The following is a 56,863-nucleotide window of genomic DNA, read 5'->3' on the forward strand; positions in this document are numbered from 1 at the left end:
CCTCCGCCGCCCCAAACCTGCGTCGACCAGCGCACCTCATGGACGCCCAGCGCGGCGCCGATGGCCAGGCCCTCGCTGGAATCGCCGGCGTAGGAGACGAACCCGTCCACGGCGCGCGGGTCGGCGCCGGCGTCGTCGCAGGCCCGCAGGATCGCCTGCAGCACCAGTTGCGCTGACGACAGCGGGCTGGTGCCGCGCTTGTAATAGTCGGTCGAACCGACCCCCACCACCGCGGTCGACGCGCGAAACCCGCTCACCGAGCCTCCAAGCCCGGATCCAGGTGCCAACGGACGAGCGGCCAGTACTTTTCGTCCGGGGGCCGTTCGATCACCCCGCGCACCGCCGCACCGATGCGTGGGGTCAGCCCGTCCGCGTGCTGGAGGACTCCCAGGACCCGGCGGGCGCCGGCCGCGGGTAGTTCCACCAGCACCACGACGTAGGGCAGGTGGCCGGTGGCCTCCGGGGTGAACGGCTGCCAGGTTCGCGTCCACGAGTAAATGATGCCCACCGGGTCGACGGCCTCGAAATTCAGGTCGAAGCTATGACAGGCCGGGCAGATCGGGCGCGGCGACCAGACCCACGTCGCGCATTGCCGGCAGCGTTGCAGCAGCAGCCTTCCGGCGCGCAGCCCTTCCCAGTGGGCCGCCTCGAGGCCGTCGGGGGAGGGGCCGGTGACGCCCACCCACGGCGGCGAGTCGGGGATGTTGCGGACGCTGGCGACGCGCCAGCTGCCGTCGGCGAAAAGCACCCAGCGGCTGCGCAGTTCAAACCATTGGTCGTCGAGTTTGGTGTAACGGATGATGGCGTCGTAGTGCCCTGGCTCGGCTTCGGTGATGGTGCGTACCTCCGCCCCCTTGAGGCGGGCGGGTACGTCGGCCGAGGCGACCAGCTGACCGATGCGGTCGGGCAGGAAATCGGCCAGCACCGCGGCGTTGTCGCCCGCGGCAACGGCCTTGCCATGGGCATCGACGGTGCTCGCCAGGCCAGCCGGGATCGTGTCGGTCATGGGTGGCCGCCGATTTGATAGCGCACGTCGGTGCGGTCGTGTTGAAAGCCCGCCAGGCGACAAGCATGGACCAATTCGGGGTTTCCGGAGTCGACGTGAATGGCGATGCCGGTCATGCCGGCCTCATGGGCCAGGGCGGCCGCACCCTCGAGCAACCGGCGGCGCTGCGCCGCTTGGGCGACCGGTGCGGCGAAGGCCGACACGATGGTGGCGCAGCGGCCGAACTCCTCGGATGCCACGGCGCGCAGATCCAGCGCCGCCACCGCGACAATGCGCCCGGCCTCCCGTAGCGCATACGTGTGATCGCTTTCGAGGGGTGCCGACACCCAGCCGACATCGGCGAGTGCCGAATTGTCGACAGGTTCCAGAACCGGTGCGGCCGTGGCGTTCTCGAGGGCATCGGTCGCTCGGATCAGTTTCCAGACCCGCCGGGTGCGCGGGATCAAAAACCGGTCGGAGAGCCGGCTGGCCGCGGGGTGGTTACCTTGTGCCCACGTGGTGACCGTGTGGGCCCCGGTGTCCAGCCAGCCACCCGGACGCGCCGTGTCCAGGCCGACGCGTTCCAGCAGCAGTGTCATGATCCCGATCGAACGCAAGCCGGGATCGACCACGGCGCTGGCGGTTGCCGACCCGTCCGACGAGCACTTCAGGCGGATCAGCCCGGCGATGCGTTCGGGTTGGTCGGCCTCGCCCATCGCGGTGGCGTGGGGGAGCATCCAAATCAGGAGATGGCGCGCCGACGAATCGGACCGCAACATCGCACGATCGACGTCGGCGAAGTCGATCGTGTTGTATTCGGGCTCGGCATCGTACTCGGCGGCACGCCCGAGCAGGCCGGACAGTTCGGCCGATTCGTCGGGACTCAGACTGGTTCGCCACTCGTACTTGATCATCGAACGGTCACTAGGTGGCGTGGCCCTCGGCGAGCAGCTTCTTGGTCTCCCGGCGGAACACTTGGTTGGCGGTCTCATTGCGGCCCAGCAGCATATCGCCGGCGTCCGCACTCGCCATCCCGCGCTGCGAATTGCGCAGCAGCGGGAAATCCTCGTTGTGCAACACGGCGAGGAGAATGTCCCAGTTCTTGTCCCACAGGCGATTCCAGTGAGCCTCGTCGATGCCCGCGTCTTCCTGCGTTGGGACCATCAGCCGTTGCTCCATCCGCGACTTGGTCGGATCACTCTGATGCGGCCGGAACGTCAGCAGCTGGAAGTGATCCGGTTGGCGCAGCAACGTGCTGTTCGGCAGCAGGAAGTGGGTTTCGGTGACATAACGATCCAGTTGGCGGTCGCCGGGATCCTCCTCCAGCCAGCGGTCGATCGACTTGCGTGGCGCGATGAACCGGCAGTGTCGCCCGAAATCTTCGAATGCCATGACGTTGGTGTGAATGATCTTTCCCGCGGTGTTGGGGTGGGCGTACTGAATGTGGTAGCCGTCGAGGAATGCGTCCTGCATGATCTTCCAGTTGGTCGGCTCGTCGAATCCCGCCGACCGGACGCACTGGAGCTTGTCGATGCGATAACCGGCCAGGATCGAATCCATATCCGGCCCAAGCCAGGTCGCGACATCGATCGACGCGTGAGCGTTGTCGACCACCCAGACGAAGCCGTGCCGCTCTTCGCACGGCAGTTCCACAAGACCATGCTTTTTTCGATCGACCTCGCCGAAGGTGGCATCGCGGGTGACCATCCGCAGCGACCCGTCGGGATCGTAGGACCACCGATGATATGGGCAGGAGAAAACCCGGCAGCGGCCCTTCTCGCTGTCCTCGAGTAGGGCGCCGCGGTGTCGGCACAAATTCACGAACGCCTTGACGCTGTTGTCTTTCTGGCGCACGACGATGATGTTGTTGCGCGGCATTTGCGCGGTCATGAAGTCATATGGGCGGGCGATCTCGGAGCCGTGGGCGACGATCGAGGGAACCCGGCCGAAGATGAGGTCGCGCTCCTGCTGCGCGAGAACCGGATCCGTGAATTCACTCGCGGAGAAACCGACAACGTCGTCGAACTTGTCGGTCGTTTCGTTACGTAACAGCTCAAGTGCCCGACGGATTCGGTCCTGACGGGGAAGCGATGTGGTCATTCAACTCACTTCTCTGGTGTAAAGGTGATCGGCATTCGAAGGCAGCCACGCACCTGCGTCGAGTGGTATACGGGGGGATCCGATTCCACCAGCCGGTAGTCCGGGATCCGGCGGTGCAGTTCCTCGAGCGCGATCGTCAATTCGACGCGGCCAAGGTGCGAGCCCAGGCACCGGTGCACCCCAGCGCCGAACGACAAGTGCCGGTTGGGAAAGCGGTTGATGTCGAAGTTGGCGGGCTCAGGAAAAGTTTTCGAGTCGCGGTTAGCCGCGGAGAGCACCAACAGCAGCTGGTCGCCCTCGGCGATGCTGACCCCGCCGAGCTCGACGGCGCGCGTCGCACGCCGGCCGGCGGAGACTGCCGCTTCGATGCGGAGGATCTCCTCCACGGCCTTCGGGATCAGCGCCGGGTCGGCGATGATGAGATCCCGTTGGTCTGGGCTCTCGACGAAATGCATGATCGCCCAGGCCAGTGATCCCTGCACGGTGTGCAGGCCACCCATCAACAGCAGGTAGAACATCAAGATGAGTTCTTGGTCTTGAAGCAGCCGGGCGCCGTCGGCAAGTTCGACTTTGGTGTTGATCAGCACGGACGTCGCATCTCCGCGAGGATGGCTGCGCCGATCCTCGATCACCTGCTGGAAATAACCGGCCACGTTCAAACCGGCGGCAATACGGGCTTGGTCGGACTCCTCGGCGGTACCGCCCGGCTTGCCGAACAGCACGATGTCCGTGGCCTCGGTGAACAGCGGGGCGTCTTCTAACGGCCAGTCCATCAAGGCCAAGAAGATCCGGGCCGGTAGCTCGTGGGCGAACTCAGAGATGAACTCGGCGCGGCCCTTTGGTGCGAACCCGTCGATCAATTCGTTGACCACGGCACGGATATCGTCCGAGAGCTTCTTCATGCGTTGGGGACTGAACAGGGGCTGCAACACGTGCCGGTACGCCGTGTGCTCCGGAGGGTCGAGTTCGAGCGGAATGAACTTGCCGAAGTCGACGGGGGTGACGAGGTTGTTCGGGTAGCTGGAAAAGGTCTCATGGTCGGTAAGGACTTGGTGAACTTCGTCGTACCCGGTCACCACCCAATGCCCGCCATAGGCCGGCGAATAAAGGACCGGGCCCTTCGCGGCGAGCTCGGCGACCCGCTCCTGAAACACGTCCACCGGGGTGGCCAGGCTCGGATCGTAAACGTCGAAGTCCGTGAGGAGGTTCGGCGGCACCCGATCCATTGCTGTCGTCATCTTTCTACGCTCCAATCATTCGCGAAGTCAGTTTGCTGCCAGTTCAATTCGCGTTGGATACAGCTTCCGGGTTGAGGTCTTCGGGGAACCACATTCCGACGCGGGCCAGGGTGCCCCCGTCGGTGGCGCCGATGGTGGCCCCGGAGATGTAGGCCGAGTCGTCGGAAACCAGGAACAGCGCGAGCTTGGCGTTGTCGAGCAGCGACGGGGGGCGCGGCACCTTGAGAGGTATCGGCGAGACGGTGGGATTCCACGGGCCCGCAACCTCTTCGTAGGACTGGCCAACAACCGGCGCACCCGGGGGTAGCAAGAAGTTTGGCGACATGCCATGGGTCGGCGCGATCGCATTGACTCGGATGGCGAAGCGGCCCAGATCCAAACTCAAGGCGCGTACCAAGCCGTTGACGCCGGCCTTGGTTGCGCAGTAGAGCGCGATCTTTGGATAGGCGACCAACGACGCCGCCGACGACGTGGCCAGAATGGTGCCGCCGCCGTTGGCCTTCAGGTGGGGAACCGCGGCCTGAGCCGTATAGATAACACCACTCAAGTTGACACCCAACACGTGCAGCCAATCGGACTCGGTCATGTCCTCGAACTCGATGGCCGGCTCGGTGCCGAGAGCCGCCGCGCCACCGCGCGACACAATCCCCGCGTTGGCCCACGCTATGTCGAGCTTCCCGAAATGGTCGACGGTGCTGGCCACCGCGGCGGTAATTTGGTCCTTCTGGGCAACGTCGGCCGTGATCGCGATGGCGTCACCGCCCTGCTGCTCAACGAGCTTTGCCGACTGCTCTGCCCGGTCGGCGTCGATGTCCACGATTGCGACTCTGGCGCCCTCCGCGCTGAACAGTTGGGCCGCTTGTCTGCCGAGCCCCGAACCCGCTCCGGTGATCACGGCGACCTTGCCTTCGAGTTTCATCGTCCTCCTTCGGGGGCTGTGTCACGGCAGCTAGAGGTTCGGCTCTGCAATCATAAACTTACGACACTAGGTATGAGACGTCAATCAAGAAATGTCAGCTGGTTCGTAAGCCGGCGGGCCGGCCAAGTCTGATATACGGATAAACCCTGGATCGAGGCAGTGCGGTAAGACGGAGACGCGCACCGCCGGCACCTGGTGCGCCGGTCAAGGCGTCGAAACAGTAATCTACGCCAAAAAGGTTTATGCGGTAGCGGAGGTGTGATGGACAGCGACCTCTTCGGGGAGGACCACGAACGGTTTCGCGCGTCGGTGCGCGAATTCGTCGATGAACAAGTGGTCCCGAGGCTGCAGCAGTGGGACGCCGACCGTCTGATCGACCGCGAGACCTGGCGGGCCGCGGGCAAACGGGGCCTCTTGGGATTGGCCGCGCCGCGGGAGTTCGGCGGTGCGGGGGAGCGGGACTACCGCTACCGGGTGGTGATCCAGCAGGAGATCGCCCGGGTCGGCGCGTCGGCCTTGCAGTCGGGCTTCTCCACCAACGACGACATCGTGATGAATTATCTACTGCGCCATGCCGATGAAGACCAGCGTGAGCGGTGGCTTCCCGGGTTTGTGTCCGGCGAGACCATTGGTGCCATCGCGATGACGGAGCCCGGGGCGGGCAGCGACCTGCGCGGCGTCCAGACCAGCGCCAGAAAGGACGGGCGCGCCTGGGTTCTGAACGGCTCCAAGACTTTTATCACCAGCGGCATCCTGTGTGATCTCGTGATCGTGTTCGCCAGGACCGATCCGGGTGTGGGATCCCGAGGCTTCAGTTTGTTCGTGGTCGAAGACGGCACCCCGGGATTCCACCGCGGTCGCAAGCTGGACAAGGTGGGGCTGCACGCGCAAGACACCGCGGAGCAGATGTTCGACGACGTGCGTGTCGGGGAGCGCAACTTGCTCGGCGAGGAGGGGGCAGGACTTGCCTACCTGATGCAGAGTCTGCCGCTAGAGCGCCTGGGGATCGCGATTGCCGCCCAGGCCTCCGCGGAGGCGGTGTTCGACTGGACAATGGGCTATGCCACCCAGCGGCGGACGTCGGGCGAGCGGATCGGCGATTTCCAGGCGCCGGGATTTGTTCTGGCCGAGCTGCGGACGGCTATCGAGGTATCCCGCGCGTACCTGGATCGCTGTGTGCGCGAATACAACCAAGGCACACTGACCGCCGTCGATGCGGCGAAGGCCAAATACTGGGCGACCGAACTGCAGGCCCGGGTGATCGACGCCGGCGTCCGGCTGCACGAAGACTACGGCTACGTGCCCGAATACCCGGTCGCCAAGGCCCTTATCGACGCGCGCGTTCAGCGAATCTACGGCGGCACCAACGAAATCATGCGAGAGATCATTCGCCGGGATCTGATGGCCGGCGGCTGAGCGCCGGTGGCTCGCACGTGCAGCGGCCGCTAGTCCTCGTCGAGCACCAACGCGACCTCCGGGCATGCCGCGACACCCTGGCGGGTGGCCTCCTCGTCGCCGGGGGCGACCGTGTGCTCCTGCAGCGTGGAGTAACCGTCGTCGTCGATCGGGAACAAGTCGGGTTCGAGCGCGTAGCACTGCGCGTGTCCGGCGCACTTACTGCGTTCAAGGCGCACCTTCATCACCCATTCCCTCCGCTTCGTCGATGTGCCACAGCGCTTGCTTGGCGGCACCCAGTTGGCGGGGCCGGCAGAAACCTCATGGCGATAGGTTAACGCGCGTTGACCTTAGAGGCCAGGGTTCAGGATCAGTCGGCGACGGGGTGACGTCGGCGAACGACCTGGATTCCTACCATCGTCATCACCAGGTCGCCGTCCTGATCCGCCATCTCGTAAAGGCAGTGTACGTCGGCCTTTCGTGCGCCCATCCTGACTTCCACGACCTGGAGGGATCCGTTGAGGACCGAACCCGGCCGGACAGGATTCGGCAGTCGCAAACGGTCGAACCCCTTGCCCGCGACCAGGGCGAGCCGGGCCATGAACTTGGGCGACGAGATGCTCGCGAACAACGACAACGTGTGCATCCCGCTGGCGATCACGTCACCAAACGGTGATTCGGTTCCATCGACGTGGATGGGGAGCGGGTCGAATTTCCGTGCGAAGCGGACGATTTCATCCCGAGTTACGCCGACGGGCCCCAGCTCCATCCAGTCTCCTACGGCGAGGTCTTCCGCGTAGAGAATTTGACCGGGTCTCATGGACGCAAGATCCCGGCCCTCATCGCGCGGCAGGCCCATTCGATCAGGCTAATTGGTGCACGGGCGGCGCCGAACGGATTTGAGACATTAAAACTCAAAATGCTAACGTGGCATCCGTGCGCCACTCGGAGACGGGCCTGCGGGCATGACGGAGACTGTCTCCGTGACTGAACACGACTCACCCGCCGATACCGCGCGGCGGCTCGGCGCGCTGGGCGAGCAAGTGCGTGAGCTGACCGGCTCGTGGCTGGCCGCCGGCCGTTACACGCCGCGCAGCGACTGCTGGTTGCGCTCCTTTGATCTCGAGTTCTCCCGCGAGCTTGCGGCGCGGGGGCTCATCGGTATCACGTGGCCGGTGGAATTCGGGGGTGGCGGCCTGGACGCCCGGTCGCGGCTGGTTGTCACCGAGGAACTGCTGCGCGCCGGGGCGCCGGTCGCCGCCCACTGGATCGCCGATCGGCAGATCGGCCCGGCGATTTTGCGTCACGGCAGCCACGAGCTGCAAAAGGAATTACTGCCCGGAATCGTCAAAGCCGAGTACATCTTCTGCCTGGGTATGAGCGAGCCGGAAGCGGGATCGGACCTGGCCGCCGTCCGTACGACGGCGAAGAAGGTCGAGGGAGGCTGGTCGGTCACCGGCCGCAAGATATGGACCAGTGTTGCGCATCGCGCGACGCACGCCTATCTGTTGGCCCGCACCGATTCAACCGGGAAAAAGCACGAAGGCCTGTCGGAATTCGTGGTGGACATGTCCACACCCGGGATCGAGGTTTCCCCGATAGTCGACATGTCGGGGGAGCACCACTTCAACGAGGTCACTTTCACCGACGTCTTCGTTCCGCAGCATCGCCTGCTCGGCGCGGAGGGAAACGGCTGGCGTCAGGTGGTCGAGCAACTGTCGTTCGAACGCGGCGGTCCCGAGCGAGTGTTGAGCACGTACCCGCTGTTGGTCGAAGTTCTCGGTCACCTGCGTCGCACGTCTGATGACCGTCACGATGTGGAACTCGGCGCGCTCGTCGCCCGCCTGGCCACGCTGCGGCGACAATGCTGGGAGATCGCCAGCGCCATGGACGCCGGCCGCGCGCCCGTCGTGGAGGCGGCGAGTCTCAAGTATCTCGGCACGGAGTTCGAGAACGACGTCATCGAATTCGCCCGGCGAGTGGGGCTGCCAACCTCGCGCAACGACCCACTGGCGGAAGCACTCTTGGCCTCACCCGGGTTCACCCTCCGGGGAGGCGCCTCGGACGTATTGCTTTCGATCGTCACGAAAAGCGAGACCAGGCCATGAGTGAATTCGCCCGAGAGTTGACGGATCTCATCAGGAACCTCGCAGCCGACGCCGGCGATCCGGGTTCGGTATGGGGTCAGGTCTGCGAACTGGGCCTCGCCGGAATCGGCATGCCCGAGGACAAAGGTGGTTCGGGCGGGAGCCTGGCCGACCTGGTGGTCGTCGTTCGGGAGTTGGCACGCGCCGGGCTGAGTACCCCGATCGTCGAGGCGTCGACGACTGCGTACGCCGTTGACGCCGCGGCGGCCGGTGAAAGTTTCGACACCATCGTCATCGCTCCTGAGCTGGACGTCTCGTCAAATCCCGTCACCGCCAACTTGACTCAAGTGCCGTTCGCCGAACGCGCCGGCAGGCTGGTGATCGCGACTGCATGCTCGGTCGTGACCGTACCGCTGTCGGGGGAGTCGGTCAGCGTCGAACCCGGCCATGACATCGCCGGATTGCCCCATGCACGGGTAAGCCTTACCGGCACCTCCATCACGTCCGTACCGGGCGGTCCCGGCGCTGCGCAGGTGATCGACCGGCTGTCCCTTACCCGGGCGGCCGCATTGCTCGGTACCGCCTGGGGGGCGTACGAGCTCACTCGCAAGTACGTCATGGAGCGCGAGCAGTTCGGCGCCCCGTTGGTGAAGATTCCCGCGGTGTCGAGCGCGTTGGCGCAAATGGCGGTGCGGACCCGGTTCGCCCAGTCGGCGCTCGATAGGGCGACGGCGGCGTGCGCGGATGCCCACGCGTCCGAGCTACAACGGTTCGGGGCGGCGTCGGCTGCCCGCATCAGCGCGGCTACCGCGGCGACTCTGGTGGCACGGACCTCGCACCAGCTGCACGGGGCGGTCGGCATCACCGCCGAGTACGACTTGCACCGCTACACCAGCAAGTTGTGGGCGCTGCGAGACGCCGACCAGTCGGAATTCGCCTACTGCCGACGGCTCGGGGCCCGGGTGCGAGACGAAGGCGAAATTGGGCTGTGGGAAAGCATCTCGGCTTAGCCGACGGCGGCACCGGCGAAACTTCAGGAGGTAGACAAATGACCGACACCGTCCTGGTCGACACCGCGGATCGAGTCATGGTGATCACGATCAACCGTCCGCAAGCCAAGAACGCGATTGACAGCTCGGTTGCCACCGGCATCGCCGCGGCCATCGACGACTTGGAATCCCGCGACGACCTCACGGCGGCGATCCTGACCGGTGCCGACGGAACATTCTGTGCCGGAATGGATCTCAAGGCGTATCTGCGTGGCGAGTCACCGTCGATCCCGGGCCGCGGCTTTGCCGGCCTCACGGAAAGTCCGCCGACCAAGCCTTTGATTGCGGCGGTGGAGGGCTGGGCGCTGGCCGGTGGTTGCGAACTGGCCCTGAGTGCGGACATCGTGGTGGCGAGCACCTCCGCCAGATTCGGGTTGCCGGAAGTCAAACGAGGGCTGGTGGCCGCCGCCGGCGGGCTGCTCAGGCTGCCGAAGGCGCTGCCGTACTCGCTGGCGATGTTGACCGCGTTGACGGGCGAACCGATCAGCGCCGAAGACGCGGAGCGCCACGGACTCGTCGCCGTGCTCGCCGAACCCGGCCAAGCGTTGGCAGCGGCCCGCAACATTGCGGCGAAAATCGCCGCGAACGGGCCGCTGGCGGTCAAGGCGACAAAGAAGATTCTTGCGCACCAAAGCAATTGGGCCGATCTTCCGGCGTTTGAATGGCAACGCGAGATCACCGGTCGAGTGCGGGAATCGGCCGACGCCAAGGAAGGCGCGCTGGCCTTCGCGGAGAAACGCGCACCCCGATGGCAGGGCAGGTAGCGATCCGCTATCCGCCGTTGAGGTCGGCACCCGGCTGATTGCTACCCGGTGGTGTGGCTCCCGGTTGACCGATCCCCGGCTGGCTGGCTGGTCCATGTCCGCTGGTCCAGGCGTCGGGATCTTGGCTGAGATCGATGTCGTGGTCGAGGTCGGGCATCATCGGGAACATGCGGCAGAGGAACGGAACACTCGAGTGGCAGGGATCGAAGCCCGGGTCGGCACCGGCCGGTGCGGCAACACACAGGCCGGTCGTCACGGCGCCCAGCGCGATGATCGCGGCCCTCGTCAAGGCGGACATGAAGGCTCCCTCCCCAGTCGGCAGCGCTGCGAGGCCAAGCCAGTATATTGAGACGCCAAATCTCACACAAGGGTCGGGTAGGCCCTAAGCCCTAGGTGCGGCTGGTTTCGCGGCTCAGCTTTTCGTGGTCGCCGGTGGTACCGGCACCGAGTTCTTCGTCGGCCTCGGAGTTGATGGCCTTGATGAGGCAGACTGCGTTGACGACGAATAGCGCGGTGAACACCGTGGCCGGGATCCAGAAGACGAACAGGCCATTCCACGCGAACGGGCCGGATTTGAAGAACGGGAGGATGATCGCGGGCGTGAACATCGCTTCGGCCCAGATGTTGAAATAGGCCAGCCAGCGGGGGAACAGCGGCTGTGGTCTCGGGTCCGACAGGATCGCGAAGGCAAACGCGAAGTACTGGGCCATGAACGGTATCCAGGGCATTACCAGCATGATCCAGCTCATGTCGTTGAGCAGGAGGGTCGCGTCGGGTGAGCGGTCGGGACGAAACGCGGTGATGGCGAACATCAGGGCCGGCACCAAGAACGTCAGGCAGGCGAACGCCCCTCCGGCCAGCTGCGCGTTCATGACGGTGGGATGCACGCCGGGGATGCGCCGCATCTGCCCGGAGATGACCGCGGTCCACCACACGTAGAACCCCGAGCTGAGGAAGATCAGCCCGGCTCCCAACCGGATTCCCGCGGTGTGGGCCTGGTAATGCGCCGCGACTTGCGCCGCCGACATGCCCGGGGACAGCGGTGGCAGAAAACCAGCGGCGACAAATCCGCCGAAGAACAGCAGCACGCAAATGATGCCGCTGTACGCGCAAATCCGCTGGAACGTCGCCTGGGCGTTCATGTCACTGGCCTCGATTCCCGATGAAGCTGGTGGTGATCCCGGTGGGAGCCGGCAGGTCAAGGAGCTTCGCGACGAGCTGGCTGGCCGGATTGCTTTGCGCCATAGGGGAGTCCAGGGGCAGCAGTCCCGCCCCGATCATCATGTGCGCGGCGCGGACCATCAGGATCGCGAGCTTGGTGCCCGCCAAGACCTCGTAGTAGTCGAGGTCGCGCAGCGTGTTACCGGTGGCCTGCTGGTAGTAGTCGATCGTTTCGCCGCGGTCCGGGATGCCGGCCGGCAACGGAAGCCCGACGCCCTCGGTGTGGTGGCGCGCCAAGAACAGCCACCAGCCGAGGTCTTGTTCGGGGGTGGCCAGTTCCACCATCTCCCAGTCGAGCACACCCACCGGCGAAAGCTCGTCGGAGAAGATCATGTTGCCCACCCGCGCATCTCCCCAATTGAGAACCTTGGGTTGATCGCGGCCCGGCCGGTGCTCGTTCAACCAGCGCAACGCCGCCTCGATCGTCGGGTTCGGCTCGCCTTCGGCCGCCCATTCGAAAATGCCTCGCCATTGAGCCAGCCCCGCGTCGAGGCCGCTGTGGTTCGCGGGTGTATCGAGGAAGTCCAGCCCGAGGGCGCGCCAGTCGACGCTATGGATCTGTGCCAGGACGTCGATGCTGTTGTGCCACATCTGACGTCGCTGATCAGGCGTCAGGTCCAACACCCACCCGGCCGCGGTGAACGGGGGGTCGTCGGCGGGGATGCGACCGTCGATCCGCTGCATCACCAGAAACGGCGCACCGAAGACGGACGGGTCGTCTTCGAAGTAGTACACGCGGGGCACCGGGACCGGTGAGTGATCGGCGAGCGCCCGGATGACGGCGGCCTCCTTGGCCAGGTCGTACTCCTGAAAGACGCCGGGCCCGTCGGGTTGTACGCGTGCGACCATGCCCTGGGTCTGCTCCCCGTCGGCGTCGCGCCAGTTCGCCGTGAACAGAACCGTCTCGTTGGAGAGTCCCCCCGCACCGGGCACGGACACGTCGGTTACGGTGATGTCCTGCGTGTCAGGCTTTTTCGTCGCAAGCCAGTCGGCGAGCCGCTTGGCGGCCAGCTCGGTGTCGATGATGTTCTTCAGGGCCATCGTTTGCTCCTATTTGCGTCTTTTTCCGTTAGTGTGAGGCCGCCAGCGCGCGGCGTTTCATCATCCGTTGGTATTGGTCGAACCACAGTTCCTGATACGTCGCGTGAGTCGTGCGGCCCTGTTCGTCGGTCCAGCGGTACACGCTGTCGTGAAACGAGGTGTTGGGCCAGGCCGGCAGCGACGCGCATGCGATCGCCTCGCCCTGGAACCGGTACACCTCGCCGGTTTCGTCTTCGGCGGTGATCTCCTGGCGGATCGGCAGGTGAATGCGCGGGTGATATTCAAAGACGTTGCGGCGCACCCACTTGATCGAGCGGGTCTCGTCGCCGCGCTGGATCCAGGCGAAGTGATGCGATGGGCGGTCGCCGACGTTGTACAGCCCGGCCCAGGCCGGGTCGGTGTCCAGCGGTTCGAAACTGATCTGGTTGAAGATGAGGTCGGGTCCGAAGTACATCGGTGACCAGCCGACGGGCGGAACCGGGACCGCGCCGCGGCGTTCCACCCGGATCTGGCGCCAGGAGCGGTCCCGCGGGGCATAGCAGTCGACGGGGTGGGTCGTGCCGTCGAGCACCAATTCGCCGGTCATGCGCATGAATTGCTCGCTGCCGCCCGGTTCGCGGGCCACGTCGTGGTGGTTTTCCTCGCCCGGCATGACATGCCCCCGGGCCAGTAGGGGGGTCACGGCCTCGGCGATGACGTCCACGGCGCAGGCCCCGTCGCTGCTGCGGTAGGTGATGTGCGCGGTGTGGCCCGGCTCGACGAAGTCGATCTTCAAGCCGTTGTCGGTGGTGATCGTGCTGCCCTCGACGCGCGGCCAGGGCATCGTGACCTCGTAGTCGAGAAAGGCCATGTCCGTGTATTCGACGTTGTCGGTGCCCTGGAAGATGCAGACACCGCCCTGCGACAGTGGGAATGCCGGTTGGTAGCGCACGTAGAGGAAGGCGCCGATCGCCGCCTCGGGAACGGAGAAACCGAAGTAGTGGGTGTGGATCAGGTGCGGATCCCACTGTTCCCCGGCCGCCGGCAGCGGCAACAGCAGGTCGGTGTCACCGGAATGCGTGGCGAGTGACATGTCCGCTCCTAAGCCGTGACGGGGTCGGGGGCCGCCAACCGCGAGGGTGATGCCGTGATCGCTTTGAGCTTCTGCCACAACGTCTCCGACTCCGGGTGCGCCAACTCGCCGCGTCCGACGACGGACAACCCGATGATCCACACCGAGAACAGCGCCAGCCCGAGGGTGACGAAGGACGCCAGGTAGGTCCAGACGTAGGAGACATCCGCCTGGTTGAGCGCCGCCCACATCGGCCAGGCGGTGGCGCCGTTGGCGATGCCGTCGGCCATCGGGATGCACGCGATCACCGCGGGCAGCTTCCACGCCGTGTCGAGGTGCGGGCGAATGTGGAAGATCAAGGCGCCGGCCACCATTGGCATCACCGGGTTGACGAATCCCCACCACAACGGAAATCCCCAGATGTTGAACGGCTGATGACCGTAGTACAGGTAGGTGCCCGCCAGGATGCCCGGGCTTTCAAGGAAGATATCGACGAGAAAGTCCGTCGCCCACAGTAGGAACAGATCCCGCATCGTGACGCCGCGCTTGAACAACTTGTAGGCCAGGTAACCCAGCCCGCCGACGTACCACGGGTAGACGAAACAGATGTAGAGCGGCATCGTGCGATCGAGGATCGTGAATGTGCCCAACGCATTTCGCTCCTTCAGAAACACCAGGCCGAGTACGTCGACGACCGGTTCGAAGCTGCACGCCAACGCCCCGCCGAGGATGCAGTACAGCAGCAGCGGCCCCTGCCCCTTGAGCAGCTTGCGCAGCGCCAACGCCAGCGCGATGCCCAGTGGAATGAAGATGAAGACGTTGAAGATCGTCTCCGCGGTCTTGGGCATCTCCGCGTCGACCGGCGGCTGCGGGATCGTCGCCGCCAAAATCGTCGTAATCATCGTCGCCCCCTATTTGTGAGCCAGTTCACCTCGGCAGGGCTAAGCTAGCATCCGATGAATATACTTTCAAGAGTGAAAATTGATTCATCCGGTAAGAATCCGGATGTGACGTCCGAAACCGAGGGCAGGGCGACGACGCGCACCGAACGTCAGCGGTTGCGCACTAGAAGGCTGCTGCTGGACGCGGGCCGGACGCTCATCGCCGCCAAAGGGGTGGCCGGTCTGCGCATCCAGGACATCACCGAAGAAGCCGATGTGGCGCTGGGATCCTTTTACAACTACTTCCAGTCCAAAGAGGAGCTCCTTGAGGCGGTCATCACCGAAAGCCTCTCGGACCTAACGTCGGCGATCATCACCAACGTCGATGACGACACCGACCCGGCCGAGGTCGTGGCGGTGGCCAACCTCCAGGTCATCCAGCTCGCCTACGACGAACCCGACTTCGCCCGCCTGATCGTCAACATCGGCCACTCCGAGGCGCTGTTCGGCGACGCGGTGCACCCGTACGCGCGCATCGCCGTCGAACGTGGAATCGAAAGCGGGCGCTTCGTCGTCGGCGATATCGAGGTCCTGCTCACCGCCGTGATCGGCGGCGCGTTCGCGCTGATCCGAGAAATCCTCGACGGTCGCCACGGGGCGCACGCCCACGAGGCTTTCGCCCGGCACGTGCTGGCGTCACTCGGGCTGCCGCCGAACGAGGCCGAAGCCATCGTTCGCGCGGCGGTCGATCGAGGCCAGGCGCAGAAAACCAACTAGTCATCGCGCTTTCTGATCGCGAATCGCCGTCTGGGCGGCCAACTTTCCCGGAAGTGCGCACACGCCGCCGACGGGGTGCGTGCCGGCGCCGCTGAGATACAGCCCCTTGACCGGTGTCCGGTACCCCGCCAGCCCGGCCGCCGGCTTGAGGGGCCCGAACCGTGAGATCAGCGGGTCGACGTGGTACACGTTGCCCGCCGGAGCGTTGAACCGCGCCTCGAGGTCGGGCCCACCTAGGACTGCACGACCGATCTCGAGTCGGTCGAGTCCCTCGTAATACTGTGCGGAATCACGCAATACGGCGTCCCCGATCTTGTCCCGCACGTCTTCCCACGGCTCCTCCGGTGTCACGGGAATGACCCCTGACCACAGCCACAGATTGTCGTGCCCCTCGGGGGCCTGGGTGGGATCGACCGCGGTGGGGATGATGGCGCAACTCACCGGCACCGGGTCGGGCCACTGGCCGCGAACCAGGGCGTTCCAGCCGGCGTCCTGTTCTTCCAGGGTGTGCCAGGCGATGAGGTACTTGCGCAGGTCCAGACCGTCTCCGCGCCAGTTCTCGTGCTTCTTCATCGTCACGCGGCCCTCGAGGGCGACGTTGATCTTGAGCGACGTGGCGTGTGTCTTGCGAATCGGAATGTCCTTGGCGCGCACCGACAGTTTGGTGCTCAAGGTGCCCGGCGGCAGCAGTTCGTTGAGCGTCACGACGGGGTTGCAGGTGGTCAGGACGCCGTTGCGGGACCTGACGAGTTGGCCGGACTCGAGTAGCACTCCCGTCACACGGTCGTTGGACACGACGATCTGCTGCACCCGGCTGTCGGTATGCACGGTGCCGCCGAGAGCCGTGAGACAGCGATGCAGGGCGGCCGGCAGCGCGCCGGTACCGCCGACCGGCATTGCGTTCGAAACCTTCTGTACGACACCGAGATAGATCATGGCCCAGGCGGTCACGTCCAGACGCATCTGCGAGAACGCGGCCATGGCCGCCAGAGCGCCCTTGGGCAACTCGGTCTCGAAGGTCTCCTCGAGAAACTCGGTGTGCGACGCGGTCACCATGTGCCGCAGGGCCCATACGTCCTTGAGGTGACGGGTGGCCCCCAGCAGCGAGCCCGCCATCTCGCGATTGAACGGCCGCAACGGATGCGATTTCATGTAGGCAACGACCACGTCCATGATCGGAGCCAGCGAATTGGCGAGGTCCAGCCAAGCCCGAGCGTCCTTCGGCGAGAACCGTCGCAGTTCGTCGGCGGTGCGACTGGCGTCCTTCCAAATCGCCAGGGAGCTTCCGTCCGGAGACAACTGGATGTGCGCGGGGTCCACCGAGATCTGCTGCAGCCCATACTTGTGCAGCTCGAGGTCCTCGGCGACCCCGGAAAGCCGAAAGATTCCGGTCAGTTGGATCGCGCCCTCGTTGAAGTAGTGGCCTGCCGCGCTCGACAGGGTGGCGTTGGTGGAGGTCATCCCGCCCACGGTCGGCGATGCCTCCAGGACGGCGACGCGAAATCCGGCGCGGGCCAAGTAACACGCGGCGGTCAGGCCGTTGTGCCCGGCCCCGATGATCACGAAGTCGACTTCGGCGGGTAGAGCGGAGTTCGTCATATTTGCGATCCTGATCGAACTCGATATCAAAATCAAGATTGAGAAAGAGATCGAGTGCGATACTGCTGTCGTGACGATGTCAACCGCCCCGATGGGACGTCGCGATCGCCGTAAGGCCGAAGCCCGCCAACGTCTGTTGAACGCCGCCCAGCGGCTGATCGCCGAGAACGGGGTGTCCGACCTTCGAATCGGCGATGTCACCGATCTCGCCGACCTCGGCTTCGGCACCTTTTACACCTATTTCCCGTCGAAGGACGCGCTCATCGAGGCGGTCGTGGCCCAGGTACTCGCCGGCCTCGCGGGCCGGATAGGAGCGGATGCGCTCGAGTTCACCGACCCCGCCGAGGCCGCGTCGGTGTCCTACCGGCGTTTCCTACGGTTCAGCCGGGACGAACCCGAGCTGGCGCGGGTCCTCGTCGAACTCGATCGTGCCAATTCGACTTTCGAGGATGCGGTGACACCCTGGGCCATGGAAACCCTGTCGCGCGGCAGGAAATCGGGGCGATTTACTCTCGACGATCTGGACCTGGCCCTTACCTCGATCGTTGGGGCCGCGCTGGCCGCTATCCGGGCGATCCTGGCCGGCCGGCTTCCACCGGGCCCGAAGACCGAGTCGCGAGGCGCGGAGATGATGTTGCGCGGCTTCGGCCTCGATGCGGCCTCCGCGCGGGAGATCGCCCGCCGCCCATTGCCGTAGCTGCGCCGGTATCGAGCTCCGGGGTGCATCGTCGCTGCGAACGATCGGTCTTGACCAGGTGCAGTTGAGCGCTATCGTCGTTGGAGTAAAAAGCAACCCACTCGAGTGGGTGTCAGACATCAAGTAAGTGCGCGTTAACACTGCAGAAGGAAACGTTGCCGCCATGGTCGAGATCCGAGACTTTCGTGTAGAAATTTCCGACGCCGATATCGCCGACCTGCGCGCGCGCATATCGCGGACCCGGTGGCCGGACGCCGAAACGGTGTCCGACTGGTCCCAAGGCATCCCGTCGGCGTATGTGCGCGAGTTGGCGCGGTATTGGGCAGAAGACTACGACATGTACCGTATCGCCAACCGGCTCAACGCGTATCCGCAATTTCACGCGACCGTCGGTGATCTGGGCATCCACTTCCTGCATGTGTCCTCTCCACATCGCGAAGCCCGGCCATTGATCTTGACCCATGGTTGGCCGGGCTCGGTGGTCGAGTTTCTCGACGTGATAGGTCCGCTGACCGACCCGGAGCGCTTTGGGGGGCACGCCGGCGACGCGTTTCACGTGGTCATTCCGTCCCTGCCGGGATATGGATTCAGTGACAAGCCATCGGCCCCCGGGGTGGGCATCGAGCGGATCGCGGAGTCGTGGAACGAACTCATGGTCGGCCTGGGGTATGGCAATTACTATGCGCAGGGCGGTGATTGGGGCGCGTTCGTGACCACGGCGCTGGCTACCAAGCCGCCCGCCGGGCTGCTCGGGATCCACGTCAACATGGCGTTGGCCTCACCGGAGGCCCTGGCCGGACTCGGGGACCTGACGCCCGATGAGCAAGCCGTAGGCGGGCTGCCGGCCTACATGGAGCAGGAGGGCGCCTACGCGATGCAACAGGCGACCAGGCCACAGACGCTGGGCTACGGGCTGGCCGACTCGCCGGTGGGTCAACTCGCCTGGATCACCGAGAAGTTCTACGCCTGGACCGACTGTGACGGGCACCCGGAAAACGCGGTGTCGCGCGACGTGATCCTGGACAACGTGATGGTGTACTGGTTGACCAACACCGCCGCCTCCTCGGCGCGCTTGTACTGGGAGAGCTTCTCGATGATCAGCTCATTCGACGAGGTTGCGACGCCGTCGGCCTATACCGCGTTCCCCAAGGAAATCATCAGCGTCAGCGAACGGTGGCTTCGCACCAGGTTTACCGACCTGCGCTACTACCACTCCGTCGACAAAGGCGGCCACTTCGCGGCTTTGGAGCAGCCCGAGGTCTTCGTCGACGAGGTCCGCGCCGGCATCCGGGCGCTCCCCTAGCTGGCCGCCATGCGGTTGGTGGTGTCGGCCGAGGACAAATACCGATGAGGGTCGGGATCACCGTCAGCGATCCGGGCACCGTGGTGTCCGAGGCGCGTCGCGCGGAAGCGCTCGGTTTCGACTTTCTCGGTTGCGGTGAGCACCTGTTCTTCCATGGCCCGACACCGAATTCGTTCGCGATGCTGGCCGCTGCGGCGGCGGTGACGTCGCGGATTCGTCTAGTCACGTCGATCGCTTTGTTGCCCCTGTATCCCGCCGCACTCGTGGCGAAGCTGGCGAGCGTCGTCGACTGCATCTCGGACGGCCGGTTCGAGTTGGGTGTCGGCGCCGGCGGCGAATTCGCGCCCGAATTCGCCGCCGCGGGTGTGGATCCGCGTACGCGGTTCCACCGCCTCGACGAGGGCCTGGAGGTCATCCGTCGGCTGTTCGCCGGCGGACCGGTTACGTACGAGGGCACCTACGCGACGCTTTCCGCCCTCGCTTTGGACCCCGCGCCGCGCCAGCCCGGCGGACCGCCGATCTGGTTGGGCGGACGCAAGAGCGGTGCGCTGCGCCGCGCGGGACGGTACGCCGACGTGTGGATGCCCTACATGGTCGAACCCGCGCAGGTGCGCGACGGACTGGCCAAGGTGCGCGGCGTGGCCGCCCAACACGGGCGGAGCGCCGATGCAGTGTCGGCGGCGCTGTTTGCCTGGACGGCCGTCGACGCCGATTCGTCCTGGGCGCGCAACACCGGCGTCGGCGCCGTCAGCGCGGCCTACAACCAGGACTTTTCGATGCTGGCCGACCGGTACCTGCTGATCGGTGCGCCCGACGCGGTCGCCGAGCGGCTGGCCCAATTCGCGGCAGCGGGAGTGCACACCGCGCTGATCCAGATCGCCGCTGATTCGGCGGAGGATCGGTCGAGGATCATCGAGACATTCGCGACTCGGGTGCTGCCTGCGATCGGAAATTTCTAGCTCCCAGGCAGCGTCGTTGACCCCGCTGCGGGACCTCTCTATATTGATATTGCTAGGCTCAATAATCGCGACAATAGCGAAGGCAGAACATGCCGACCATAGGCGGAACGGCGTTACTGAACGCAACTCGGGTCGGCGAGCGCGAGGCGATCGTCACCGCTGAGCGGCGCTGGACGTGGCGACAACTCGAGACCGACATCGCCAGTGCCGCATCGGCGCTCGAGGCTTTCGGGTTACGCAAAGGCGACCGGATCGCTGTCCTGTCGTCGAACTCGCCGGAATTCATCATCGCCTCGCACGCCGCGTCGCGCCTCGGCGCGATCGTCGTGCCGGTGAACACCAGATTGGCCGCGCCCGAGCTCGTGCACATCCTTCAGGATTCCGGCAGCACCGTGTTGGCGTTCAGCGCCGGTGAGGCCCAGCTGGCCGAGGCAGCGGGTCATGGGGCGGCCACCACGTTGCTTTCGCTGGGCCCGTCGAGTCGCCATCCCGATCTGCTGTCCGGCGGCTACGCCGATCCGCTACACGAGGATCGCGCCGTCGAGCAGGACGACGCGTTCATTCTCTATACGTCGGGCACCACCGGGAAGCCCAAGGGGGTACTGCTGGATCACCACCGTGCCGTGTGGGCGGCGATGGCGCAGATCGTTTCGCTGGGCCTGCGTGACGGGGATCGCTACCTGCACTTGGCGCCGATGTATCACTCGGGCGGGATGACCTTCATGAACGCGACGACGCTGCTGGGCGGAACGCACATCGTCGTCCCGAAGTTCGATCCGCGAACGGTGCTCGATGCGATCGAACGGCACCGAACCACTTGGCTTTTCGGCGTTCCAACCATGTACCAGCAAATCCTTCGCTGCTACGAGGCCAGCGGCCGCGACCTGACATCATGGCGTGTTGGAATCTTCGGCGCCGCGCCGATGCCGCCCGCGGCCGTCGAACGGCTACTGGCCGCGTTTCCGCGCGTCTCGTTCTTTCAGCAGTGCGGCCAGACCGAGGCCGGACCCACGGGCATTTACTCCACGATGGAGCAGGTGCGCTCCCGTCCGCAGTCGAGCGGCCACCTTGCCCAGCCGTTCGTCGAGGCGCGCGTCGTCGATGAGCACGGTAACGACACGCCCCCGGGCCAGGTTGGCGAGCTCGTGTTTCGTGGCGAGGCGATCACCAAGGGCTACTGGAACCAACCTCAAGCCACTCAGGAAGTGATTCGCGACGGCTGGCTGCATACCGGTGACCTGATGCAGGTCTACGAGGACGGCGCCATGCGTCTTGTCGACAGGCTGAAGGACGTCATCATCACCGGCGGACGCAACGTGTACTCCGCGGAAGTCGAGCAGGCCATCGCCGACCACCCCGATGTGATCGACGTGGCCGTGGTGGGTCGGCCCGACGAGGAATGGGGGGAAACGGTCGTGGCGTTCCTCACCGCGGCTCCCGGGTCTGACCTCACGCCCGCGTCGCTGCGACAGCACTGCAGCCGGCGCATCGCCGACTACAAGATTCCCCGCGAGTTCATTTTCGCGGCAGTCCCCCGCAACGGGGCCGGAAAGGTCCAAAAACACTTGCTGCGAGGCGAATTGAATGTGAGCCGTGTCTGACCCTCGCAAAGTCGGCGTCGGGAACTAGTTGTCTGACCTCTTTTTGTTGCGATGGGTTCGTCCGCTCTTGGCCGGGGGTCCGCTGAGGTAGACCACCCGCCAAACGATCTCGGTCAGCGCATCGAGTTGACGCTCGACCTCCTCGTCGTCGACCGCCCCGACCAGTTGATAGAGCCCGCGCTCGATCATCCAGATCAGCCACGGCGCAGTGCGTGCGGCGTCCAGGCGGGCGTCCGCGACCCCGGCGCCCTGCGCTTCGCCGATGTAGGTGGTCAGCGCCGCGACGACTTGGTCGATCAGTTTTCGCTGCTGTTCCCGCACCCGCGGGTCGTAGGCCGCGGTCTCGGCGACGGTGCCCAGGATCGTCCGGTGTTTGCGATAGGTGTCGATCGGCACCCGCAGGGCCTTGTGCAGATCCTCACGCGTGGCGTCGACGGGCAGCTCCCACCAGGACGCGCCATCTGCCAGCAGGTCACCGATGACGTCCTGCGCCATGGCGACGAGGAGATCGCCCTTGTCCTCGAAGTACACGTAGAACGTGGAGCGCGAGATTCCGCCCGCGGTGATGATCGCCTCGACGCTCAGGTCGGCGTACCCCGGCCCGTTCTCCACCAGGTCCTCGACCACGCCGACGAAATGCCGGCTGAGCATGCTGCGGCGCTGAGGCCTTGACAGCTGCAACGGCCGAGGAGTCGAAGCGTCCACGCGACGAAGTATACGCACTGTACAGAGGATCATACAGGATGTCTGTTTACCAGACGAACTGTTTGATAGGGTGCACGGCATGTCCGATTTGTCCAAGGTGTACGTCGTCGGGGCGGGCCCGTCGGGGCTGGCGGCGGCCTGGCGGCTGCAAGAGGCCGGACGCGACGTGGTCGTAATGGAATCGCGGGATCGTGTTGGGGGGCAACTGCTGTCGATCAAGCGCGACGGCTATCTGATGGAAGCCGGAACCACGATCCTGCCGGCCGCCTACGACAGCGTGATGCGGCTGATCGACGACATCGGGATGACCGACGAGCTGATACCGGCGAACTCGTTGATGGGATTCATGCGCGGCAGCCAGATGCATTACCTGCGCGCGAACCGGCTCGTCATTGACGCGGCACGCACCAAGCTGCTGTCGCTGGGCTCCAAGTTGAAGGTCGCCCGGCTCGCCGCGGACTCGTTCAGGCTGCGCAAACTGCTGAGCTACGAGGACTTGTCGATCGCCGGCGCCTTCGACACCGAGACGCCCGAGCAGTACTGCCGCAGGCGGGGCCTCGACGGTGAGCTTTACGACTATCTCATCGAGCCCACCGTGCGCGGGGGAGCCGGCGTGCCGGCCAGCGTGATCTCGGTGGTCGAGTTCTTCTTCCTGTGGCAGAAGGTGCTTGGCTCGAAGCTGTATGCCTTCCGCGACGGATACTCCTCGTTTCCCGAGCGGCTGGCGGCGGCCATAGCCGACGTGCGTCTCAACACCGAAGTGGTGGAAGTCGTCGAAGACTCCGGTGGCGTGACGATCACCTGCGTCGGGCCTGACGGCGAGCAATACACCGAACGCGGCGCCGGCGCCGTCGTCAGCTCCATGGGCAACAGAGTTCCCGACATCGTCCCGCAGCTGGATCCCGAACGCGCCAAGTTCCTGCGGGAGTTGAATTACACGTCGACGATGTCGATCAACCTGGGCCTGAAGCGAATTCCGGACTGCCCGGCATCGTTCGTCGTCGTTCCCCGGCCGGTGTCCGAGGGGCTGTTCGCGATCATTCTGGAACACAACAAGGCGCCGGGGCGCGCGCCGGCAGGAAAAGGCCTGGTGTCGCTGTTCATGATGAACCAGTGGGCCGTCGACCACATGGATGCCACCGACGACGACATCCTGGCCGACGTGCTGTCCGACGCGGAGAAGGCGATCCCCGATTTGGGTGATGCCATCGAGTTCGCCCGGGTGAACCGGTGGTACCCCGTGCTCGTCTACAGCCACCCCGGGTTGTACCGCGCCCTGGGCCGCTTCCACGCCGCCCGTGATCTGAAAAGCCGTATCCACCTCGCCGGCTCGTACAACTCGTCGGGCAATGTCAATACGGCCACCACGGCCGGGGAACGGGCCGCACATGAACTGTTGCAAGCGCTTTCACCGGCCGTTGCGCTGACTGCGTGAGCGTTATGGCCCAATTCAACGTCCCGACGCCGCCGCAGATGGTCTTCCCGCGGACACCCCAGACCATCGCCGAAATCGTCCTTTGGGTTGTGGTGGTCGCGTTCGTGGGGTTCGCGGTGCGCCAGTGGCGACGGACCGGGTCGCCGTTGGGGCTGGTGCTCCTGGCGGGCGGCGGGATCGCGCTGCTGAACGAGCCGCTCGACGACATCTTGGGTCTGGTACACCACCCCCGCCCCGGACAGGATGTCGTCTTCGAGACGATGGGCCCGATACCGCACTGGGGGCTGCCCACGTACATCATCTTTTTCGGCGGCATTGCCTATGTGCTGCTTTTGGAACTGCGCAGGCTGACGTTCACCCCACGCGCATTCTGGATCGGGATCGCGATCACCTTCGCTGCCGACCTGCTGATCGAGTTGCCGCTGCTGCACTTTCGGCTCTACACGTACTTCGGCTACGGCACCGTGCCGATGAGCATCGGTGGATTCCCGTTGTATTGGCTGTTCATCAACACCACCGGCCCAATCCTGTGCGCCGCCATCCTGTTTGCGGCGCCGGGCTATTTCACCGGCTGGCGCGCATGGCTGGTGCCGTTCTTGCCGCTGGTCACCGACGCCGGCTGCAGCGCCGCGGTAGGCCTGCCTGTGTACAACGCCCTGCACGTGCCTGGCGCTCCGGCGTGGGTGACGTGGGTCGGCGCATTGGCCTCCTGCGCAATTGGTTTGGCGATACTCGATGCGTCGGCGCGCTGGATCTATTCACACACCCTGAAGATGAGAGGGGCCGCCGAGTCTGCGCGTCAACTGCAGGAGCAGGCGTGAATGGGGTGAGTGCTCCGGTTATCGCCCGAACGGGTACTGCGCCGGCAGCTTCGTGTTGGGCGGTATGACGGCCTTGCCGTCGGGAGTAATGTAGACGGAACCCTTGCCGGAATCGCTGTTGTCGTTGCGGCTCAACGGAACACCCGGACCGGGGCACGCCCGATCGGTGCCCTGGCCGCACAACCCGTCGGTGAAATACGACCGGTCAATAAGGTCGCGCTGCCATTCCTTGGAGTGTGTGCCGATCCAGTAGTTCGGCACGTTGTAGGTCAGGAACAAGGCCACGTGCACGCCGGCCACCACCGCCAGCGCCCGCACCACCAGCTGCGCGCGGTCGGACATCCGAAGATTCTCGGCACCGCGTTCGACCAGCGTCTGGCCTCTGTCGTTGCGGAAATAGCGCAGGCACGCGACTGCGGTGAACGTCGCCGAGACGGTGACGACTTCATTGAGCGGAAAGGCGTGGTAGGTCCCGCTGAAGATGGCGAAGCCGCGCCCGCCGGGATATTCCCAGATGCCGAGCGGCATGAAGATGACGCCCTCCAGGATGATGTCGAAGCCGACCATCGCGACGAAGCAGGCAGAGATCAGTCCGAGTGTGCCGATACGGGGCCATTTGGCCTTGGCCCGTCGCATGACCGCGCAGCCGAGGAACATCGTGATGACGAAGACGTAGACATACAGGCCCGGCATGATCAGGATCGGTTCGACAATCATCGCGCCCGGCTTCCCGTTGGAGAGCCAACCCGGGACGCTGTGCACCCATGAGCCGTAGTTGATGGGCCACGAGTTGTAGGTGAACCAGTGCCCGCCGTATGCCGACAGCGGATCCTGGAACCACAGCGTCGAGAACGCCAGCACCAGCATGCCGTCGAGAGTCAATCGGCGTTGCCGGACGATGGGGCGCACCACGAACCAACCGATGAGGCCGACGCCGACGGGAATCGACACGGCCTGGAACACGACCATGGCCACCTTCATGAATGTCGGTGGGTCCATGGGACCGGTCGGCACCCGCTTGAAAAACGGACCGGTTGCCCAGTCGATCAACACGTAGGCGATGAAGGTCAGGATCACCGCACCGAGCCCCGCCCACCACTTCACGGGAACCAGGCGGCGCGGCTCCTGCGCCACCGGGGCCGAGGTGGCGGCAATATCGGTTGAGCTGGGGTTTCTTATCGCGGTGGCGGACGCCTTTACCATGCAATTAATAATGAAACCTCATGTATCAAATTGTCAACGCCGGTGCAAGGTGGGCCCAAGCGGAAGTCAATTCGGCGCGTGGGCCTCGATCAATGCCGTGAGCCCATCGCGTAGCTGGCGGTCATCGGTCAGTGGGCCGGCGATGGCCGACATCGCGGCGTCGATGAAGGGCGTCCCTTCGTCGATCAACACGGCGGTTGCGATCAGTGTGCGGGTTGAGGCAACCTCGCGAAGCCCCGCATCCCGCACGCGGCGGACCGCGGTTCCCAGCCGGATCAGTGCTTCGGCGGTCACCGGGTCGACTCCCGATTCCTGCCGGAGGATCTCGAGCTCCACATCCGGCGGAGGAAAGTCGAGTTCGATGCAGACCATGCGTTGCCGCGTGGAGGCTTTCAGATCCTTCAAGACGCTCTGATATCCGGGGTTGTAGCTGACGACGAGCTGAAATCCGGTTGCGGCGCTGAGCCTCTCACCGCCTAAGCGTTCGATATTGAGTTCGCGGCGATGGTCCGTGAGGGAATGGATGATGACCGTGGCATCTTGTCGGGCCTCGACGATCTCGTCCAGGTAGCAGATCCCGCCCTCGCGAACCGCCCGGGTCAGGGGGCCGTCGACCCATTCTGTCGAGCCGCCGGACAGTACGTAGCGGCCGAGCAGGTCGGAACCCGTCATGTCCTCGTGGCAAGAGACCGTGTAGAGCGGCACACCGGCAGTAGCCGCCATATATTCGACGAGACGGGTCTTGCCGCAACCGGTCGGGCCCTTCAGCATGACCGGTAAACCTCGGCGCATGGCGGCGCTGAACAGCGCGACTTCGTGACCGACCGGGTGATAGAACGGCCGCTGCCCGTTACCGGCAACCGCTTTGGTCATCGCATCCTGCGTCATCGCAATTCTCCTCGACTTCGTTGGCCATCAGTAGATCCCAGTGAACGTGACGTCGCCTTGGCCCTCTGCAGCGATGTGCGCAGGATCGGGACCACTGATCCTGCGAGTTCCGATGGGCCATCCAGCCGGCAGTGCGGGACCTCGCCCCATACCCGCTGGATCACGTCCGCCCGGGTGGCGGAACCGATGCTGAGACAAGCGCATCCGATGCCGCCGGCGACTGACTCACGCAGCGCTTGCCGGCTGTCTTGTTCCGCGTAGGTGCCCTCATAACCCTCTTCGTACGGAAAGCCGTCGCCGACGAGTATCAAGAGTTTCTGGGTGGTGCTGGCACGCGTCTTCAGCAGGTGCGACGCGTGCCGAACGGCAGCGCCGAGCCGGGTGAAACCGTTGGGTTCCAAAGCGGACAGGCGTCGGTGCACGGCGCTGTCATGTCGATCGTCGAATTCCTTGATCCGCATGAATCGCACGGCATTGCGGCCTTCTGAGAAGAAGCCGAATAACGCAACCCGGCAACCCAACTCGTCGAGTGCTGCGCTCAGCCGTCGGGCAACCTCTCGCTGTTGGTCGAACACACGCCATCCCGACCCTTCGTCCTGGGTGGAACTGGTCGCATCCAGCAACACAAGCACACTCAAATCGTGGGCGGTGCGTCGCATGCACTCATAGATGTCCGCGCGGGCGTCCACGCCGGCGGCGCGGTGCACCACCATGTCGACCAGCGCCCTCAGATCCAAAGTGTCGCCGTATGGTTGGCGTCGATGTCGCTCATGGGTCAGGCCGAGGCGGGCGAGTTCACGACGCAACAGGCGATCGCCGTCGGGCATCGGGAGCAACTCTGTGGCTGTCTGAGGGGGGTCGTACTCGGCGACGGTGCACCAATCCGGACGGTACCGGTTGGCTGTGGAGTCCCATTCTGGATAACGAAAGCCGACGGGAAGCGCTGGTGCGGAAGCGAAAACCGGGCGGACGGACTCGACCGGCTTTGCGCGCTGTCCGACCGGACCGACACCTTGCCCGCCCACCGGAGTCGCCGCGCCGCCATTGCGATCACCTCCTGGCGCCCGGCCCATCCCGAAGAATCGGGTGATCATGGACGACAGCGGGGTTTGGATGGGTGCCGAGAACAGCTCGAGAATTCGGCTACGGTCGGATTCCTCGTCATCGTCGAGCTCGCGCAGCGAGTCTTCGGGGGAAGCAGTCGCTTCCTGGTGGTCCGCAGGCGAGGCATCAATTCGGTTGGTGGCCCGAAGGATACCCAAGGGCTTGATAGTGCCCATCCAGTCGGGGGGCGTCGGGAGGCGGCGCCTGGCGTGGCGGGCCCAGGCCAGCGATTCCTGGGGGCATGACGGCGCGGGGCCGTCATAGATTTCCGCCGTCAACTCAAACAACTGAAGCGGCAGTGCCTGTCTCAGCACCGAGACCGCCCGTACACACTCCAGCAGCAGATAGCGTCGTTGCAGCGAGTGCCGTCCGGCGATCCGTGCCATCACAATTCGGTCGAAGCTTCCGACCCCGATGAGGCCGGCTTGCGCGATCACCGAGCAGCACTGCAGATGCGCGGACCGCGCCGGCAGGAATATCGATTCGCCGTCGGTATAGGCTAGCGGGTAATCGCCCTCGACGACGAACAACGGGCGGTCCGCGACGGCGCGTGCGAGCAGCGTAAACCGCGACCCTTGAGCAATTCTTGACACTTGGCCGAGCACTCCCTACTGCTCGGTTACGGTCAGGCGGCCACCGCGGTGCGCTCTTCCGTATTGATGGCCCGGCGCAGCAGCACGACCATGACCGCGATCCACATCGCGAACACGGTAAGTGGCAGATAGAACGCGAATGCCCCGTTCCAGGCGAGCGGGCCATGCTTGAAGAACGGGACTACCCCGGCCGGTGCTACGAGCATCGCCACCCAGATATTGAAGTACCCGGCCCACCGGGGAAATACCCGAGTGTTTCGCTCGTCGCTGAGGATCACCACGCCAATAGACCCGAATTCCACCACCGCCGACGAGATGACCCCCACGAACATCAGCCATCCCATGTCATTGAGCATGCGGATCGTCACGCCGCCGATATCGGGCCGGTACGCCGCCGTCTGCCAAACCATCAGGGGAATAATAAATTCCAGCGACAACAGGCCGCCGGAGACCAATTGCGTCGATGCCAATACCGAACGTGGTCCCTCGATCCGCTTCATCTGGGCGGAGATGACCGCGGCGAATGGGACCAAGAGCGCGGACGCGAACATGGTGAGCATCAAGCCCAGCCGAATCAGGTCGGGATGGTGCTGATACATGTCGACGACCTGCTCGGGGGACTTGCCGGGAGCCGGCGGCGGGATGAAGCGTGCCAGCAGAACGAAGCTGGCCACCCATCCCACCACCATGACCGGTCCTGCCCAGACGCATGCCATCTGCATGCGTTTGTTGATCGCCGGCTTGCCGGGCTGATCGACGCCTAGATCACCTTGCCGCAAAACAGCTTTGACGGGGCCGCCCGTGACAAAGCCTTCGGCAGTCACTTTCCGCCGCCGGTGGAGAACTGCGTGGCGGTGTCCGACGCGGGGGCGGGAATGCCCGGTGGCACCACGACGTTCCCGTGCGGGTCGAAATGCACCGCGTCACGACGCGAGAGCGGCAAGTCCTTCGACGGGCAGGCCTGGTCGGTGTCTGGTCCGCATATCCCGTTGGTGAAATACGAGCGCTCCTGCACCTCGCGAGGCCACGAGTGCGCCTGCAAGTTGAACACCTGATAGGGAATGTTGTAGGTGACCATGTAGATGGTGCTGCCGGCGCCCAAGATCGCCAAGAACCGCAGCAGGGTCTTGATTCCCGCGCTTGCCCGGATCTCGTCGGCGCCTCGTTCAACGACGGTGTTGCCTTTGTCATCTTTGAAGTACCGGAGGCAGGCGAAACCGGTCCACCAGGCCGCCGTGAGCAACGATTCATACAGGGGGAACTGATACCAGTGGCCGGCGAACACCGTCAGTTGAGGCACCGTCGCCCAGTAGTTGTAAAAACCTAAATGGACCCAGGCGCCTTCACAGACGAGGTCGAGTACGAAGCCGAACACCATAGAGACCGAGATCAGGCCCAGCACACCGATATTCGGAAAGCGCTCTTTCGTCTTACGCATCACCCATGTGCAGGCCAGAGCGATCGGAAAGAGCATGTACAGATAGGCCGGCAGGATAAAGAACAACGGTTCCTGGAACATGTGACCGGGTGTACCGGCCGCGATCGATTGCCAGCCCGGAACGTAGGCGATCCACGAGCCCGCGTTGAACATCGCGGAGTTATACGTGAACGTCGGCTGATAGAAGTTGATGAACGGGTCCTGGAACCACAAGAGCACGAATGACAGCAGCAGTAGCCCGTCGGTGGTCATCCGCCTTTCGCGGATGCGCGGACGGATGACGACGACGTAGAGGACACCGATCGTCACCGCGACGCCGACCGGCAGGTAGAAGTGAAACAACGTCGACATCCAGCCCGGAAGCTGGGTGGGTCCTTGCGGTACTCGCTCGGTATCCGGGCCCGATACCCATCGGACGAACAGGTAGAGGTAGAACACCAGCCACAGTCCGCCGAGGAAGGCCCACGCCTTGATCGGCTTCTTCGCGGACGGGCTTTCGAGAACGGCGCGCTGCGTTCCGAACGGCGACACCTGGGGTGCGTTGGTCGTAATGCTCATGACGTCTCCTGCCTGCCGAGTGCGGTCAGTCAACACTAAGCAACGCCGTTACTTACGTCAAGGAACAGTGTTTCTTAATCTGTCATCGTGGATGTCGGGGTCAGCGCGGCCCGAGGCGCATGCCGTAAAGCGCCATCCGCGTTGCCGCGTCGATCAGCGTGTCTTCGTCAACCTGAGAGGCTCCGGCGAGTAACGGCTGCAGCAGAACCAGGCCGCCAATCATGGCGATGGTCAAGGTGTTACCGTCCGCGACGGATTCGGCGGGAAGCCAGCCCCGTCGGCCGGCTTCATGCTCTGCCATCGAACGAAGGTCGCGAAGGCTGTCGGCCATGCCCTGTTGGGCCTTTTTCAAGAGCTCGCTAGCCGAGTCCTGATCCGCTGCCAACAACGTGATCACCAGGTGTCGATATTTGACGAGATTGGCGTACAGGTCGCGGACGAACTCACCGACCAGCCGCGCGTCCTCCCACGGTTCGTCGACCTGGCTGCTCCACGCCGAGGCAAACTCTTCGAACGAGGCGAGAAACGGCGCGAGCAGAGTGGCGGCAAACAGGTCGTCCTTGTTGGCGAACTGCCGGTAGAGCACCGAGAGGCTGAGCCCCGCGCGGGATGCGATGTCGCGCATCGAAGTCTGGGCGTAACCGCGGTCGGCGAAGAGCCCATTGGCGGCAGACAGGATTAACGTACGGACTTCCTCGGTGCTGCGCCGTGCGGCGCGACGGGACACGGCCATGCCGGACTCTATCCCTTCACCCCCCGGTAGACGTGTCCACATTGTACCTGGACATAAGCAACGACGTTGCTCTACGTTAGAGCAACGTCGTTACTTAGAGATTTTCGGAGGAGAGCGAGATGTCGGAGAAATATCGTGTCATCCAGTGGGCGCCCGGTCTCGTCGGGAAGCAGACGCTGAAGGGCATCATCGATCACCCGGATCTGGAGTTGAGCGGCCTTTGGGTGCACAGCAAGGACAAGGCGGGGATGGACGCCGGTGAGTTCTGCGGTTACGCCGACACCGGGGTAGCCGCCACGGCAGACATCGAGGAGGCGCTGGCGATTCCCGCCGACTGCGTGGTCTACACCGCCACGGATCTGCGGCGGCAACCGGCCGAACTCGTCGACGACATCGCATCGATGCTCGCGACCGGCAAGAACGTCGTGGGCGTCCAGGCGTCGATGAACTACCCGCAATCGCATGGACCCGCCCTTGTCGACCGATTGGAGAGGGCGTGCCGGGAGGGGAGGGCGTCGTATTACCCGACCGGAATCAACGCCAGTGGCAGCCAGACGGTGCTCGCGGCGCTGGCCAGCATGTGCCAGCGCATCGAGTCGACCTACTTGTGCGAGATGTACAACTTCGAGACCTATGAGGATCCCGAGGTTTTCGGTTACTTCGGTTACGGGCTGACCCCCGAGCAGGCCGAATCTCACGATCTGCGACCGCTTTTCGAGTACCTGTTCGGACCCGCGTTGCACCTGACCGCGCATTGGTTTGGCGTCGAGTTCGACGAGGTGCGGTGGGACCAGGAGTTCGCTCTTTCCACTCGCGACGTGCAGGCTCCGCTGTTCAGCCTGAAGGCTGGAACGGTGTCGGCGATCCGGTTCAACCTCGACGGTTGCATCGGGGGCAAGCGCCGGATCACGCAGGCCGGCTGCTACTGGCTGGGCGAGTACCCGGAGCACTGGGATCCGGCGCCCGGCGAGGGCGGCTACCGACTCGCGATCACCGGCGAGCCCGACATGCAGGTGCAGTGGGCGACGCGGACGCGCAACGAATCTTTCCGGGGCCCCTTGGCAAAGCCGCGGGGCCCCCAGGATCTGGCAATCATGGGCGGGTTGATGGCGACGGCAGCGCGCGCGGTGAATTCGATTCCCGAGGTATGTCGTTGCGCGCCTGGAATAGTGACACCGGCCGATCAGTCGGTGCTGTTACCCCGGGTCGACTGGAGTTGAGGCGCGTTTAGCGGAAGTCCATCCAGTGGCCGTGGGGCGTCCAGCCCATGTGGAAGGGAAGCTCGATCTTGCAGATCGGGCCGGCGGTGATGTCGTCGGTGTCGAAGATCTGGAATTCACCGCGGTGCTCACCCCACCACGACACCGGCACGATGATGTAGCCGTCGCCCTCGGGGGCGCTCGTCGTTCGCGGCGCGAATGAGGCTTCGAGCACCGCGGCCAGATCGCCCTGGCCCCGGATCTGGTAGATCTGCTCGGTCACCTTGTCGACGTCGTTGCGGATGAGGCTGTCCATGCGCATGCCGCGTTTCTTGGGCTGGCCGCCGATCTGGAAGCCGTAGCGGTGGCCTTTGCCGTAGAAGCGCTGGTCGACCTTGCATATCTCGGACGGCAGCTCCGAGAGCTGCTCGGCCTTGGTGTCGCCGGTCGTGAGGTTGACGGTCCACCGGCCCAGGTAGCTGGCGGCGTTGCTGAAGAACAGCGCGGCTTGATCGCCTTCGTTGAACTCCTGCTCCATCGGGAACGGCGGCGTGTTGAAGATCGGCGCGTCGAGGATGAGCTGATCACCCTTGACGTTGGCCGTCATGGTGTGCATGACATATTGGGCGGGCAGATCAGTTTGTATCCAACGGATCTCACCCTGCAGGTTGTGCCGGGGGATCAGTGCGATGGTGATGGGTAGCTCGGGCTCCCAGCCGAAGACGGCGTACCCCTTACGATTGCGCTTCAGGTCGATGATGAACGGCTGGAACGGCATGACAACCCATTCCGGCGTCAGCCAAATATCGTGTGCCACTGTGTTATACGGGGCGTCCCACAGGTCACGCGATTCCACAGTGCCGTCGGGGTGGACATACTTCATCGACACGTAGGGTGCCGTGTCGCTGTATGACCAGCCATAGAGGATGCCGGTGTCCTCGTCCCACTTCGGGTGAGCGCAGAACGTGCCATCCCCGAAGCACACGGGCTCGTGCGGGCCCCTGGACAGCGCCGGCGCCCAGTCCACGATGCCCTTGGTCTCCAATGTGATCGGATCGATCGTCTGCGGCGGAGCGCCCAACTCGCCGGAGACGACCAGCTCGCCGGCGAACGGGAAGATGTTGATGCTCGCGGTGCCCTGCGGCGTGTGCGCGTTCTCCGTGGTGCGCACCACCTCGCCGTAGCCGTAGTCACGGTAATCGCCGAACCCGCCGTCCGAGTAGTCGAACATGCCGCGGCCATATTTGTCTTCCAACACATACTTCGGCGTGCGCACCCAGCGGTTGCGGAAATCGGCCCGGCCGTTCTCGAAGACCAGACCCTGCACCATGCCGTCCATCGCCAGCAACGGAGTCGTCCCCTGCTTGGTCGGCCGCTTCCAGCACGGTCCGGTGCGGTAGATACCGCCGGCGAGGTCCTTGGGGATCTCACCATGGGTGACGATGCACTCCTCGACGGTGGCCTCGAAGCGCATCGGTTGGAACGGCCCCTTGGTGGTCACCGTGTCGGGAATGGAGTAGCTCATGTTCTGCTCCTGGTCCTCATCTCTTAGCAAGATCGCCTACGCAAGGGCTGCGATATGGGCGATGTTAGCGTCGAAGCGCTCAATTGTAAACGACCACTTACACCGCAAGCTGCGTAAGATCTGTGGCCTTACGCCTCTCGCGAGGGCCCGGGCCGCATGACTCTTAACCGCAGCTTTCGTGGCGAAACTGCACGATAGAGCTCATTCGCAAGGGGTCGGATGCGTACTTATGTGGCGTTCGCCACCGGCAAAGCAGGTGTGGGAGTGTAAACGATCGTTAGATACTCGGACCTATCCGGCCGCCACCGCAAGTCGATGCGGCGTCCCTCGAGCGTCCGGGCCAACACCGTGGCGGCGCAGCGAGACGAGGGGCGCGTCGGGCGGGCCGTCGATGTCACCACGCGGAGGTCGCCGCGGACGCCCGAGGTCGGCCGACGAGTTGACTGCGGCCCCGAGATGATTGCGGGCCTGGAAGATCTAGGTGTTTAATCTTTATTCAAAGTTCGGGAGGTGATGGTCGCGGTGTCGGAATCGACGCTCCACCGGAGCGACCCCCCGCGGGGCAGGACTACAACAGAGCTGTCCCGCTCGGGCGGGGTCACCGTATGGGCCGTAATCGCCGTTGTCTGGCTGGTAATCGCCGCCCAGGCGCTGGTGCGATGGATCGCTTCCAGTGATTTCGGGCCCGCGCCTCTGCTCGGCCCCGACCGCATGCCTGTGTGGAATCTGGTGGCGCTGAGGGTCTTTGAAGGGATCAGTGTCGCATTGCTGGGCTTTCTGGTCTGGTCCTGTGTGATCAAGCCGTGGCACCGAACCGGCGCCTTGAGCCTGGACGGCAAGTTCGTCCTCGGCGGAATGGCGGCCTTCGTCGCCGACGCGTTCCTGAACTGCTACACGTATCTGTTCGCGTGGAACGCGCATAACGTCAACATGGGTGTTTGGACCGCGTTTCTGCCCTTTCACAATCCGGCCGCGTCGTCGGGCTACGCGGAGTCGCTGCTGTGGGGCCCGCCGATGTATGTGTATTTCTGCGCCGGTGTGGCCATCGTGGGCTGTCCAGCCTATTTCGCCTTGCGATCCCGTTGGCCTCGGCTCTCCAATGTGTCGTTGCTGGCAATCGTGTTCATCGGTGAGTTTGGTTTCGACTTCGTGGTGGAGAATCTGGCGATCCGATTGACGCACGGCTACGCCTACGCGCGCACCTACGGGCCACTGACGCTTTGGGCGGGAAGCCAGTTCCAATTTCCGCTGTACGAGTCGTTTCTGGTGGCAGCGCTGGGTCTGCTCTACACGTGGATGCGGCTGCAGGCCGTCCAGTCGCCAGACGGTCTGTCGCCAGTCGAGCGAGGTTTCGATCGCTGGCGCCCAGCATTCCAGCCGATGATACGCACCCTGGCGGCGATCGGATTCTGCTGCGCGGCAACCATATTGATTTATCACCTGCCGTTCAACTGGTTAGGCATCGTCGGAGCGTCGACGGCACATCTGCCGACCTACCTGTTGCCGGGCTAACCCGCGTTCTGCGTGCTCAAAGCCATCCGACACCAACCTAGGCCCGCTCTTCTGCCTCCAGGCGGCGCAGCGCGCGGAAGGCGTATGGCGTCACGATGACGATGAGCACGAAGAACATGACGAACACCGCCCAGAAGTTGAGCAGTCCATGCCAGGCGAATGGGCCGGTTCGCACGAATGGCACCAGGCTGAGCGGAACGTAGAGTGCCGCGGTCAAGAAGCACACATAGCCGACCCAGCGCGGAAAGAGGGGCTGGGTGCGGCGGTCGAGCAGGATGGCGATGCCGAGTGCCACGCTCTGCAGCAGGGAAAACACAAAAGTGAGGTCGAAGAACAGCCATCCGAGGTCGTACAACGTCTGTACGGTCTCCACCGAGCGGGCTTCGGCTCGGAACGCAGCGGTCTGCCACACCACCGCCGGCACGGCGGTGACGACACCCGTCATCAGTCCGCCAAGCAGTTCCGTCGTCGACAGGATGCCCATGGGGCCCTCCATGCGGCCGATGATCTTGGAGATGGCCGCACTCCACGTGTAGTAGCAGGGCGCGCCGACAACCATCAGCAGCATCCCCACCTGGATGCCCGTGTGGTGGATCTGGAAGAACCGCGAGATCGCCGACGCGTCGAGGTCTTGCCCAGGGGGCGGCCAAAAGCCCGCGAATACCGCGAAGCCGAGCAGACCCAGGCCCGCGTAAACGCATACGGACCATAAGCCGAGGCGAAGGGTCATGTAGTCGCTGCTCGTGTTCTGGGCACTCGGCAGCGCTGCGCGTCGTGTCGTCGTTGTCACAGTTCCTCCGGCCGTCAGATCGTCGTTGCGATGCTCACGTGAATTTAACGCACAGTAGAAAAATATGCTAGCCTGTCAACAGGACTGGTTTTCAGCTGCTGAGATCTTTATCGAATCAAAATTAAATACCTGCTCAGTTGTGTCGGTCATCGGATGAGAGGGGCGTGCTGTGGTCGACGTCGACTCAGCGACCCGCGACGCGCAGGTCGCCGCCGTTCGAGACCTTTACCGCGCGTTAGCCGCCGGCGACCGGGAAACACTCGGAAAGCTGCTACATCCCGATTTCGTCGGCCATGCCACGACGGGTCTGCCGCTCGGCGTGGGCGGCGAGCACGTCGGGCCGGACGCGATGCGGCGCGAGGTGTGGTGGGAGCTCGGGCGCCACTATGACGTCCAGGCCTATCCCGACGAATTCCACGCCCTCGACGACGGCCGCTTGCTCGTCGTCGGCCGCTATCGCGGCGCAGCCCGCCGGTCCGGCAGGAAGCTCGACGCGGCGTTCCACCATGTGATCGGCTTCGCCGACGACGGCCGCCTCACGTCGCTGGATCAGCTGACCGACAGCGCGGCATGGATCGAAGCGCTCGATGAGCAGGGCCGGTTGGAAACGATCGACTACGCCGTGGTCGACGGTGTGGCGACCGTCTGCCTGAGCCGGCCCGACGCCCGCAACGCGATTGACCCCCGGATGGCTGCGGAGTCGCTCGTCGTGGCCCGCCGGATCGCGGACGATCGGTCCGTGCGCGCCGTCCTCATCTGCGGTGACGGGCCGTCCTTGTCCGTCGGCGGCGACATCGATTCTTTCCTGTCCGACGACTCCACGCCATTGGGCGAGGTGTTGCAGGGCATGGTCACGCCATTTCATGAAGCGTTTCGCGTGCTCGACGGGATCGACGCGCCGATCGTGACTGCCGCCCACGGTGCCGTCGCCGGCGGCGGGCTGGGCTTCGTCTACGCGGCCGACCTGGTGCTGGCGGCCGAGGGCACCAAGTTCGTCACGGCGTTTGCCGCGCTGGGCCTTTCGGGCGACGGCGGCGGCACCTGGCACCTACCGCGGCTCGTCGGTGCGCGCCGGGCCGCCGAGGCGTACCTGCGGAACAGGCCCATCGAGGCAACCGAGGCCTTGGAGTTGGGGATGATCAACGAGATCGTGCCCGCCGAAGAGCTGAGGCCGCGGGCGCTGGCGCTGGCCACCGACCTGGCGCGCGGGCCAACCCGCGCGTTCGCCCGCATGCGCGCTCTGCTGCGCGATTCATGGCACAGCGACCTCGCAACCCAACTGCAGTCGGAAACCGAGGCGCTGAAGGCCACTGGCGACACCGCCGACGCAGCAGAAGCGCTTTCGGCGTTCAAATCCAAGCGCGTGCCCCGCTTCACCGGAAGGTAAGGACATGGGACTGATCAACGATTCTCCCGAGCACAAGGCGATCCGCGAAAGCGTCGCGGGCATCGCCAAGCGATACGGGTCCGAGTACTTCCTGGAGCGGGGGCGCTCGGGCGGCGGGATCGACGAGTTGTGGCAGGACCTCGGCGCCGCCGGTCTGCTCGGCCTGCACCTCCCCGAGGACTTCGGAGGCGGCGGGGGAGGGATGGGAGAAGCGGTCGTCGTCGTGGAAGAGCTTGCCGCGCATGGGATGCCGTTGCTGATCTGGGTCATTTCGCCGGCTATTTGCGGCAGCATCCTGGCGCGTCACGCGTCGGAAGAAATGAAGCGTCGATGGCTTCCGTCGATCGCGGACGGGAGCAAGAAGATGGCATTCGGCTTGACCGAACCCGACGCCGGATCCAACAGCCACAACGTCAAAACCACCGCGCGGCGCACCGACACCGGGTGGACGATCTCCGGTTCCAAGTACTACATCTCCGCCGTGGACCAGGCCGACGCGATACTGCTGGTGACCCGCGACGCCGAGCATTCGACCGCGGAGCGCAGCCGGCTCTCCCTGTTCGCCGTCCCGACCGCCAGTCCAGGATTGACCTTTGCGCCCATTGACACGTCGATCGTGTCGCCGGACAAGCAGTTCACCGTGTACCTCGATGACGTCGCGGTCGGCGAGGACGCGCTCATCGGGGTCGCCGGCAACGGCCTGCGGCAGGTCTTCGACGGGTTAAACCCGGAACGGATCCTGGTCGGGGCGCTGTCCAGCGGGATCGGGCGCTATGCGATCGGCAAAGCCGTGGACTACGCGACGCAGCGGCACGTGTGGTCGACACCCATCGGCGCGCATCAGGGCATCGCCCACCCACTGGCCGAATGCCACGTCGCGATCGAGCTGGGGCGGATGGCAACCGCGCGCAGCGCCGAGCTCTTCGACGCGGGTGAGCCGGCGGGCGAGGCCGCCAACATCGCCAAGCTCGCCGCCTCCGAAGCGGCGTTGAAGGCTCTCGACCAGGCCATTCAGACGCACGGCGGCAACGGCCTGTCCCACGAGTACGGGCTGGCGGAACTGTGGTTCGTCACCCGGCTGATGCGCACCGCGCCGGTGAGTCGGGAAATGGTGCTGAACTTCATCGCCCAAACCTCGCTGGGACTGCCCCGCTCCTACTAGGCCCCGACCCGTTTGAAAGGGAAACGTCCATGCCAGGAACGCAATTCGACGCAGTTGTCATCGGCGCCGGCGCCGGCGGCCTCTTCACGGCCGCCCGGCTGGCCACCAACGGATATCGCACGCTTGTGGTGGAGCGACTCGACAAGGTCGGTGGGCGCGCGTCCACGGACGACATCGACGGCTTCAAAGTCAACACCGGCGCCATCGTGATCGAAGTCGGCGGTATCACGCAGCAGACGTGTGACGAGGTGGGCGCTCCGTTCGAAATCCGCGAACCGAAACCCGCGCTGCTGTACCGGATTGGCGGCAAGAACGTCGACGTGACGGGCGGTGGGTGGGGTTTCCTGCTGAGCAAGCTGACCCGCCAGGGCGCCAAACTCGTCGCCGGGATCGGTGCCGCCCGAAGCGACTCCGGGCTCCCCGAGGACCAGATCAGCACCGCCGAGTGGGTTTCTCGCTACACCAAAAACGAACGCGTGCACGGCATTTTCCGCAACATGTGCGCATCCATCTTCGCCGTCGGCTCCGAGGACCTTCCAGCGCGGGTGTTCCTCACCTACTTCACCCGCAAGAGCGCGTTCAAGCGGTTCGGCTTTCACCCCGAAGGCACCATCGGGCTGTGGCGTGGTCTGGCCGGCGTCGTCGAATCGCACGGCGGTGAGGTGTGGCTATCCACGGCGGCCACCAGGATCGTCTCGGACGGCGGCAGGGTCACCGGCATAGAGGTGAGCCGTGCCGGCGAAAAGGTCGGTGTCACAACACCGGTGGTGGTCAGCGATGTCGGTCCTGCCGCCACCGTCAAGCTGCTCGGCGAGGAAAATGTGCCCGCCGACTACCAGGATCTGGTCAAAAAGGGCGACCGCCCGACCGCGATGATCTCGGTGAACTTCGCGAGCCGCGACCGCCTCGTGGATGTTCCCGGCATGCTGAGCTTCGCGACATCGCGACGCCTCGCCTACATCGCGAATTTCACCGATACCTGCCCGGAGATGGCGCCCCCGGGTTGGCACCTCTACGTCGGGACGTCGGTGCCCAAGCCGTCCATCGGGGACTTCGACGATGCCGTCGAAACCGAGCTACTGCTCGAGGATCTGCGCGACAACATCGACGGATTCGATGAGCAGGCACGGATATTGAGCGTTGCGGTCACTCGCGACGACTGGCCGCCCCAACGCGCGGTGGCGGGCTTCGATCTGCCGCACGACACGCCCTTCGCGGGTCTCTGGAACGTCGGTGACGCGGTCAAGGAATACGCCAACGGGGGCACCACGGCGTGCGCGGAGACGGCGGCGCTAGTGGTGGAAAAAATCCTCGCGGGCTAACCGGTCGTGGGCTCCGCCAATCCGTACCGCACGAACGACTGAGCGTTGGCCACCACGGTTTCCAGGGGACCGCGTCGGGGGTCCCACCACTCGACTGCCCAATTCAAAGCGCCCAAGACCAACATCTGCGCCAGGTACAGGTCGAGGTCGGTGCGCAGCTGGCCCGAGCGCGCCATGTCGTTGATCAGCCGTCGCCACACTTCGCCGTAGCGCTGCTCCTCGAGGATTTGTCGCTCTCGGATCCTCGGCGGCACTTGACCCGCATTGCGGATGGCCGCGGTCGTGTAGTCGGATATCGCGAGCTCGTGTCGTAGATGCGCCTCGACGGCGGCGAGCAGGCGATCCAGCGCCGAGACCTCGGAGGGCAAGCCGTCGAGCACGGCGATGACATGCTCTCGCATGTCGGCGATGCCGGCCCACATCACCTCCTCAATGAGGTCATCTCGCGACGGATAGTAGTAATAGATCGCCGGTGCCTGCAGTTCAGCGTGTGCCGCGACGTCATTGAGGCGCAATCCCGCATAGCCCTTGACGCTCAGCACATGGGCGGCTGCGTCGAGGATCCGCCGCCGTGTCTGTGCCGATTTCGGCTCGGCGGTTTCCGTGGAAGCCGGACCCGTCACAGCAGCCACATCGGTCCGCCTGGTCATTGAATGATTCTAGCCAGTGAAGCCGACGACGCCGCCTTATGGCGACGAAATTTCTATTCAACATTCGATGTGGGACCGCGCGCACTGGCGCAGCGCAAACCCGTGTGGAGCGGGCCAGCAGTGGGAATTTTTATCACAGATTAATTAGCTCGCTGATGACCAGGGCACTGCGGCGACCAGCCCGATAAAGAATGCCGGGGCGGGGGATGGACACACCCCGCCACGGCAAGTCTTGGGCTCGCAGCGCCCATAGCTAATGTATATTAAATTAAAGTCGAGAATCAATATTCATTGCGAGCAGAAGTCAGGTTCGAAGCGGCAATCTCCCGGCCGATGAGCTCCTTCATGATCTCTGTCGTGCCGCCGTAGATCGTTTGGGCGCGGGTGTCGAGATACGCTCGGGCGACCGGGTATTCGACCATATATCCGTAGCCGCCGTGAAGTTGCAGGCAGCGATCCAGGAGCCGGCGCTGCAGCTCGCTGACGTACCACTTGCCCTTCGCGGCATCGACGGGGGAGAGTTCGCCTGCGTTGAAAGCCTCAACCGATTTGTCGACGTATGCCTCGGTGACATCGAGCTCGGTGGCCATCTCGGCGAGTTCGAAACGGATGTGTTGCAGCGCGGTCAACGGCTGGCCGAATGCGTTGCGCTGCTGGCAGTACTCGACCGTCTGGCCGAAGATCGCGCGCGTGGTCGCGATCGCCTGAGCGGTGACACCAAGTCTCTCGCGCGGCAGGTGGCTCATCAGATACTGCAGGCCGCGGCCTTCTTCTCCCAAGAGGTTCTCGGCCGCAACCGCTGCGTCATCGAAGAACAATTCGGCCGTGTCTTGCCCGGGCAGCCCGATCTTGTCGAGCTGGCGCCCGCGCCGGAATCCCGGTGTGTCGCGTTCCACCACGAATAAGCTGAACCCGCGTGAGCCGCCCTCCTGGTCGGTGCGTGCGGCGACGACGACGAGGTCGGCCATCAGGCCACTGGAAATGAACGTCTTCTGGCCGTTGAGGATCCACCTGTCGCCGTCGCGGCGAGCGCTGGTGCGGATCCCCCTGAGATCGCTGCCGGCTCCCGGTTCGGTCATCGCGAGGGCACCGATCAGTTGGCCGGAGGCGATGCCGGGAAGCCATCGCTGTTTCTGCTCCTCGTTGGTGAGATCCAGGAGGTAGTGCAGCACCAGGTCGTCCTGCAGGCTGACGGTCAGGCCGAACGACAGCGCGTTGACTTTGGCGATCTCCTCGCAGACCACCATCCGGTAGCGGTAGTCGTGTTCGCCGGCACCGCCGTAGCGCTCGTCGATTTCGAGTGCGTAGATTCCGGCCTTGGCGGCGTGGGCGAACACTTCACGGTCGATCCGGTGGTTGTGATCCCACTCTTGTTGGTGCGGAACAACTTCGCGAGCCAGGAACTCGCGAACCGTGTCGCGGTATGCCTCGTGGTCGGGGCCATAGAGCGCCCGGCGCACCGGTCAGAGCCTCTCGATGATCGTGACGTTGGCCTGTCCGCCGCCCTCGCACATGGTCTGCAGGCCGTAACGGCCGCCGGTGCGTTCCAGTTCGTGTAGCAGCGAGGTCATCAAGCGCGCACCGGTGCACCCGATTGGGTGTCCCAGGGCTATTGCCCCGCCGTTGACGTTGACGAGCGCGGGGTCGGCTTCGAGCTCCGCCTGCCAGGCGAGCACTACGGGCGCGAATGCCTCATTGATTTCCACCAGGTCGATGTCGTCGATCGTCAACCCGGTTCGCTTGAGTGCGTGCCGGGTGGCCGGGATAGGGGCGGTCAGCATCATTACCGGATCGGCGCCGCGCACCGACATGTGATGGATGCGCGCGCGGGGTGTCAGCCCGAATCGGTCGACCGCGTCCTGTGATGCGATCAGCAGCGCCGCGGCGCCGTCGGAGATTTGGCTTGCCACGGCCGCGGTCAATACCCCACCCTCGACCAGGGTGGGCAGCTTGGCCATCTTTTCCAACGAGGTGTCCGGTCGCGGCCCCTCGTCCACGGTGACATCCGCGTGAGCGATGATTTCCCGCTCGAATCGGCCTTCGGCGATTGCGGCCAGAGCGCGTTGGTGGCTGCTCAGCGCGAAGTTCTCATTGTCCTGCCGGGTGAGGTTCCACTGGCTGGCGATCATCTCCGCCCCGCGGAATTGGGAGATCTCCTGGGTGCCGTACCGGGCCTCCCAGCCGCGGCATCCAGTCCACGGATCGCCGGCCCCAAACGGCTCGCCCGCGGCGAACGCACTCAAAATCGGGTACTGGCTCATCTTTTGCACTCCGCCCGCGACGATCAGGTCGGAAGTGCCGCTCATCACCGCTTGCGCGGCGAAATGTACTGCCTGTTGCGCCGATCCGCACTGTCGATCGATAGTCACGCCGGGAACCGATTCGGGCAGGCCGGCCGCCAGCGCCGCCGTGCGCGCGATATCCCCCGCCTGCGAACCGATGTTGTCCAGGCAACCGAGGATCACGTCGTCGATGGCTTCGGGATCCAGGTCGTGTCGATTGACGACGGTCCGAATGACACTGGCGGCCATGTCGGCCGGGTGCTCCTGGGCGAATCCACCGCCGCGCTTGCCGACCGCCGTGCGAACCGCATCAACAATATAAGCTTCAGTCACCGGAAGAATTTAACACAGAATCAAAAATCTCAGCCACCCGCTCCGAGGTGGAGGCCCGGTGTCAGCGTTTGGTAGCCGCTGTGCGCGCCTTCCTGGTGCCGCGGGAGCGGGATTCGGGACGCGCGGACAGGCCGTTGCGGACCAGGGATTGGGCGTTGGAGACGATGCCGTCGACGGAGTCGCGGCGTGGGTCGCGCCACTCGGCCGCCCAGTTCAGCGCTCCGAGGACCAACAGCTGCGCGTAGCGGGGGTCAAGGTCGGCCCTGATCTCCCCGTCGGCCATCGCATTCTCGAATAGTCGGCGCCACACCCGTCCATAGCTGGTTTCCTCTTTGAGCTGTCGGGTGCGCAGGTGCTGTGGGATCTGTCCGGAGTTGCGGATCGAGGCGGTGGCGTAGTCGGAGATCTCGAGCTCGTGCCGCAGGTGGGCTTCCACCGCGGTCATGATCCGATCCAGCGGCGAGGTTTCCGGCGGCAGATCGTTGAGGGCCTCCTGTACGTGTTTGCGCAGTTCGGCGACGCCGCAGTACATGACCTCTTCGATGAGCTCTTCGCGGGACGCGAAGTAGTAGTAGATCGCCGGTGCCTGTATCTCGGCGTGTTCGGCGACATCCGAGAGCCTCGTCCCGGCAAACCCTTTCGCGCTCAGGACGTGCGCTGCCGCATCTAGGATGCGGGCTCGGGTGCGGGCGGATTTGGATTCGCTATCGGTCATAGCTCCGCTTTTGGACGCCTCGGCAGATTTTATAGGCACCGTTAAAGGATATCGTAGGGGCGGTCCGCGGCCCGATTTCAGTGCAAGAGGGGGCGTCGGAGTGGCGGCCACGTCCGTTTCAACGGTCGACCCGTCAGCCAATCTGCAACGAGGTGCATCGGCTCGTCGATCGAAGCCAGGTATTGAATCTTAGTTAAAAAGTGGGTAGTGTCGGCGATCACATCGAGCCGCGCCGATCTGCGTCGCTCGACCCGGGGGGGTCATGAATATCACGTTGGATGGGCCGCAGGGCGGACTTGGGCGACGGGCGTATCAGTCGCCGGGTCTGGCGCGCGGGTGACGCATGTCTTGGAGTGCAGGATGAGAGCCCGAAGAAGAACCGTCCTGCGCGCCATCCTTCTACTGGTGTTCGGCCTGTGCGTGTGGAACGCGGCGCAGGCCCGGGCCGCGACCGCGGAGTCTGCGACGGCACCGTTAGCTGCGCATGGCTCCACGATTCTCGTCGCCTTTCCGGTCAGCAAATGTCACACGGACGTCAACGGCGTAGGTGCGCCTTAACGGGAGGAATTCGCATGGGTACGGCTATCAAGGTTGAGGGTCTTACCAAGTCCTTCGGATCCCAGCGGATCTGGGAAGACGTCACGTTGGACATCCCGCCGGGGGAGGTCAGCGTCCTCCTGGGACCGTCGGGTACCGGCAAATCGGTGTTCCTGAAATCCCTCATCGGTCTGCTGCGCCCGGAGCGCGGCTCGATCATGATCGACGGCACCGACATCCTCAAGTGCTCGGCGATGCAGCTCTACGAGATCCGCACGCTGTTCGGCGTCATGTTCCAGGACGGCGCGCTGTTCGGTTCGATGAACATCTTCGACAACACCGCGTTCCCGCTGCGCGAGCACACCAAGAAGAGCGAAAGCGAGATCCGTGACATCGTCATGGAGAAGCTGACCCTGGTGGGCCTCGGCGGCGACGAGAAGAAGATGCCCGGCGAGATCTCCGGTGGTATGCGCAAGCGCGCCGGCCTGGCCCGCTCGTTGGTTCTCGACCCGCAGATCATCCTGTGCGACGAGCCCGACTCCGGTCTGGACCCGGTTCGCACCGCGTATCTGAGCCAGCTGATCCTCGACATCAACGCCCAGACCGACGCGACCATCCTGATCGTCACGCACAACATCAACATCGCCCGGACCGTGCCGGACAACATGGGCATGTTGTTCCGGCGCAAGCTGGTCATGTTCGGGCCGCGCGAAGTGCTGCTGACCAGCGACGAGCCCGTCGTGCGGCAGTTCCTCAACGGCCGGCGCATCGGGCCGATCGGCATGTCCGAGGAAAAGGACGAGGCCACCATCGCCGAGGAACAGGCTCACCTGGAAGCCGGGCACCGTGACGGTGGAGTCGACGAGATCGAGGGGGTGCCCCCGCAGATCACCGCGACGCCGGGCATGCCCGAGCGCAAGGGCATCGCGCGGCGTCAGGCCCGGGTCCGCGAGATGTTGCACACGCTGCCCACCAAGGCCCAGGCGGCCATCCTCGACGACCTGGAAGGCGCCCGCCAGTATCCGGAACTCGAGCTCGCCGACGAGAACGGCGACGGACGCCACCGCGCCGACGAGGCGCCCACCGAAAGCATCCTGGCTGACTATCGGTAGTGGCGCCGAGGTCTGACTAAGGATCCCGCGTGCTAAACAAGTCGTTCGCCGCGCTGCTCGGTCGGTTCGTGGACCGCCTCGGCCGTGCGACGGGACGCCACAGGGAAATCCACGGGGCGCGAGGCCGGGCATTTGGTGTCGCCATCATCGTTCCGATGGTATTCGCGAGCGCCGTGAGCGCCACGAATCCTCGATTGCCCATGCCTACCCCGGCACCGCGCGGTGTGATGATCACTGCGGTGGCCGCGGTGGCACGCGCCTCCGGTGATTCATCGGGGCCGCAGGTGATCGCAATGGTGGGTCAGCCCAGCGCGTTCCATGTTGCGGAGGCGACGGTGTCGGTTCCCCCGCCGACCGCCGTTGTGAATTCGCCTGGCGCCTTGGGTATTCCGTCGATGGCGCTGGCCGCCTACCGTAACGCCGAGCAAATGATGGCCCGCTCCGATCCCGGCTGCGGGATCGGCTGGAGTCTATTGGCCGGCATCGGGCGCATCGAATCTGGACACGCCAACGGCGGTGCGACGGACGGCCGTGGCACGGTCGTCCAACCGATTTACGGCCCCGCCCTGGACGGCACGCTGCCTGGGAACGAGATCATCGCGGAAACCGATCTGGTTGGTCGCGTCAGCTACGCGCGCGCAGTGGGTCCGATGCAGTTCCTACCCGCTACCTGGGCGCGGTACGCCTCCGACGGCGACGGCGACGGGGTGGCCGATCCACAGAACCTGTACGACTCGACGCTGGCGGCCGCTCGCTATCTGTGTAGCGGTGGCCTGAACTTGCGAGAGCCGTCCCAGGTGTTGGCGGCGATCCTGCGCTACAACAACTCGATGTCGTATGCCCAGAATGTGCTTGGCTGGGCCGCGGCGTATGCCACCGGCGTGGTTCCGGTGGACCTGCCGTCGCTGACCGGCCCAGCGCCGCCACTCGGCGACTTGCATCTGGAGAACCCGGAGGGGCTGGGTCCGGGGCTGCCGCTCAACGTGCACGGTTTGCAATCCACTGATCCGCTGGCACAGACGCCGCTGGTCGACCTCAATCGGCCGGGGACCGGCGATCAGCTTCCCAGTTGCACAGTGATCTGCATTGGCTCGTGAGGTCCGTCGCCTGACCATGAATCGACGGCATAGATTACCCCTATGCGCGCTGTTCGCCTCTTCAATGTGCTCCTGACGATCCTCACAGCGGGGCTGCTGTGGGCAGCGCCCGCCGCCGCCCAACCGCCGTCCAAGCTCACCGACCACATCACCGACAACACCGGGGCGCTGAGCGACTCGGGCCGCGCGGCGGTCAGCTCGGCCATCGACCGGCTCTACCGCGACCGGCACATCCAGCTGTGGGTGGTCTACGTCGACAACTTCTCCAGGATCAGGGCCGACAACTGGGCGAACCAGACCCGCAGCGCCACCGGCATGGGCGACCACGACGCGCTGCTGGCCGTGGCCACGAACACCAAGCTCTACCTGTTCGACGTGCCGGGTCTGCCGGTGGCGGACCTAAACGCGCTGCGCAGCAACCAAATTGATCCGGCGGTCAATGCCAAGGAGTGGAGCATCGCCGCGGTCGCCGCGGCCGACGGGCTGGACAAATCGGCAAGCCCGGCCACCTCGCCGAAGCGCAGCTGGGTGCCCATCGCGATCGCGATCGCCGTCGTCGTCGCGGTCGTCGTGCTGCTGGTGGTCGTTTTCGTGCTCTATCGGCGTCGTCGTCGGCGGCGGCGCGCCGCGCGTGGCGGCGGTCAGGTGAGCCTCGAAGCGCGCTCGCCGGCACACGCGTTGTCCACCGCGGACGACAGATTGCGTCAAATCTCCGATTATGTGGCCCGGCATCGCCAGAGCATCGGTATCGAGGCCCAGCGCCGGTTCGAAGAGGCGAGACAGCATCTGGAAGCAGCGCACGGCAACGAAGCAACGAACGAACCCGACGCGATTGCCTACGCCAACCGGGCGTCGACGCTCGCCGCTCAGGCGCAAACCCTGGCCAACGCCGACGTCCAAGCAGCACACCGCACGCCACGACGTCGAGGGACTACGTCCGCGCGATGATCGGTGAGACCTGGCCGATATTGTCGTGGCCTTGTCCTTGCCGAGATACCGCCCGTCGGGTGAGCATCGACATATGGACATGACTCTGCGCGCGGCAGCCGTCCAGTTGGACGCCGTCCTCGCCGACGTCGGCGCCAACCTCGCCGCGGTCGAGCGCCTGGTCGATGAAGCCGCAGCCGCCGGCGCAACAGTGATCGCCCTGCCGGAGTTCTTCACCACCGGCATCGGCTTTCTGCCGGAACTCGCCGATGCCGCGCTACCGCCAAACGGCCAGGCCACCGACCTGTTGCTGAGCCTGGCCCGACGCCACGGCGCCATGATCGGCGGGTCGTTCTTGGCCAGGGACACCGACGGGCACGTGCGCAACGCCTACCTGCTGGTGACGGCGGAGGGCGTGGTGGGTCGGCACGACAAGGACCTGCCCACCATGTGGGAGAACTCGTTCTACATCGGCGGCCGCGACGACGGCGTGATCCCGGCCGGCGCGCTCACGGTGGGCGTCGCCATGTGCTGGGAGCTCATGCGCACGCAGACGGTGCACCGGCTCCGCGGGCGCATTGACCTGGCGATGACGGGATCGGGCTGGTGGTCGGTTCCGGACTGGCACCCGTCGGCCGTCTTCCGCTGGATGGAAACCCGCAACTCCGCAACCGCCCGGCGAGCAGCCGAGTCCTTCGCCGGCTACGTCGGCGCGCCAGTGCTGCACGCCGCACACGCCGGCGCACTGCGATGCCGGATGCCTTGGCTGCCAATCGATTACAGCGGTCGCTTCGAGGGTGGAACCATGATTGTCGGCGGCGACGGCGTGGTACTCGCCAGCCGTGACAAACACCAGGGTGAGGGCGTCGTCGTCGCTGATATCGACGTGGGCCGTTGCGCACCGAAAGCGCAACCGCCGGAAGGCTTTTGGCTGCATCGGCGCGGACTCCTCCCGTCCTCCGCATGGCATTACCAGCGGCTGCACGGTAGGCGCTTTTACCGCCGTCACGTCGCCCGCGAATCCGATGCGGGCCGATGTGCCGACAGCGCAGTTCACGGCTAACCCTCGCTTGAACATTTATGTCCGCGCCGGACGTGTCACGGGTCAGCGCCAGCAGCCGGTGAACATTTCTTGGTTGCATGATGGGACGCGCGATTCGCGTGTTAACGGCACGAAAATTGTGAGCCCGGGATTATGTCGCCGCGGCGGCTCGCTGCGGTAGCGGTTTCCGCCGATTGGGCCATCCAGCAGCGTGTTTTCCTCGTCGTGGGCAACATCGCGACGCGGCTCACGTCGCCGAATATGACCGCGGTGTTAACCCGAGCGCACAACCGTCCCAGGGCGTCGGTGCGATCTTTTGAGCGGTCAAAAACCTCCCCTACGCTCGGTAAATGACCGCGCGATAGGCCCCATTCGAGAGGAGGCGCCATGGTCGATCTCAACGCGAATCGCCAGACCGCCGCCGACGCCTTGCTCGGATTCAGCAAATACTTTCACCGGGGCGAGATCTCGGCGGATCACCGCGCGCTACACAAGGTTGGTGGCCGGTCGGCGGACGACTTCTACCGGGATCGCTGGGCGCACGACAAGGTCGTGCGCTCGACGCACGGCGTGAACTGCACCGGCTCGTGCTCGTGGAAGATCTACGTCAAGGACGGCGTCATCACCTGGGAGTCCCAGCAGACCGACTACCCCTCGGTCGGCGCCGACAAGCCCGAATACGAGCCGCGCGGCTGCCCGCGCGGTGCCTCGTTTTCGTGGTACACGTATTCGCCTGCCCGCGTGCGCTACCCGTACGTGCGCGGCGTGCTGCTGGAGTACTACCGCGAAGCCAAGGCGCGACTCAACGACCCCGTGCTGGCGTGGGCCGACATCGTGGACGATCCGGAAAAGGCCGCCCGCTACAAGGCCGCCCGCGGCAAGGGCGGGTTTGTCCGGGCCGAGTGGTGGGAGGCCGCGGAGATCGCGGCCGCGGCGCACGTGCACACGATCAAGAAGTACGGCCCCGACCGGGTGGCCGGCTTCTCGCCGATACCGGCGATGTCGATGGTCAGCCATGCCGTTGGAGCACGGTTCATTTCGCTGATCGGCGGGTCGATGCTGTCGTTCTACGACTGGTACGCCGACCTTCCGGTGGCCTCGCCGCAGGTGTTCGGCGACCAGACCGACGTCCCCGAATCGGCCGACTGGTTCGACGCCGGCTACCTGATCATGTGGGGCTCCAACGTCCCGGTCACCCGGACGCCCGACGCGCACTACATGACCGAGGCGCGCTATCGCGGCCAAAAGGTGATCGTGGTCTCGCCCGACTACGCGGACAACACCAAGTTCGCCGACGAATGGCTGCCGGCACGGCCCGGAACCGACGCCGCGCTGGCGATGTCGATGGGCCACGTGATCCTCAAGGAATTCTTCGTCGACCGGACCACCCCCTACTTCTCCGACTACGTGAAGAAGTACACCGATCTGCCTTTCCTGGTCACGCTGACCGAGCGCGACGGCGCCTGGCTGCCCGGAAAGTTCCTCACGGCAGCCGACCTCGGCGACACGAGCGAAGGCGCCTCGTCCAAAACCGTGCTACTCGACGCACAGGCCAACCCGGTGGTGCCGAACGGCTCGCTCGGGCATCGGTTCACCGCATCGGGCGAGGGCAACTGGAACCTCGACCTGCGCGCCGTCGACCCGCTGCTGACGCTGCACGGCGCCGACAGCGATGCGGCCGCCGTGACGCTGCCCCGGTTCGACAGCACCCGCCCGGGCGTGCTGACCCGCGGTGTGCCGACGAAGACCATTGCCGGGCAGCGGGTTACGACCGTGTTTGACCTGTTGCTCGCGCAATACGGCGTGTACCGCGACGGCCTGCCCGGTGAGTGGCCCATGCACTACGGCGACGCGAGCCAGCCGTACACCCCGGCCTGGCAGGAGCCGATCACCGGGGTGTCGGCCAAGGCCGCCGAACGGATCGCGCGCGAATTCGCCGACAACGCGGAGCGTTCGGGTGGCCGGTCGATGATCTTGATGGGAGCCGGGACCAATCACTGGTTCCACTCCGATCAGATCTATCGTTCATTCCTCACGCTGGTGATGCTGACCGGTTGCCAGGGTGTCAACGGCGGCGGCTGGGCGCACTACGTCGGGCAGGAGAAGTGCCGACCGGTCACGGGTTGGTCCACACTGGCTTTCGGGCTGGATTGGCAGCGGCCGGCCCGACAGATGCAGGGGACGGTCTTCTGGTACCTGTCGACCGATCAGTGGCGCTACGACCGGTTCACCTCCGAGGTGATGGCGTCCCCGACGGCCGAGGGCCGGTTCGCGGGCCGGACGGCGGCCGACAACATCGCGCTGGCGAGCCGGCTGGGCTGGATGCCCAGCTATCCGACGTTCAACCGCAACCCGCTGGATCTGGCAGACGAGGCCGAACGCCTGGGCAAGGACGCGGCGACGCACGTCGTAGACGGGCTGAGGTCCGGCCACCTCCAATTCGCCTGCGAGGACCCGGACGCGCCGGAGAATTTCCCACGCTGCCTGACGGTGTGGCGGTCGAACCTGCTCGGCTCGTCGGCCAAGGGCAACGAGTACTTCCTCAAACACCTGCTCGGCACCGACTCCAGCGTCGCCGCCCGTGACGAGGACGCCGTACGCCCGCAAGAGGTCCGCTGGCGCGACGAGGCACCGATCGGCAAGCTGGACCTGTTGCTGTCGCTGGACTTTCGCAACACCAGCACCACGCTGTTCTCCGACATCGTGTTGCCCGCGGCGACCTGGTACGAAAAGCACGACCTGTCCAGCACTGACATGCACCCGTTCGTGCACGCCTTCTCGCCGGCGATCTCACCGCCGTGGGAGACCAAGACGGACTTCGAGGCATTCCACCGAATCGCGCGCGGGTTCTCCTGGCTGGCCGACAAGCACCTCGGCAAGCGCAAAGACATCGTGGCGATGCCGCTGCAGCACGACAGCGCCGACGCCACCGCCCAGCCGGGTGGGCGCGTGCTGGACTGGAAAGCCGGCGAATGCGAACCCATTCCGGGCAAGACGATGCCACGCCTGGTCATGGTCGAACGCGACTACTCGGCGGTCGCGGAGAAGATGGCGGCGCTGGGGCCGATGGTGGAAACCGTCGGCCTGACCACCAAGGGCGTGACGACGCACCCTGACGCGGAGGTCGAATACCTGCGCGGCGTCAACGGCACGGTGGTGAGCGGCATGGCCGTCGGGCGGCCGTCGCTGGCCAAGGACATCCACGCCGCCGAGGCCATCCTCGCGCTGTCCGGCACCACGAATGGGCGGCTCGCGGTCGAGGGCTTCGAGGCGCTGCAGCGGCGCACCGGCATCGAGCTCGCCGACCTCGCGAAGGAGAACGAGGGACGGCGAATCACCTTCGCCGACACGCAGTCCCGTCCGGTGCCGGTGAACACCTCGCCGGAGTGGTCCGGTTCGGAGACCGGGGGGCGACGGTACTCGCCGTTCACCATCAACACCGAGCGGCTCAAGCCGTGGCACACGCTGACGGGCCGGCAGCACTTCTACCTCGATCACGACTGGATGGGCGAGCTGGGGGAGCAGTTGCCGATCTTCCGGCCACCGCTGGACATGACGGCGCTGTTCGACGAGCCGGCGGTCGGCGACACGAGCGGCGGGATCACCGTGCGGTACCTGACGCCGCACTCCAAGTGGTCCATCCACTCGGCCTACCAGGACAACCTGCACATGCTCACGCTTTCCCGTGGCGGGCAGGCGATTTGGATATCCGACGTGGACGCGGCGAAGATCGGCGTCCAGGACAACGACTGGATCGAATGCACCAACCGCAACGGGGTGGTGAACGCGCGCGCGATCGTCAGCCACCGGATGCCCGAGGGCCTGGTGTTCATGTACCACGCGCAGGACAAGGCGGTCGACGTGCCGCGCACCGAGAAGACCGGCAAGCGCGGCGGCATCCACAACGCCCTCACCCGGATCATGATCAAGCCGTCACACCTGATCGGGGGCTACGCCCAGCAGTCCTTCGCGCTGAACTACCACGGTCCCACCGGAAACCAGCGCGACGAGGTCACCACGATCAGGCGGCGCTCGCAGGAAGTGGAGTACTGACACATGAGAGTCATGGCTCAGCTCGCGATGGTGATGAACCTCGACAAATGCATCGGATGTCACACCTGCAGCGTCACCTGCAAGCAGGCCTGGACCAACCGCGGCGGCGTCGAGTACGTCTGGTTCAACAACGTCGAAACCCGCCCCGGACAGGGATATCCGCGCCAGTACCAGGACCAAGAGAAGTGGAAGGGCGGCTGGACGCTCAACAAGCGCGGCAGGCTGACGCTCAAGTCGGGCTCGCGGTTGAAGCGCCTGCTCAACATCTTCGCCAACCCCGACCTGCCGACCGTGTCGGACTACTACGACCCGTGGACCTACGACTACGAGAACCTGCTGTCCGCGCCGGCGATGGACACCACGCCGGTGGCCCGTCCCAAGTCACTGATCACCGGCCAGGACACCAAGGTGACCTGGGGCGCGAACTGGGATGACGACCTGGGCGGGGGACCGGAGCAGATCGGCCGGGATCCGCTGCTGGCCAAGGTGTCCGACAAGGTGAAGCTCGAGTTCGAGCAGACCTTCATGTTCTACCTGCCGCGCATCTGCGAACACTGCCTGAACCCCTCGTGCGCCGCGTCCTGCCCGTCCGGCGCGATCTACAAGCGCAGCGAGGACGGCATCGTGCTGGTCGATCAGGACCGCTGCCGCGGATGGCGGCAATGCGTCACCGGCTGCCCCTACAAGAAGATCTACTTCAACCACAAGACCGGCAAGGCCGAGAAGTGCACGTTCTGCTACCCGCGGGTCGAGGTGGGCATTCCGACCGTGTGCTCGGAGACCTGCGTCGGCCGGTTGCGCTACATCGGGGTGCTGCTCTACGACGCCGACGCGGTGGCCGCCGCGGCGTCGGTGCCCGACGAAAAGGACCTCTATCCCGCGCAACTCGGCGTGTTCCTCAACCCGCACGATCCCCGGGTCGTCGCCGAGGCCGAGCGCGCCGGCATCTCCGGTGAATGGATCCAGGCCGCCCAGAATTCGCCGGTCTATCGCCTGATCGTCGACTATCAGGTGGCGCTGCCATTGCATCCGGAGTACCGCACGATGCCGATGGTCTGGTATGTCCCGCCGCTGTCCCCGGTGGTCGACGTACTCGCCGAGACCGGCCACGACGGCGAGAACCGCAACAACCTGTTCGGCGCCATCGACGCTCTGCGCATCCCGATCGAGTATCTGGCCGAGCTGTTCACCGCCGGCGACGTCGGGCCGGTTCGCGCTGCGCTGCAACGGCTTGCGGCGATGCGCTCGTACATGCGGGCGGCGAACCTGGGCGAGGAATTCGACGACTCGATCCCGGAGTCGGTGCGGCTGAAGGGCGAAGAGATCGAAGCGATGTACCGGCTGCTGGCCATTGCCAAATATGCCGACCGCTACGTGATTCCCAACGGCGCGGGATCCGATGCGCACCGCCTCGATGCGCTCGCGACCGGGTGCAGCCTCGACGGCGACGGCGGGCCCGGCATGACAGCGTTCGACGCGATGGCCGAGAAGTTCCATCTCACCAACGGCAACGGCAACGGCAGCAACGGCAACGGCGGCAAGCCGGTCAACCTGCTCAACTGGGACGGCCGCAGCACCGACGGGTTGGTGCCGACAAAGTGAAGATGCTGACCCTCACCCGCAGGCCGGCCAACCCGGCGGGCCTGTCCGAGCGCGACCGGCGCCTGGTGTGGCGCATCGCCGCCCTGCTGCTGGACTACCCGAGCGAAACCATGCTCGCGATGACCGACCAACTCATCACGGCCGCAGCAGAATTGCCCGACTCGGTGGGCGAGCCGCTGCTGCACGTTCTGCACGAGCTGCGCGGCGGCCACCCGATGCAGCTCGCCGCGCGGTACGTCGAAACCTTCGACATGCGCCGGCGCGCCAGCCTGCACCTGACGTACTACGCGTACGGCGACACCCGCAAGCGAGGCATGGCGCTGCTGCGGTTCAAGCACGCCTACCGCCAGGCGGGTCTGCGGCTCGGCGACGGCGAGCTTCCCGACTTCCTGCCGCTGGTCCTCGAATTCGCCGCCACGATCGATCAGCTGCAGGGCGAACGGCTGCTCGGCGAGCACGTCCCGGTGCTCGAACTGCTGCGACTGTCCTTGGCGGACACCGGCTCCGCGTACGCCCCGGTGCTGGCGGCGGTCCTTGCGACGCTGCCGCCGATCAGCACCGCGGATCGGCGCCGCATCGCCGAGCTGGCCGCGGAGGGTCCCCCCGAGGAAGAGGTCGGGTTGGAACCGTTCGCGATGGACCCGATGCTCTCGGGCGGCCGGCGATGAACACCGTGTTGTGGATGACCGTTCCGTATGTCGCGTTCACGTCGTTTCTGCTCGGGCACGTCTGGCGTTACCGCACCGATCAGTTCGGTTGGACCACACGGTCTTCGCAGAGCTACGAGAGCCGGCTGCTGCGAATGGGGAGCCCGCTGTTTCACTTCGGCCTGCTCGGCGTGGTCGGCGGTCACGTCGTCGGCCTGCTCATCCCCGAATCGTGGACGTCGGCGGTCGGGGTCTCGGAGTTCTTCTACCACGTGATGGCCGTCACGATGGGCTCGCTCGCGGGCTTCGCGGTCGTCACGGGAACGGGAATCCTGCTGTACCGGCGCGTCACGGTGCCCGCGGTGCGCAAGGCGACGACCCGCAGCGACAAGCTGATGTACCTGCTGCTGGTGGGGGCGCTGGCGACCGGGATGCTCAACACGCTGACCAACGTGTTCGCCGCCTACAACTACCGCGACACGGTGTCACCGTGGTTCCGCAGCCTGTTTTCGCTGCATCCGGCGATGGAATTGATGGCCGGCGCGCCGTGGACCTTTCAGCTTCATGTGCTGATTGTCGTTGCGCTGCTTGGCATCTGGCCTTATACGCGGCTGGTGCACATGTTCAGCGCCCCCATCGGCTACCTGACGCGCCCATACCTGGTTTATCGCAGCCGGGACCCGCAAAAGGCGTCCGCCAACCGCTACGCGAGAGCGTGGGCCGCGCCCGAAGCCCCGCCCGCGCGTAGCCGCTGGGTATGACGCGATCCGGCATCTAACTCACAGCGCTTCAGGGCCGGTTTGTGAGCGGCTTGTAGCAAGCAGGTCATCGCGGGCAAGCCTTGCCGCAACAACATTTTCGTACCGTTCACGCATGCGCCAACACACCATTGATCATTGGGACGCCGAAGACGTCGACGCGTGGAACAACGGCGGGGCGAAGATCGCGCGCCGCAACCTGATCTGGTCCATCTTCGCCGAGCACGTCGGGTTCTCGGTCTGGTCGATCTGGTCGGTGATGGTCCTTTTCATGCCGCAGAACGTGTACCACATCGACGCCGCCGGAAAGTTCTTTCTGGTCGCGATGCCCACGCTGGTCGGAGCGATCCTGCGCCTGCCCTACACGTTCGCGACCGCAACGTTCGGCGGCCGAAACTGGACCGTGTTCTCCGCGATGGTGCTCGTGATCCCAACGGTATTGACGCTGTACTTCATGGCCCACCCCGGCACGTCGTACACGACGTTCATGGTCGTGGCGGCCGTCGCGGGGTTGGGCGGGGGCAACTTCGCGTCGTCGATGACCAACATCAATGCCTTCTATCCGCAGCGCCTCAAGGGCTGGGCGTTGGGCCTGAACGCCGGTGGCGGAAACATCGGCGTCGCGATGATCCAGGTCGTCGGGCTGCTGGTAATCGCGACCGCTGGTAACCGTTCCCCGCACTTGGTGTGCGCGGTGTATTTGGTGCTGTTGTCGGTCGCCGCGGTCGGCGCCGCGCTGTTTATGGACAATCTGACCAACCAGCGCACCAACGGCCGCTCGATGATCGACGTGATGGCATACCGCGACTCGTGGCTGATCGCCGTGCTCTACATCGGCACGTTCGGATCGTTCATCGGCTTCTCGTTCGCGTTCGGCCAGGTCTTGCAAATCAGCTTCCTGGCCAACCTGAGTCACGGCGCAAAGGTGACCCCGGCGATGACGGCGCACGCGGCGCTACACGCCGCGCAGATCGCGTTCATCGGGCCGCTGCTGGGCTCGATCGTGCGGCCGGTCGGCGGATGGCTGTCCGACCGCGTCGGCGGAAGCAAGGTCACGCTGTACACG

General features: G+C 65.0%; 51 protein-coding genes and 1 pseudogene (2 of these 52 cut by a window edge). 25 read left to right on the forward strand and 27 right to left on the reverse strand.

Annotation, left to right across the window (positions count from 1 at the left end):
• The 6 genes in view from AC5Y7V_RS23390 to AC5Y7V_RS23415 are tightly spaced (at most 43 nt apart) and all read right to left on the reverse strand, a layout consistent with a single transcriptional unit that may run on beyond the window.
• On the reverse strand, window positions 1-257 hold the 5' portion of the coding sequence (locus AC5Y7V_RS23390) for a thiolase C-terminal domain-containing protein (RefSeq protein WP_499882412.1). It extends 910 nt beyond the left edge of the window; the window shows 257 of its 1,167 coding nt (coding positions 1-257); the start codon lies at window positions 255-257; its stop codon lies beyond the left edge, outside the window.
• A complete protein-coding gene (locus AC5Y7V_RS23395; protein WP_499882413.1) occupies window positions 254-1,006 on the reverse strand; it encodes a Zn-ribbon domain-containing OB-fold protein in 753 nt (250 codons plus the stop codon). Before AC5Y7V_RS23395 ends, AC5Y7V_RS23390 begins: the two co-directional genes overlap by 4 nt.
• On the reverse strand, window positions 1,003-1,899 hold the full coding sequence (locus AC5Y7V_RS23400) for a hypothetical protein (protein ID WP_499882414.1): 897 nt from the start codon (window positions 1,897-1,899) through the stop codon (window positions 1,003-1,005). Before AC5Y7V_RS23400 ends, AC5Y7V_RS23395 begins: the two co-directional genes overlap by 4 nt.
• 10 nt (window positions 1,900-1,909) lie before the next feature.
• Window positions 1,910-3,085, reverse strand: coding sequence for an aromatic ring-hydroxylating oxygenase subunit alpha (locus AC5Y7V_RS23405; RefSeq protein ID WP_499882415.1), 1,176 nt, complete (start codon window positions 3,083-3,085; stop codon window positions 1,910-1,912).
• A 5-nt stretch (window positions 3,086-3,090) separates the two neighbouring features.
• Window positions 3,091-4,323 carry a cytochrome P450 gene (locus AC5Y7V_RS23410; RefSeq protein WP_499882416.1) on the reverse strand — a complete coding sequence of 411 codons (1,233 nt, stop codon included), beginning with the start codon at window positions 4,321-4,323 and terminating at the stop codon, window positions 3,091-3,093.
• Between the two features lie 43 nt (window positions 4,324-4,366).
• Entirely contained in the window at window positions 4,367-5,242 is an 876-nt protein-coding gene (locus AC5Y7V_RS23415; RefSeq protein WP_499882417.1) for an SDR family NAD(P)-dependent oxidoreductase, read from the reverse strand.
• Between the two features lie 261 nt (window positions 5,243-5,503).
• Between AC5Y7V_RS23415 and AC5Y7V_RS23420 the strand changes: the two genes are divergently transcribed.
• A complete protein-coding gene (locus tag AC5Y7V_RS23420; RefSeq protein ID WP_499882418.1) occupies window positions 5,504-6,658 on the forward strand; it encodes an acyl-CoA dehydrogenase family protein in 1,155 nt (384 codons plus the stop codon).
• 29 nt (window positions 6,659-6,687) lie between these two features.
• Here AC5Y7V_RS23420 and AC5Y7V_RS23425 read toward each other — a convergent pair whose 3' ends face one another.
• Both AC5Y7V_RS23425 and AC5Y7V_RS23430 read right to left on the reverse strand, forming a co-directional pair.
• Entirely contained in the window at window positions 6,688-6,882 is a 195-nt protein-coding gene (locus tag AC5Y7V_RS23425) for a ferredoxin (RefSeq protein ID WP_499882419.1), read from the reverse strand.
• A gap of 125 nt (window positions 6,883-7,007) precedes the next feature.
• The gene (locus AC5Y7V_RS23430) at window positions 7,008-7,496 is read right to left on the reverse strand and encodes a MaoC/PaaZ C-terminal domain-containing protein (protein WP_499882420.1); all 489 of its coding nucleotides are present in this window, start codon (window positions 7,494-7,496) and stop codon (window positions 7,008-7,010) included.
• 124 nt (window positions 7,497-7,620) lie between these two features.
• Here AC5Y7V_RS23430 and AC5Y7V_RS23435 point away from each other — a divergent pair, with 124 nt between their 5' ends.
• The 3 genes from AC5Y7V_RS23435 to AC5Y7V_RS23445 are packed head-to-tail and all read left to right on the forward strand — an operon-like array spanning window position 7,621 to window position 10,537.
• A complete protein-coding gene (locus tag AC5Y7V_RS23435; protein WP_499882421.1) occupies window positions 7,621-8,745 on the forward strand; it encodes an acyl-CoA dehydrogenase family protein in 1,125 nt (374 codons plus the stop codon).
• Window positions 8,742-9,734 (forward strand): acyl-CoA dehydrogenase family protein, encoded by a 993-nt coding sequence (locus tag AC5Y7V_RS23440; RefSeq protein WP_499882422.1) that lies wholly within the window; start codon window positions 8,742-8,744, stop codon window positions 9,732-9,734. Before AC5Y7V_RS23435 ends, AC5Y7V_RS23440 begins: the two co-directional genes overlap by 4 nt.
• 38 nt (window positions 9,735-9,772) lie before the next feature.
• Entirely contained in the window at window positions 9,773-10,537 is a 765-nt protein-coding gene (locus AC5Y7V_RS23445; RefSeq protein WP_499882423.1) for a crotonase/enoyl-CoA hydratase family protein, read from the forward strand.
• A 7-nt stretch (window positions 10,538-10,544) separates the two neighbouring features.
• On the opposite strand, the gene AC5Y7V_RS23450 is transcribed toward AC5Y7V_RS23445, so the two are convergent.
• The 5 genes from AC5Y7V_RS23450 to AC5Y7V_RS23470 all read right to left on the reverse strand — a co-directional run bounded on the left by AC5Y7V_RS23450 (window position 10,545) and on the right by AC5Y7V_RS23470 (window position 14,752).
• On the reverse strand, window positions 10,545-10,835 hold the full coding sequence (locus tag AC5Y7V_RS23450) for a hypothetical protein (protein ID WP_499882424.1): 291 nt from the start codon (window positions 10,833-10,835) through the stop codon (window positions 10,545-10,547).
• Between the two features lie 91 nt (window positions 10,836-10,926).
• Window positions 10,927-11,679, reverse strand: a complete 753-nt coding sequence (locus tag AC5Y7V_RS23455; RefSeq protein ID WP_499882425.1) for a hypothetical protein — start codon at window positions 11,677-11,679, stop codon at window positions 10,927-10,929.
• Window position 11,680: 1 nt separating this feature from the next.
• Window positions 11,681-12,799, reverse strand: a complete 1,119-nt coding sequence (locus AC5Y7V_RS23460; RefSeq protein WP_499882426.1) for a phosphotransferase family protein — start codon at window positions 12,797-12,799, stop codon at window positions 11,681-11,683.
• Between the two features lie 28 nt (window positions 12,800-12,827).
• Entirely contained in the window at window positions 12,828-13,871 is a 1,044-nt protein-coding gene (locus tag AC5Y7V_RS23465) for a DUF7064 domain-containing protein (RefSeq protein ID WP_499882427.1), read from the reverse strand.
• Between the two features lie 8 nt (window positions 13,872-13,879).
• Window positions 13,880-14,752: a hypothetical protein gene (locus AC5Y7V_RS23470; protein WP_499882428.1), complete on the reverse strand. Its 873-nt coding sequence runs from the start codon at window positions 14,750-14,752 to the stop codon at window positions 13,880-13,882.
• Between the two features lie 105 nt (window positions 14,753-14,857).
• On the opposite strand from AC5Y7V_RS23470, the gene AC5Y7V_RS23475 reads away from it, so the two are divergent.
• Complete coding sequence (locus AC5Y7V_RS23475; RefSeq protein WP_499882429.1) at window positions 14,858-15,508, forward strand: TetR/AcrR family transcriptional regulator; 651 nt, start codon at window positions 14,858-14,860, stop codon at window positions 15,506-15,508.
• Here the strand turns inward: AC5Y7V_RS23475 and AC5Y7V_RS23480 are convergent, their stop codons facing one another.
• Window positions 15,509-17,107, reverse strand: a complete 1,599-nt coding sequence (locus tag AC5Y7V_RS23480; RefSeq protein WP_499882430.1) for a phytoene desaturase family protein — start codon at window positions 17,105-17,107, stop codon at window positions 15,509-15,511.
• Here AC5Y7V_RS23480 and AC5Y7V_RS23485 point away from each other — a divergent pair.
• The 4 genes from AC5Y7V_RS23485 to AC5Y7V_RS23500 all read left to right on the forward strand — a co-directional run bounded on the left by AC5Y7V_RS23485 (window position 17,064) and on the right by AC5Y7V_RS23500 (window position 21,667).
• Entirely contained in the window at window positions 17,064-17,804 is a 741-nt protein-coding gene (locus tag AC5Y7V_RS23485) for a TetR/AcrR family transcriptional regulator (RefSeq protein WP_499882431.1), read from the forward strand. The genes AC5Y7V_RS23480 and AC5Y7V_RS23485 overlap by 44 nt on opposite strands.
• 163 nt (window positions 17,805-17,967) lie before the next feature.
• Entirely contained in the window at window positions 17,968-19,107 is a 1,140-nt protein-coding gene (locus AC5Y7V_RS23490) for an epoxide hydrolase family protein (RefSeq protein ID WP_499882432.1), read from the forward strand.
• A 44-nt stretch (window positions 19,108-19,151) separates the two neighbouring features.
• Window positions 19,152-20,066, forward strand: a complete 915-nt coding sequence (locus AC5Y7V_RS23495; protein WP_499882433.1) for an LLM class flavin-dependent oxidoreductase — start codon at window positions 19,152-19,154, stop codon at window positions 20,064-20,066.
• 89 nt (window positions 20,067-20,155) lie between these two features.
• Entirely contained in the window at window positions 20,156-21,667 is a 1,512-nt protein-coding gene (locus AC5Y7V_RS23500) for a class I adenylate-forming enzyme family protein (RefSeq protein WP_499882434.1), read from the forward strand.
• Between the two features lie 24 nt (window positions 21,668-21,691).
• Here AC5Y7V_RS23500 and AC5Y7V_RS23505 read toward each other — a convergent pair whose 3' ends face one another.
• Window positions 21,692-22,372 (reverse strand): TetR/AcrR family transcriptional regulator, encoded by a 681-nt coding sequence (locus tag AC5Y7V_RS23505; protein ID WP_499882435.1) that lies wholly within the window; start codon window positions 22,370-22,372, stop codon window positions 21,692-21,694.
• 79 nt (window positions 22,373-22,451) lie between these two features.
• Here AC5Y7V_RS23505 and AC5Y7V_RS23510 point away from each other — a divergent pair, with 79 nt between their 5' ends.
• Together AC5Y7V_RS23510 and AC5Y7V_RS23515 are read left to right on the forward strand one after the other, a co-directional pair.
• Window positions 22,452-23,807 carry a protoporphyrinogen/coproporphyrinogen oxidase gene (locus AC5Y7V_RS23510; RefSeq protein ID WP_499882436.1) on the forward strand — a complete coding sequence of 452 codons (1,356 nt, stop codon included), beginning with the start codon at window positions 22,452-22,454 and terminating at the stop codon, window positions 23,805-23,807.
• Entirely contained in the window at window positions 23,804-24,628 is an 825-nt protein-coding gene (locus AC5Y7V_RS23515; RefSeq protein WP_499882437.1) for a hypothetical protein, read from the forward strand. Before AC5Y7V_RS23510 ends, AC5Y7V_RS23515 begins: the two co-directional genes overlap by 4 nt.
• A gap of 18 nt (window positions 24,629-24,646) precedes the next feature.
• Here AC5Y7V_RS23515 and AC5Y7V_RS23520 read toward each other — a convergent pair whose 3' ends face one another.
• The 6 genes from AC5Y7V_RS23520 to AC5Y7V_RS23545 form a co-directional block, all read right to left on the reverse strand.
• Complete coding sequence (locus AC5Y7V_RS23520; protein WP_499882438.1) at window positions 24,647-25,831, reverse strand: spirocyclase AveC family protein; 1,185 nt, start codon at window positions 25,829-25,831, stop codon at window positions 24,647-24,649.
• Window positions 25,832-25,897: 66 nt separating this feature from the next.
• Window positions 25,898-26,719: a CbbQ/NirQ/NorQ/GpvN family protein gene (locus AC5Y7V_RS23525; RefSeq protein WP_499882439.1), complete on the reverse strand. Its 822-nt coding sequence runs from the start codon at window positions 26,717-26,719 to the stop codon at window positions 25,898-25,900.
• Entirely contained in the window at window positions 26,716-28,353 is a 1,638-nt protein-coding gene (locus tag AC5Y7V_RS23530) for a nitric oxide reductase activation protein NorD (protein ID WP_499882440.1), read from the reverse strand. Before AC5Y7V_RS23530 ends, AC5Y7V_RS23525 begins: the two co-directional genes overlap by 4 nt.
• A gap of 95 nt (window positions 28,354-28,448) precedes the next feature.
• Complete coding sequence (locus AC5Y7V_RS23535; RefSeq protein WP_499882441.1) at window positions 28,449-29,240, reverse strand: hypothetical protein; 792 nt, start codon at window positions 29,238-29,240, stop codon at window positions 28,449-28,451.
• Entirely contained in the window at window positions 29,237-30,412 is a 1,176-nt protein-coding gene (locus AC5Y7V_RS23540) for a spirocyclase AveC family protein (RefSeq protein WP_499882442.1), read from the reverse strand. The genes AC5Y7V_RS23535 and AC5Y7V_RS23540 overlap by 4 nt, the downstream gene beginning before the upstream one ends.
• Window positions 30,413-30,512: 100 nt before the next feature.
• Window positions 30,513-31,145, reverse strand: coding sequence for a TetR/AcrR family transcriptional regulator (locus AC5Y7V_RS23545; RefSeq protein ID WP_499882443.1), 633 nt, complete (start codon window positions 31,143-31,145; stop codon window positions 30,513-30,515).
• 119 nt (window positions 31,146-31,264) lie between these two features.
• Here AC5Y7V_RS23545 and AC5Y7V_RS23550 point away from each other — a divergent pair, with 119 nt between their 5' ends.
• The gene (locus tag AC5Y7V_RS23550) at window positions 31,265-32,365 is read left to right on the forward strand and encodes an NAD(P)H-dependent amine dehydrogenase family protein (RefSeq protein WP_499882444.1); all 1,101 of its coding nucleotides are present in this window, start codon (window positions 31,265-31,267) and stop codon (window positions 32,363-32,365) included.
• Between the two features lie 7 nt (window positions 32,366-32,372).
• On the opposite strand, the gene AC5Y7V_RS23555 is transcribed toward AC5Y7V_RS23550, so the two are convergent.
• Window positions 32,373-33,869 (reverse strand): carotenoid oxygenase family protein, encoded by a 1,497-nt coding sequence (locus tag AC5Y7V_RS23555; RefSeq protein WP_499882445.1) that lies wholly within the window; start codon window positions 33,867-33,869, stop codon window positions 32,373-32,375.
• Window positions 33,870-34,382: 513 nt separating this feature from the next.
• Between AC5Y7V_RS23555 and AC5Y7V_RS23560 the strand changes: the two genes are divergently transcribed.
• Window positions 34,383-35,381 (forward strand): spirocyclase AveC family protein, encoded by a 999-nt coding sequence (locus AC5Y7V_RS23560; protein ID WP_499882535.1) that lies wholly within the window; start codon window positions 34,383-34,385, stop codon window positions 35,379-35,381.
• Window positions 35,382-35,418: 37 nt separating this feature from the next.
• On the opposite strand, the gene AC5Y7V_RS23565 is transcribed toward AC5Y7V_RS23560, so the two are convergent.
• Complete coding sequence (locus AC5Y7V_RS23565; protein ID WP_499882446.1) at window positions 35,419-36,111, reverse strand: hypothetical protein; 693 nt, start codon at window positions 36,109-36,111, stop codon at window positions 35,419-35,421.
• 229 nt (window positions 36,112-36,340) lie between these two features.
• Here AC5Y7V_RS23565 and AC5Y7V_RS23570 point away from each other — a divergent pair, with 229 nt between their 5' ends.
• Genes AC5Y7V_RS23570 through AC5Y7V_RS23580 form a run of 3 tightly spaced genes read left to right on the forward strand, consistent with a single transcriptional unit; the run spans window position 36,341 to window position 40,042 of the window.
• The gene (locus AC5Y7V_RS23570; protein ID WP_499882447.1) at window positions 36,341-37,558 is read left to right on the forward strand and encodes an enoyl-CoA hydratase-related protein; all 1,218 of its coding nucleotides are present in this window, start codon (window positions 36,341-36,343) and stop codon (window positions 37,556-37,558) included.
• A gap of 4 nt (window positions 37,559-37,562) precedes the next feature.
• Entirely contained in the window at window positions 37,563-38,720 is a 1,158-nt protein-coding gene (locus AC5Y7V_RS23575) for an acyl-CoA dehydrogenase family protein (RefSeq protein ID WP_499882448.1), read from the forward strand.
• 29 nt (window positions 38,721-38,749) lie between these two features.
• Window positions 38,750-40,042: a phytoene desaturase family protein gene (locus AC5Y7V_RS23580; RefSeq protein WP_499882449.1), complete on the forward strand. Its 1,293-nt coding sequence runs from the start codon at window positions 38,750-38,752 to the stop codon at window positions 40,040-40,042.
• Here the strand turns inward: AC5Y7V_RS23580 and AC5Y7V_RS23585 are convergent.
• The 4 genes from AC5Y7V_RS23585 to AC5Y7V_RS23600 all read right to left on the reverse strand — a co-directional run bounded on the left by AC5Y7V_RS23585 (window position 40,039) and on the right by AC5Y7V_RS23600 (window position 44,022).
• Window positions 40,039-40,692: a TetR/AcrR family transcriptional regulator gene (locus AC5Y7V_RS23585; protein WP_499882450.1), complete on the reverse strand. Its 654-nt coding sequence runs from the start codon at window positions 40,690-40,692 to the stop codon at window positions 40,039-40,041. The genes AC5Y7V_RS23580 and AC5Y7V_RS23585 overlap by 4 nt on opposite strands.
• A 281-nt stretch (window positions 40,693-40,973) precedes the next feature.
• A complete protein-coding gene (locus AC5Y7V_RS23590) occupies window positions 40,974-42,152 on the reverse strand; it encodes an acyl-CoA dehydrogenase family protein (RefSeq protein WP_499882451.1) in 1,179 nt (392 codons plus the stop codon).
• Between the two features lie 3 nt (window positions 42,153-42,155).
• Window positions 42,156-43,307: an acetyl-CoA C-acetyltransferase gene (locus AC5Y7V_RS23595; protein ID WP_499882452.1), complete on the reverse strand. Its 1,152-nt coding sequence runs from the start codon at window positions 43,305-43,307 to the stop codon at window positions 42,156-42,158.
• A gap of 61 nt (window positions 43,308-43,368) precedes the next feature.
• Window positions 43,369-44,022 (reverse strand): TetR/AcrR family transcriptional regulator, encoded by a 654-nt coding sequence (locus tag AC5Y7V_RS23600; RefSeq protein WP_499882453.1) that lies wholly within the window; start codon window positions 44,020-44,022, stop codon window positions 43,369-43,371.
• Window positions 44,023-44,594: 572 nt separating this feature from the next.
• On the opposite strand from AC5Y7V_RS23600, the gene AC5Y7V_RS23605 reads away from it, so the two are divergent.
• The 9 genes and pseudogenes from AC5Y7V_RS23605 to AC5Y7V_RS23645 all read left to right on the forward strand — a co-directional run.
• A complete protein-coding gene (locus tag AC5Y7V_RS23605) occupies window positions 44,595-45,671 on the forward strand; it encodes an ABC transporter ATP-binding protein (protein WP_499882454.1) in 1,077 nt (358 codons plus the stop codon).
• Window positions 45,672-45,814: 143 nt separating this feature from the next.
• A pseudogene (locus AC5Y7V_RS23610) lies at window positions 45,815-46,765 on the forward strand (lytic transglycosylase domain-containing protein); the annotation flags it as partial.
• A gap of 45 nt (window positions 46,766-46,810) precedes the next feature.
• Window positions 46,811-47,716: a TPM domain-containing protein gene (locus AC5Y7V_RS23615; protein ID WP_499882455.1), complete on the forward strand. Its 906-nt coding sequence runs from the start codon at window positions 46,811-46,813 to the stop codon at window positions 47,714-47,716.
• A gap of 73 nt (window positions 47,717-47,789) precedes the next feature.
• The gene (locus tag AC5Y7V_RS23620) at window positions 47,790-48,758 is read left to right on the forward strand and encodes a carbon-nitrogen hydrolase family protein (RefSeq protein WP_499882456.1); all 969 of its coding nucleotides are present in this window, start codon (window positions 47,790-47,792) and stop codon (window positions 48,756-48,758) included.
• Window positions 48,759-49,124: 366 nt separating this feature from the next.
• Complete coding sequence (locus tag AC5Y7V_RS23625; RefSeq protein WP_499882457.1) at window positions 49,125-52,790, forward strand: nitrate reductase subunit alpha; 3,666 nt, start codon at window positions 49,125-49,127, stop codon at window positions 52,788-52,790.
• Between the two features lie 12 nt (window positions 52,791-52,802).
• Complete coding sequence (narH, locus tag AC5Y7V_RS23630; RefSeq protein ID WP_499882458.1) at window positions 52,803-54,392, forward strand: nitrate reductase subunit beta; 1,590 nt, start codon at window positions 52,803-52,805, stop codon at window positions 54,390-54,392.
• Window positions 54,389-55,060, forward strand: coding sequence for a nitrate reductase molybdenum cofactor assembly chaperone (narJ, locus tag AC5Y7V_RS23635; protein WP_499882459.1), 672 nt, complete (start codon window positions 54,389-54,391; stop codon window positions 55,058-55,060). Before narH ends, narJ begins: the two co-directional genes overlap by 4 nt.
• Complete coding sequence (narI, locus tag AC5Y7V_RS23640; protein WP_499882460.1) at window positions 55,057-55,800, forward strand: respiratory nitrate reductase subunit gamma; 744 nt, start codon at window positions 55,057-55,059, stop codon at window positions 55,798-55,800. Before narJ ends, narI begins: the two co-directional genes overlap by 4 nt.
• A 112-nt stretch (window positions 55,801-55,912) precedes the next feature.
• On the forward strand, window positions 55,913-56,863 hold the 5' portion of the coding sequence (locus AC5Y7V_RS23645) for a nitrate/nitrite transporter (RefSeq protein WP_499882461.1). 483 nt of this gene lie beyond the right edge of the window; the window shows 951 of its 1,434 coding nt (coding positions 1-951); the start codon lies at window positions 55,913-55,915; its stop codon lies beyond the right edge, outside the window.

The organism is Mycobacterium sp. NGS34 (assembly GCF_059812845.1).

Bases quoted from the DNA above. Each gene is read 5' to 3' on its own strand.
- narH (WP_499882458.1), top strand. From the start codon at position 52,803: ATGGCTCAGCTCGCGATGGTGATGAACCTCGACAAATGCATCGGATGT.
- AC5Y7V_RS23615 (WP_499882455.1), top strand. From the start codon at position 46,811: ATGCGCGCTGTTCGCCTCTTCAATGTGCTCCTGACGATCCTCACAGCG.
- AC5Y7V_RS23540 (WP_499882442.1), bottom strand. From the start codon at position 30,412: ATGAGCATTACGACCAACGCACCCCAGGTGTCGCCGTTCGGAACGCAG.
- AC5Y7V_RS23525 (WP_499882439.1), bottom strand. From the start codon at position 26,719: ATGACGCAGGATGCGATGACCAAAGCGGTTGCCGGTAACGGGCAGCGG.
- AC5Y7V_RS23495 (WP_499882433.1), top strand. From the start codon at position 19,152: ATGAGGGTCGGGATCACCGTCAGCGATCCGGGCACCGTGGTGTCCGAG.
- AC5Y7V_RS23485 (WP_499882431.1), top strand. From the start codon at position 17,064: ATGATCACGAAGTCGACTTCGGCGGGTAGAGCGGAGTTCGTCATATTT.
- AC5Y7V_RS23465 (WP_499882427.1), bottom strand. From the start codon at position 13,871: ATGTCACTCGCCACGCATTCCGGTGACACCGACCTGCTGTTGCCGCTG.
- AC5Y7V_RS23410 (WP_499882416.1), bottom strand. From the start codon at position 4,323: ATGACGACAGCAATGGATCGGGTGCCGCCGAACCTCCTCACGGACTTC.
- AC5Y7V_RS23470 (WP_499882428.1), bottom strand. From the start codon at position 14,752: ATGATTACGACGATTTTGGCGGCGACGATCCCGCAGCCGCCGGTCGAC.
- AC5Y7V_RS23445 (WP_499882423.1), top strand. From the start codon at position 9,773: ATGACCGACACCGTCCTGGTCGACACCGCGGATCGAGTCATGGTGATC.
- AC5Y7V_RS23405 (WP_499882415.1), bottom strand. From the start codon at position 3,085: ATGACCACATCGCTTCCCCGTCAGGACCGAATCCGTCGGGCACTTGAG.
- AC5Y7V_RS23550 (WP_499882444.1), top strand. From the start codon at position 31,265: ATGTCGGAGAAATATCGTGTCATCCAGTGGGCGCCCGGTCTCGTCGGG.
- AC5Y7V_RS23400 (WP_499882414.1), bottom strand. From the start codon at position 1,899: ATGATCAAGTACGAGTGGCGAACCAGTCTGAGTCCCGACGAATCGGCC.
- AC5Y7V_RS23605 (WP_499882454.1), top strand. From the start codon at position 44,595: ATGGGTACGGCTATCAAGGTTGAGGGTCTTACCAAGTCCTTCGGATCC.
- AC5Y7V_RS23580 (WP_499882449.1), top strand. From the start codon at position 38,750: ATGCCAGGAACGCAATTCGACGCAGTTGTCATCGGCGCCGGCGCCGGC.
- AC5Y7V_RS23520 (WP_499882438.1), bottom strand. From the start codon at position 25,831: ATGGTAAAGGCGTCCGCCACCGCGATAAGAAACCCCAGCTCAACCGAT.
- AC5Y7V_RS23510 (WP_499882436.1), top strand. From the start codon at position 22,452: ATGTCCGATTTGTCCAAGGTGTACGTCGTCGGGGCGGGCCCGTCGGGG.
- AC5Y7V_RS23575 (WP_499882448.1), top strand. From the start codon at position 37,563: ATGGGACTGATCAACGATTCTCCCGAGCACAAGGCGATCCGCGAAAGC.
- AC5Y7V_RS23565 (WP_499882446.1), bottom strand. From the start codon at position 36,111: ATGACCCTTCGCCTCGGCTTATGGTCCGTATGCGTTTACGCGGGCCTG.
- AC5Y7V_RS23430 (WP_499882420.1), bottom strand. From the start codon at position 7,496: ATGGGCCTGCCGCGCGATGAGGGCCGGGATCTTGCGTCCATGAGACCC.
- AC5Y7V_RS23395 (WP_499882413.1), bottom strand. From the start codon at position 1,006: ATGACCGACACGATCCCGGCTGGCCTGGCGAGCACCGTCGATGCCCAT.
- AC5Y7V_RS23545 (WP_499882443.1), bottom strand. From the start codon at position 31,145: ATGGCCGTGTCCCGTCGCGCCGCACGGCGCAGCACCGAGGAAGTCCGT.
- AC5Y7V_RS23440 (WP_499882422.1), top strand. From the start codon at position 8,742: ATGAGTGAATTCGCCCGAGAGTTGACGGATCTCATCAGGAACCTCGCA.
- AC5Y7V_RS23600 (WP_499882453.1), bottom strand. From the start codon at position 44,022: ATGACCGATAGCGAATCCAAATCCGCCCGCACCCGAGCCCGCATCCTA.
- AC5Y7V_RS23500 (WP_499882434.1), top strand. From the start codon at position 20,156: ATGCCGACCATAGGCGGAACGGCGTTACTGAACGCAACTCGGGTCGGC.
- AC5Y7V_RS23420 (WP_499882418.1), top strand. From the start codon at position 5,504: ATGGACAGCGACCTCTTCGGGGAGGACCACGAACGGTTTCGCGCGTCG.
- AC5Y7V_RS23480 (WP_499882430.1), bottom strand. From the start codon at position 17,107: ATGACGAACTCCGCTCTACCCGCCGAAGTCGACTTCGTGATCATCGGG.
- AC5Y7V_RS23460 (WP_499882426.1), bottom strand. From the start codon at position 12,799: ATGGCCCTGAAGAACATCATCGACACCGAGCTGGCCGCCAAGCGGCTC.
- AC5Y7V_RS23555 (WP_499882445.1), bottom strand. From the start codon at position 33,869: ATGAGCTACTCCATTCCCGACACGGTGACCACCAAGGGGCCGTTCCAA.
- AC5Y7V_RS23625 (WP_499882457.1), top strand. From the start codon at position 49,125: ATGGTCGATCTCAACGCGAATCGCCAGACCGCCGCCGACGCCTTGCTC.
- narI (WP_499882460.1), top strand. From the start codon at position 55,057: ATGAACACCGTGTTGTGGATGACCGTTCCGTATGTCGCGTTCACGTCG.
- AC5Y7V_RS23450 (WP_499882424.1), bottom strand. From the start codon at position 10,835: ATGTCCGCCTTGACGAGGGCCGCGATCATCGCGCTGGGCGCCGTGACG.
- AC5Y7V_RS23415 (WP_499882417.1), bottom strand. From the start codon at position 5,242: ATGAAACTCGAAGGCAAGGTCGCCGTGATCACCGGAGCGGGTTCGGGG.
- AC5Y7V_RS23560 (WP_499882535.1), top strand. From the start codon at position 34,383: ATGGTCGCGGTGTCGGAATCGACGCTCCACCGGAGCGACCCCCCGCGG.
- AC5Y7V_RS23425 (WP_499882419.1), bottom strand. From the start codon at position 6,882: ATGAAGGTGCGCCTTGAACGCAGTAAGTGCGCCGGACACGCGCAGTGC.
- AC5Y7V_RS23620 (WP_499882456.1), top strand. From the start codon at position 47,790: ATGGACATGACTCTGCGCGCGGCAGCCGTCCAGTTGGACGCCGTCCTC.
- AC5Y7V_RS23490 (WP_499882432.1), top strand. From the start codon at position 17,968: ATGGTCGAGATCCGAGACTTTCGTGTAGAAATTTCCGACGCCGATATC.
- AC5Y7V_RS23585 (WP_499882450.1), bottom strand. From the start codon at position 40,692: ATGACCAGGCGGACCGATGTGGCTGCTGTGACGGGTCCGGCTTCCACG.
- AC5Y7V_RS23455 (WP_499882425.1), bottom strand. From the start codon at position 11,679: ATGAACGCCCAGGCGACGTTCCAGCGGATTTGCGCGTACAGCGGCATC.